Annotated in this window: 62 protein-coding genes, 1 other RNA gene and 3 pseudogenes (2 of these 66 cut by a window edge); 42 read left to right on the top strand and 24 right to left on the bottom strand. The window is 64.0% G+C overall.

From position 1 onward, the window contains the following. On the top strand, positions 1–414 hold the 3' portion of the coding sequence (locus tag FPZ08_RS11855) for a GGDEF domain-containing protein (protein ID WP_186766964.1). It extends 369 nt beyond the left edge of the window; the window shows 414 of its 783 coding nt (coding positions 370–783); its start codon lies off the left edge, out of view; it ends in the stop codon at positions 412–414. Positions 415–570: 156 nt separating this feature from the next. Here FPZ08_RS11855 and FPZ08_RS11860 read toward each other — a convergent pair whose 3' ends face one another. The 7 genes from FPZ08_RS11860 to FPZ08_RS11890 all read right to left on the bottom strand — a co-directional run bounded on the left by FPZ08_RS11860 (position 571) and on the right by FPZ08_RS11890 (position 3,937). Next, on the bottom strand, positions 571–1,317 hold the full coding sequence (locus FPZ08_RS11860) for a YebC/PmpR family DNA-binding transcriptional regulator (protein WP_146290219.1): 747 nt from the start codon (positions 1,315–1,317) through the stop codon (positions 571–573). A 74-nt stretch (positions 1,318–1,391) separates the two neighbouring features. Next, complete coding sequence (locus FPZ08_RS11865) at positions 1,392–1,769, bottom strand: SecDF P1 head subdomain-containing protein (RefSeq protein WP_146290220.1); 378 nt, start codon at positions 1,767–1,769, stop codon at positions 1,392–1,394. Next, the gene (locus tag FPZ08_RS11870; RefSeq protein WP_146290221.1) at positions 1,762–2,586 is read right to left on the bottom strand and encodes a TIGR00282 family metallophosphoesterase; all 825 of its coding nucleotides are present in this window, start codon (positions 2,584–2,586) and stop codon (positions 1,762–1,764) included. The genes FPZ08_RS11865 and FPZ08_RS11870 overlap by 8 nt, the downstream gene beginning before the upstream one ends. After that, positions 2,583–3,170, bottom strand: coding sequence for a 5-formyltetrahydrofolate cyclo-ligase (locus tag FPZ08_RS11875; RefSeq protein WP_146290222.1), 588 nt, complete (start codon positions 3,168–3,170; stop codon positions 2,583–2,585). Before FPZ08_RS11875 ends, FPZ08_RS11870 begins: the two co-directional genes overlap by 4 nt. A gap of 26 nt (positions 3,171–3,196) precedes the next feature. Further along, positions 3,197–3,355, bottom strand: a non-coding RNA gene (gene ssrS / locus FPZ08_RS11880) — 6S RNA. Positions 3,356–3,392: 37 nt separating this feature from the next. After that, complete coding sequence (locus tag FPZ08_RS11885; RefSeq protein WP_146290223.1) at positions 3,393–3,680, bottom strand: type II toxin-antitoxin system RelE/ParE family toxin; 288 nt, start codon at positions 3,678–3,680, stop codon at positions 3,393–3,395. Continuing rightward, positions 3,680–3,937, bottom strand: coding sequence for a type II toxin-antitoxin system ParD family antitoxin (locus FPZ08_RS11890; RefSeq protein ID WP_146290224.1), 258 nt, complete (start codon positions 3,935–3,937; stop codon positions 3,680–3,682). The genes FPZ08_RS11885 and FPZ08_RS11890 overlap by 1 nt, the downstream gene beginning before the upstream one ends. 149 nt (positions 3,938–4,086) lie before the next feature. Between FPZ08_RS11890 and FPZ08_RS11895 the strand changes: the two genes are divergently transcribed. Beyond that, a complete protein-coding gene (locus tag FPZ08_RS11895) occupies positions 4,087–6,072 on the top strand; it encodes a PhoX family protein (protein WP_146290225.1) in 1,986 nt (661 codons plus the stop codon). Positions 6,073–6,177: 105 nt separating this feature from the next. After that, on the top strand, positions 6,178–7,806 hold the full coding sequence (locus FPZ08_RS11900; protein WP_146290226.1) for a cation:proton antiporter: 1,629 nt from the start codon (positions 6,178–6,180) through the stop codon (positions 7,804–7,806). A gap of 211 nt (positions 7,807–8,017) precedes the next feature. Here the strand turns inward: FPZ08_RS11900 and FPZ08_RS22805 are convergent, their stop codons facing one another. After that, a complete protein-coding gene (locus FPZ08_RS22805) occupies positions 8,018–8,395 on the bottom strand; it encodes a cell division protein ZapA (RefSeq protein ID WP_146290227.1) in 378 nt (125 codons plus the stop codon). A gap of 5 nt (positions 8,396–8,400) precedes the next feature. Then, a complete protein-coding gene (locus FPZ08_RS11910) occupies positions 8,401–8,688 on the bottom strand; it encodes a DUF4164 family protein (protein WP_186766965.1) in 288 nt (95 codons plus the stop codon). Between the two features lie 206 nt (positions 8,689–8,894). Between FPZ08_RS11910 and tkt the strand changes: the two genes are divergently transcribed. The 17 genes and pseudogenes from tkt to FPZ08_RS11995 all read left to right on the top strand — a co-directional run bounded on the left by tkt (position 8,895) and on the right by FPZ08_RS11995 (position 24,270). Next, positions 8,895–10,871, top strand: a complete 1,977-nt coding sequence (gene tkt / locus FPZ08_RS11915; RefSeq protein ID WP_146290229.1) for a transketolase — start codon at positions 8,895–8,897, stop codon at positions 10,869–10,871. Positions 10,872–10,919: 48 nt separating this feature from the next. After that, positions 10,920–11,928 (top strand): annotated as a pseudogene (gap, locus tag FPZ08_RS11920) (type I glyceraldehyde-3-phosphate dehydrogenase). Between the two features lie 256 nt (positions 11,929–12,184). Beyond that, on the top strand, positions 12,185–12,790 hold the full coding sequence (locus FPZ08_RS11925) for a GyrI-like domain-containing protein (RefSeq protein WP_146290230.1): 606 nt from the start codon (positions 12,185–12,187) through the stop codon (positions 12,788–12,790). Positions 12,791–12,855: 65 nt separating this feature from the next. Beyond that, positions 12,856–13,392 (top strand): putative glycolipid-binding domain-containing protein, encoded by a 537-nt coding sequence (locus tag FPZ08_RS11930; protein WP_146290231.1) that lies wholly within the window; start codon positions 12,856–12,858, stop codon positions 13,390–13,392. 67 nt (positions 13,393–13,459) lie between these two features. After that, on the top strand, positions 13,460–13,750 hold the full coding sequence (locus FPZ08_RS11935) for a hypothetical protein (protein WP_146290232.1): 291 nt from the start codon (positions 13,460–13,462) through the stop codon (positions 13,748–13,750). A 118-nt stretch (positions 13,751–13,868) separates the two neighbouring features. Continuing rightward, complete coding sequence (locus FPZ08_RS11940) at positions 13,869–15,071, top strand: phosphoglycerate kinase (protein WP_146290233.1); 1,203 nt, start codon at positions 13,869–13,871, stop codon at positions 15,069–15,071. Between the two features lie 82 nt (positions 15,072–15,153). Continuing rightward, complete coding sequence (locus FPZ08_RS11945) at positions 15,154–15,834, top strand: glutathione S-transferase family protein (protein WP_146290234.1); 681 nt, start codon at positions 15,154–15,156, stop codon at positions 15,832–15,834. Beyond that, the gene (locus tag FPZ08_RS11950) at positions 15,831–16,187 is read left to right on the top strand and encodes an ArsR/SmtB family transcription factor (RefSeq protein ID WP_246132635.1); all 357 of its coding nucleotides are present in this window, start codon (positions 15,831–15,833) and stop codon (positions 16,185–16,187) included. The genes FPZ08_RS11945 and FPZ08_RS11950 overlap by 4 nt, the downstream gene beginning before the upstream one ends. Then, entirely contained in the window at positions 16,184–16,654 is a 471-nt protein-coding gene (locus tag FPZ08_RS11955; protein ID WP_146290235.1) for an SRPBCC family protein, read from the top strand. The genes FPZ08_RS11950 and FPZ08_RS11955 overlap by 4 nt, the downstream gene beginning before the upstream one ends. A 98-nt stretch (positions 16,655–16,752) precedes the next feature. Further along, on the top strand, positions 16,753–17,781 hold the full coding sequence (locus tag FPZ08_RS11960; RefSeq protein WP_146290236.1) for a class I fructose-bisphosphate aldolase: 1,029 nt from the start codon (positions 16,753–16,755) through the stop codon (positions 17,779–17,781). A gap of 144 nt (positions 17,782–17,925) precedes the next feature. Then, positions 17,926–18,555 (top strand): thiamine phosphate synthase, encoded by a 630-nt coding sequence (locus FPZ08_RS11965; protein WP_146290237.1) that lies wholly within the window; start codon positions 17,926–17,928, stop codon positions 18,553–18,555. Next, positions 18,552–19,619 carry a tetratricopeptide repeat protein gene (locus FPZ08_RS11970; RefSeq protein WP_146290238.1) on the top strand — a complete coding sequence of 356 codons (1,068 nt, stop codon included), beginning with the start codon at positions 18,552–18,554 and terminating at the stop codon, positions 19,617–19,619. The genes FPZ08_RS11965 and FPZ08_RS11970 overlap by 4 nt, the downstream gene beginning before the upstream one ends. 120 nt (positions 19,620–19,739) lie before the next feature. Next, entirely contained in the window at positions 19,740–20,306 is a 567-nt protein-coding gene (efp, locus tag FPZ08_RS11975) for an elongation factor P (RefSeq protein WP_146290239.1), read from the top strand. A gap of 3 nt (positions 20,307–20,309) precedes the next feature. Beyond that, positions 20,310–21,104 carry an inositol monophosphatase family protein gene (locus FPZ08_RS11980; RefSeq protein ID WP_146290240.1) on the top strand — a complete coding sequence of 265 codons (795 nt, stop codon included), beginning with the start codon at positions 20,310–20,312 and terminating at the stop codon, positions 21,102–21,104. A 70-nt stretch (positions 21,105–21,174) separates the two neighbouring features. Beyond that, positions 21,175–22,116 (top strand): iron-siderophore ABC transporter substrate-binding protein, encoded by a 942-nt coding sequence (locus tag FPZ08_RS11985; RefSeq protein WP_146290241.1) that lies wholly within the window; start codon positions 21,175–21,177, stop codon positions 22,114–22,116. 138 nt (positions 22,117–22,254) lie between these two features. Then, the gene (locus tag FPZ08_RS11990; RefSeq protein ID WP_146290242.1) at positions 22,255–23,241 is read left to right on the top strand and encodes a flagellar motor protein MotA; all 987 of its coding nucleotides are present in this window, start codon (positions 22,255–22,257) and stop codon (positions 23,239–23,241) included. Between the two features lie 3 nt (positions 23,242–23,244). Beyond that, positions 23,245–24,270 carry a peptidoglycan -binding protein gene (locus FPZ08_RS11995; RefSeq protein ID WP_146290243.1) on the top strand — a complete coding sequence of 342 codons (1,026 nt, stop codon included), beginning with the start codon at positions 23,245–23,247 and terminating at the stop codon, positions 24,268–24,270. A gap of 105 nt (positions 24,271–24,375) precedes the next feature. Here the strand turns inward: FPZ08_RS11995 and FPZ08_RS12000 are convergent, their stop codons facing one another. After that, a complete protein-coding gene (locus tag FPZ08_RS12000) occupies positions 24,376–26,187 on the bottom strand; it encodes an ABC transporter ATP-binding protein (protein WP_146290244.1) in 1,812 nt (603 codons plus the stop codon). 208 nt (positions 26,188–26,395) lie between these two features. On the opposite strand from FPZ08_RS12000, the gene rpmE reads away from it, so the two are divergent. Then, positions 26,396–26,617, top strand: coding sequence for a 50S ribosomal protein L31 (rpmE, locus tag FPZ08_RS12005; RefSeq protein WP_146290245.1), 222 nt, complete (start codon positions 26,396–26,398; stop codon positions 26,615–26,617). Between the two features lie 482 nt (positions 26,618–27,099). On the opposite strand, the gene rcdA is transcribed toward rpmE, so the two are convergent. Both rcdA and FPZ08_RS12015 read right to left on the bottom strand, forming a co-directional pair. After that, entirely contained in the window at positions 27,100–27,618 is a 519-nt protein-coding gene (rcdA, locus tag FPZ08_RS12010; RefSeq protein WP_246132636.1) for a protease adaptor protein RcdA, read from the bottom strand. Positions 27,619–27,909: 291 nt separating this feature from the next. Continuing rightward, entirely contained in the window at positions 27,910–28,089 is a 180-nt protein-coding gene (locus FPZ08_RS12015; RefSeq protein ID WP_146290247.1) for a hypothetical protein, read from the bottom strand. A 209-nt stretch (positions 28,090–28,298) separates the two neighbouring features. On the opposite strand from FPZ08_RS12015, the gene FPZ08_RS12020 reads away from it, so the two are divergent. After that, on the top strand, positions 28,299–28,547 hold the full coding sequence (locus FPZ08_RS12020; protein ID WP_146290248.1) for a hypothetical protein: 249 nt from the start codon (positions 28,299–28,301) through the stop codon (positions 28,545–28,547). Positions 28,548–28,606: 59 nt separating this feature from the next. Here the strand turns inward: FPZ08_RS12020 and FPZ08_RS12025 are convergent, their stop codons facing one another. Continuing rightward, entirely contained in the window at positions 28,607–28,789 is a 183-nt protein-coding gene (locus tag FPZ08_RS12025; protein ID WP_146290249.1) for a DUF1192 domain-containing protein, read from the bottom strand. Positions 28,790–28,874: 85 nt separating this feature from the next. Between FPZ08_RS12025 and FPZ08_RS12030 the strand changes: the two genes are divergently transcribed. The 5 genes and pseudogenes from FPZ08_RS12030 (at position 28,875) to FPZ08_RS12050 (ending at position 33,528) form a co-directional block, all read left to right on the top strand. Further along, positions 28,875–29,891: an NAD(P)H-quinone oxidoreductase gene (locus FPZ08_RS12030; RefSeq protein ID WP_146290250.1), complete on the top strand. Its 1,017-nt coding sequence runs from the start codon at positions 28,875–28,877 to the stop codon at positions 29,889–29,891. Between the two features lie 139 nt (positions 29,892–30,030). Beyond that, positions 30,031–30,759 (top strand): DUF1013 domain-containing protein, encoded by a 729-nt coding sequence (locus FPZ08_RS12035; protein ID WP_146290251.1) that lies wholly within the window; start codon positions 30,031–30,033, stop codon positions 30,757–30,759. A gap of 18 nt (positions 30,760–30,777) precedes the next feature. Then, a pseudogene (locus FPZ08_RS23020) lies at positions 30,778–31,233 on the top strand (cation:proton antiporter domain-containing protein); the annotation flags it as partial. A 115-nt stretch (positions 31,234–31,348) separates the two neighbouring features. Beyond that, a complete protein-coding gene (locus FPZ08_RS22630) occupies positions 31,349–32,626 on the top strand; it encodes a cation:proton antiporter domain-containing protein (protein ID WP_186766966.1) in 1,278 nt (425 codons plus the stop codon). A gap of 134 nt (positions 32,627–32,760) precedes the next feature. Then, positions 32,761–33,528, top strand: a complete 768-nt coding sequence (locus tag FPZ08_RS12050; protein ID WP_146290253.1) for a sulfite exporter TauE/SafE family protein — start codon at positions 32,761–32,763, stop codon at positions 33,526–33,528. Positions 33,529–33,698: 170 nt separating this feature from the next. Here the strand turns inward: FPZ08_RS12050 and FPZ08_RS12055 are convergent, their stop codons facing one another. Then, on the bottom strand, positions 33,699–33,872 hold the full coding sequence (locus tag FPZ08_RS12055; protein WP_146290254.1) for a YdcH family protein: 174 nt from the start codon (positions 33,870–33,872) through the stop codon (positions 33,699–33,701). A gap of 157 nt (positions 33,873–34,029) precedes the next feature. Here FPZ08_RS12055 and FPZ08_RS12060 point away from each other — a divergent pair, with 157 nt between their 5' ends. From FPZ08_RS12060 to FPZ08_RS12070, 3 genes are all read left to right on the top strand, one after another. Further along, positions 34,030–34,245, top strand: a complete 216-nt coding sequence (locus FPZ08_RS12060; protein ID WP_056255408.1) for a YdcH family protein — start codon at positions 34,030–34,032, stop codon at positions 34,243–34,245. A 105-nt stretch (positions 34,246–34,350) separates the two neighbouring features. Then, complete coding sequence (gene purE / locus FPZ08_RS12065; protein WP_146293113.1) at positions 34,351–34,815, top strand: 5-(carboxyamino)imidazole ribonucleotide mutase; 465 nt, start codon at positions 34,351–34,353, stop codon at positions 34,813–34,815. Between the two features lie 3 nt (positions 34,816–34,818). Continuing rightward, positions 34,819–35,904, top strand: a complete 1,086-nt coding sequence (locus FPZ08_RS12070; protein WP_281285629.1) for a 5-(carboxyamino)imidazole ribonucleotide synthase — start codon at positions 34,819–34,821, stop codon at positions 35,902–35,904. Between the two features lie 132 nt (positions 35,905–36,036). Here the strand turns inward: FPZ08_RS12070 and FPZ08_RS12075 are convergent, their stop codons facing one another. Then, the gene (locus FPZ08_RS12075; RefSeq protein ID WP_146290255.1) at positions 36,037–36,723 is read right to left on the bottom strand and encodes an alpha/beta fold hydrolase; all 687 of its coding nucleotides are present in this window, start codon (positions 36,721–36,723) and stop codon (positions 36,037–36,039) included. A 235-nt stretch (positions 36,724–36,958) separates the two neighbouring features. Here FPZ08_RS12075 and rpsU point away from each other — a divergent pair, with 235 nt between their 5' ends. Next, entirely contained in the window at positions 36,959–37,231 is a 273-nt protein-coding gene (gene rpsU / locus FPZ08_RS12080) for a 30S ribosomal protein S21 (protein WP_146290256.1), read from the top strand. Between the two features lie 121 nt (positions 37,232–37,352). On the opposite strand, the gene FPZ08_RS12085 is transcribed toward rpsU, so the two are convergent. The 3 genes from FPZ08_RS12085 to FPZ08_RS12095 all read right to left on the bottom strand — a co-directional run bounded on the left by FPZ08_RS12085 (position 37,353) and on the right by FPZ08_RS12095 (position 39,468). Further along, a complete protein-coding gene (locus tag FPZ08_RS12085) occupies positions 37,353–38,162 on the bottom strand; it encodes an alpha/beta hydrolase (RefSeq protein WP_146290257.1) in 810 nt (269 codons plus the stop codon). 66 nt (positions 38,163–38,228) lie between these two features. After that, positions 38,229–38,867 carry a DsbA family oxidoreductase gene (locus tag FPZ08_RS12090; RefSeq protein WP_146290258.1) on the bottom strand — a complete coding sequence of 213 codons (639 nt, stop codon included), beginning with the start codon at positions 38,865–38,867 and terminating at the stop codon, positions 38,229–38,231. 70 nt (positions 38,868–38,937) lie between these two features. Beyond that, complete coding sequence (locus FPZ08_RS12095) at positions 38,938–39,468, bottom strand: tryptophan-rich sensory protein (RefSeq protein ID WP_186766967.1); 531 nt, start codon at positions 39,466–39,468, stop codon at positions 38,938–38,940. 144 nt (positions 39,469–39,612) lie between these two features. Here FPZ08_RS12095 and FPZ08_RS22810 point away from each other — a divergent pair, with 144 nt between their 5' ends. From FPZ08_RS22810 to FPZ08_RS12110, 3 genes are read left to right on the top strand one after another with little or no spacing between them, the layout of a single operon-like run. Then, positions 39,613–40,020, top strand: coding sequence for a SlyX family protein (locus FPZ08_RS22810; protein ID WP_146290260.1), 408 nt, complete (start codon positions 39,613–39,615; stop codon positions 40,018–40,020). Further along, complete coding sequence (locus FPZ08_RS12105) at positions 39,966–40,742, top strand: serine hydrolase domain-containing protein (protein WP_186766968.1); 777 nt, start codon at positions 39,966–39,968, stop codon at positions 40,740–40,742. The genes FPZ08_RS22810 and FPZ08_RS12105 overlap by 55 nt, the downstream gene beginning before the upstream one ends. Continuing rightward, complete coding sequence (locus FPZ08_RS12110) at positions 40,688–40,942, top strand: serine hydrolase domain-containing protein (RefSeq protein WP_146290262.1); 255 nt, start codon at positions 40,688–40,690, stop codon at positions 40,940–40,942. Before FPZ08_RS12105 ends, FPZ08_RS12110 begins: the two co-directional genes overlap by 55 nt. Positions 40,943–41,111: 169 nt before the next feature. Here the strand turns inward: FPZ08_RS12110 and FPZ08_RS12115 are convergent, their stop codons facing one another. The 6 genes and pseudogenes from FPZ08_RS12115 to FPZ08_RS12140 form a co-directional block, all read right to left on the bottom strand. Further along, positions 41,112–42,518: an NAD(P)(+) transhydrogenase (Re/Si-specific) subunit beta gene (locus FPZ08_RS12115; protein ID WP_425457539.1), complete on the bottom strand. Its 1,407-nt coding sequence runs from the start codon at positions 42,516–42,518 to the stop codon at positions 41,112–41,114. A 4-nt stretch (positions 42,519–42,522) separates the two neighbouring features. Continuing rightward, a complete protein-coding gene (locus FPZ08_RS12120) occupies positions 42,523–42,825 on the bottom strand; it encodes a proton-translocating transhydrogenase family protein (RefSeq protein WP_146290263.1) in 303 nt (100 codons plus the stop codon). 270 nt (positions 42,826–43,095) lie between these two features. After that, positions 43,096–44,373: pseudogene (locus FPZ08_RS12125) on the bottom strand (Re/Si-specific NAD(P)(+) transhydrogenase subunit alpha); the annotation flags it as partial. After that, entirely contained in the window at positions 44,370–44,603 is a 234-nt protein-coding gene (locus FPZ08_RS12130) for an aa3-type cytochrome c oxidase subunit IV (RefSeq protein WP_146290265.1), read from the bottom strand. The gene FPZ08_RS12130 and the pseudogene FPZ08_RS12125, both read right to left, overlap by 4 nt. Positions 44,604–44,654: 51 nt before the next feature. Beyond that, entirely contained in the window at positions 44,655–46,457 is a 1,803-nt protein-coding gene (locus tag FPZ08_RS12135; RefSeq protein ID WP_146290266.1) for a M3 family oligoendopeptidase, read from the bottom strand. Between the two features lie 80 nt (positions 46,458–46,537). Beyond that, positions 46,538–47,389 carry an ABC transporter substrate-binding protein gene (locus tag FPZ08_RS12140; RefSeq protein ID WP_186766969.1) on the bottom strand — a complete coding sequence of 284 codons (852 nt, stop codon included), beginning with the start codon at positions 47,387–47,389 and terminating at the stop codon, positions 46,538–46,540. A gap of 334 nt (positions 47,390–47,723) precedes the next feature. Here FPZ08_RS12140 and FPZ08_RS12145 point away from each other — a divergent pair, with 334 nt between their 5' ends. The 8 genes from FPZ08_RS12145 to FPZ08_RS12180 all read left to right on the top strand — a co-directional run. Further along, positions 47,724–49,208: a sigma-54-dependent transcriptional regulator gene (locus tag FPZ08_RS12145; RefSeq protein WP_146290268.1), complete on the top strand. Its 1,485-nt coding sequence runs from the start codon at positions 47,724–47,726 to the stop codon at positions 49,206–49,208. A 67-nt stretch (positions 49,209–49,275) separates the two neighbouring features. Further along, entirely contained in the window at positions 49,276–50,277 is a 1,002-nt protein-coding gene (locus FPZ08_RS12150) for an ABC transporter ATP-binding protein (RefSeq protein ID WP_146290269.1), read from the top strand. Beyond that, complete coding sequence (locus FPZ08_RS12155; RefSeq protein ID WP_146290270.1) at positions 50,274–51,068, top strand: ABC transporter permease; 795 nt, start codon at positions 50,274–50,276, stop codon at positions 51,066–51,068. The genes FPZ08_RS12150 and FPZ08_RS12155 overlap by 4 nt, the downstream gene beginning before the upstream one ends. Positions 51,069–51,070: 2 nt before the next feature. Next, positions 51,071–51,871, top strand: coding sequence for an ABC transporter permease (locus FPZ08_RS12160; protein WP_146290271.1), 801 nt, complete (start codon positions 51,071–51,073; stop codon positions 51,869–51,871). Between the two features lie 99 nt (positions 51,872–51,970). Continuing rightward, the gene (locus tag FPZ08_RS12165) at positions 51,971–52,222 is read left to right on the top strand and encodes a hypothetical protein (protein WP_146290272.1); all 252 of its coding nucleotides are present in this window, start codon (positions 51,971–51,973) and stop codon (positions 52,220–52,222) included. A 94-nt stretch (positions 52,223–52,316) separates the two neighbouring features. After that, entirely contained in the window at positions 52,317–53,285 is a 969-nt protein-coding gene (locus tag FPZ08_RS12170; protein ID WP_146290273.1) for a Bug family tripartite tricarboxylate transporter substrate binding protein, read from the top strand. Between the two features lie 74 nt (positions 53,286–53,359). After that, positions 53,360–53,854, top strand: coding sequence for a tripartite tricarboxylate transporter TctB family protein (locus tag FPZ08_RS12175; protein WP_146290274.1), 495 nt, complete (start codon positions 53,360–53,362; stop codon positions 53,852–53,854). 23 nt (positions 53,855–53,877) lie between these two features. After that, positions 53,878–54,096 carry the beginning of a tripartite tricarboxylate transporter permease gene (locus tag FPZ08_RS12180; protein WP_246132638.1) on the top strand. It continues 1,245 nt past the right edge of the window, so only the first 219 of its 1,464 coding nucleotides appear in the window; it begins with the start codon at positions 53,878–53,880; the stop codon falls past the right edge of the window.

Genomic DNA, 54,096 nt, shown 5'->3' on the forward strand with positions numbered 1-54,096 from the left:
GACGCCGACAATTTCAAGGCGATCAACGACCTGTTCGGCCATGATGCCGGCGACGAGGCCCTGACCATCATCGCCCGTTCCATCCGCACTACCTTGCGGGCCGGAGACCTGGTGGGCCGCATGGGCGGCGAGGAATTCGGCGTCTATCTGCCTGATGTCGACCAGCGCGGCACCGAAGCCGTGGCCGAGCGCATCCGCCGCTCGGTCAACCTGGCGGTCTTCGCGCCAGATGGCAAACAGCGCCCGCTCTCGGTCAGCATCGGTGGAGTGGCCTTCGAGGGATCGGCCAGTTTTTCCGAGCTGTTCCGCATTGCCGACCAGCGCCTCTACGGCGCCAAGCAGACCGGCCGCAACCGCGTCGCCGTGGTGCATGTGGCCGACCATCCGGCCATCGGCCTCAAGCGCAGCGCGTGAAAAAGGCGGCGCCGTCAGGCACCGCCTGCAACAATCAGTAGACCACATCCTGGGCCTGTCGAAGCCTCATCCTGAGCCTGTCGAAGGACGAGATCGTGACACCATCCAGTCACGCCCCCATGGTTCGACAAGCTCACCACGAGGACGACTGAACGACTAGGCTTCCAGCTTGGCCGCGTCTTCGTCGCTCATCTCGAAGTTCGAATAGACGTTCTGCACGTCATCGTCTTCCTCGAGCGTATTGATCAGCTTCATCAGCGTCGCGCCCTTTTCGGCGTCGATCGGGGTATTGGTCTGCGGCTTCCAGATCGCCTTGACCGATTCGGCTTCGCCCAGAGCCTTTTCCAGCGCCGCGGCCACATCCACCATCGCTTCGAAGCTGGTGGTGATGTAGTGGCCCTCTTCGTCGCTCTCGACATCGTCGGCGCCGGCCTCAATGGCGGCTTCCATCACGGCATCTTCCGAGCCGGCGCTCAGCGGATAGGTGATCTCGCCGACCTTGTCGAACATGAAGCCGACCGAATTGGTTTCACCCATCGCGCCACCATTCTTGGAGAAGTAGGAGCGGACATTGGAGGCGGTGCGGTTGCGGTTGTCGGTCAGCGTCTCGACGATGAGGGCGACGCCGCCGGGGCCGTAGCCCTCGTAGCGGATTTCATCGTAATTATCGCCGTCAGAGCCGATCGCCTTCTTGATGGCGCGGTCGATATTGTCCTTGGGCATGGACTGGGCGCGGGCATTGACCACAGCCAGGCGCAGGCGCGCATTGAAGGCCGGGTCGGGCATGCCCAGCTTGGCGGCGACGGTGATTTCACGCGCCAGCTTGGAGAAAATCTTGGAGCGCACCGCGTCGGACTTGCCTTTGCGGTGCATGATGTTTTTGGCGTGTGAATGGCCGGCCATCGGTCACTCCCCTCGAATAGGAAAAGCTGGTTTGGTGGCGCGTTATAGGCAAGCGCAACCCGATTGTGAAGCGCCTAGCGCTCGAGCGGGGTGAGCGTGATGCGGGACGCCTGGTCCGCCAGACGGTCGGCAAGCGCGTTGGCATCGGCCTCGGTCAGGGCGCCGCTGATAACCACCACGCCATCCATGATCGGTGTCTGCACGACCGGGGAGGTCAGCAATTCGCCATCCACCCGCAACTCGATGACGTCGCCGATATGCTCCAGTGTGAGCTTGGCGAACGCCTTCCGTGCCTCGGGCGTCAGCACGATTTCAACAGTCGGCAGGGCGGTGAAGGGATCGCGGCTTGCCGTGGCTGTTTCGACGGCCAGCAGGATATCGGCCGCCAGGGCGGATGGGACAAGCAGCAGCATCGACATGACCGCGCCTGCCAGCGCGCGCCTGCTAGCCATCGCCGAAATCCGGCTCGGCCTGGGCCAGCGAGCCGCCGATGCGAAGCGGCAGCACCTTGAGGGCAAGTCCGGTGCGCGGATCGGTCTCCACAGCCACGCCGCACAATGTCGCTTCGCCCTCGGCCGGGGTGAAGCGGCCATTGGGAATGCCGGTGAGGAAGCGGTTGAGCGGCTCGTCGCTTTCGGTGCCGATGATGGAGTCGAAATCACCGCACATGCCGGCATCGGCCATCAGCGCCGTGCCGCCGCGTAGCACGCGGTGATCGGCAGTCGGAATATGGGTATGCGTGCCCACGACAAGGCTGACCTTGCCATCGAGAAACACACCCATGGCCTGGATTTCCGAAGTCGCCTCGGTGTGGAAATCCACGATTATGGCATCGGCCTGCTCGCCCAGTGGACAGGCGGCCACCGCCGCCTCGACGGCGCGGAACGGATCGTCGATGGGCGGCATGAACACCCGGCCCTGCGCATTGATGACCAGCACGCGGTGGCCATTGCGCCCTTCGACGAACATGGCGCCGCGCCCCGGCGTACCGGGTGGCATGTTGATGGGGCGGATCAACGTGGTTTCGCGCTCGATATAGCTCAGCGCCTCGCGCTGGTCGAAGGCGTGGTCACCCAGCGTCACGATATCGGCGCCGGCATTGCGGATGGCGTTGAAATGCGGCTCAGTCAGCCCCTTGCCGTGGCTGGCATTCTCGCCATTGACCACCACGAAATCAAAGCGATGGCGCTCGATAAGACCCGGCAGGCGTTCGTTGACGGCATCGCGCCCGGCGCGGCCCATGACATCGCCCAGAAACAGAAACCTCATGCGTCAGCGCCGAAATGGCGCACACCGGTCTCGGTGACGATGGCGTCGAGCGGCACATCATGCGGCTCGCGCGGAATACTCTCGAGCTCCTGGGCAGCGAAGGCCAGGCCGATCAGCTTCGGTTTCTTGGTCATGGAGGCCAGTGTCCGGTCATAATAGCCGCCACCATAGCCCAGCCGCGTGCCCGTGCCGTCAAAGCCGAGCAGTGGCATGATGACGATATCGGGCTCGGCCTTGGGCGCCAGTTCGGACGGGGCCAGCGTGCCGAAGCCCGATTCATAGAGCGAGGCGCCCTGCTCCCAGATGCGCAGGTCGAGCGGCTGCTCGGGCCCGAGCACCACAGGCAGGACCACGGTCTGGTTGCTGTCCATCAGCTTGACCAGGATGGGTTGGCAATCGAGCTCGTCGCGGATGCGCCAATAGGCGGCGACCACGTCGCTCGCCTGCAGCGCAATGCCGTCGAAGAAATGGCGGGCAGCGGCCTTGGCTGCCTCGGCGCGCTCTTCATGATCGAGCAAGGCCCGCGCCGCCCTGGCCCTCATCCGCAACGCTGCCTTGGCTTCCTCGATCATCTCGTCAACCATGGGGCGTACGCAACCTGCTCAAAACAATAGGTGCCGCCCTGGCCGTGGGATATGCGATCCCGGGAACCTACTTTACGCAGGTGGGCGCCGTTTGTCCGAGCCCACGGGCCCGGTCAGGGACAGCTCCCTTAGGATCGATAAGGCCCCGGGGATATTGGTATCCATCACGCACCGGGCAGCAGCCAAGATATAGGCGCTTTGGCCGGCGGTGCAAAGGGTGCGTTAGAGGAGATCGAACCAGTCCTGGTTTTGGTGGAATATGCGCTGAATAACGATGCCGCCTTCGACCGTCTGATAGACCAGAAGATGGGCGCCAAAATACCTTACACGCAGCGGGATCGAGCTCCCGGTGCGCTCCGGAGACGCCAGCGGGTGATCGGCCGCAAACTGGGCGGCATTCAGCATGAACGCAAAATACCGCTCGGCGGCGCGCGGACCAAACTGGTCCAAGCTCGATTGATAGAGTGCGTCAGCATCATTGAGAGCCTGCTCCGAGAAGCGATAGCCCATCAGGCAGCATCCGGCTTATCGATACCCGCCTTGCGGCGGACCCTGTCAAAGATTTCTTCCGGTGTGAGAGGACTGACACCGCTATCTATGCCCTCCTGCACCAGCCGCTCGAATTCCGCTTTCTTGGCCGCCCGCTCCTGATCCCGGCGCACGAGGTCGCGGACATAGTCGCTGGCATTGCCGTAGCGACCGGTCTGGACCTGGTCTTCCACCCACTGTTTCATCTTGTCGGGCAGGGAAACATTCATCGTGGCCATGGCGGGTCTCCTTCTCGGTCCCCTTGACTATAGGTATTTTGGCAAACTTTGCCAACAATTCGCGTCATCGGCCCGTCATCGCCCCTGCCTAGGCTGGAACCGTTCCAAGGAGAACGACGCCATCCATTGCTGTTGAAGGGGCAATCCAGATGACCGACCAATCCCGCTTGTTCAAGACTTCCCAGCTCGAAGCGGCCGATGCCGAGCCGCGCAATGCCACATCCAATCCCACTATGGGCGAACTGATCAGCGCGCGCTTCTCGCGCCGCGGCTTCCTGCAGGGCTCGCTGGCCGTATCGGCCATTGCCGCCACGGTCAGCCCGCTGGCTTTGCTCAGCGCCCGCGATGCCCGGGCCCAGGAAGGCGGCTCGGCCTTTTCGTTCACCGAAGTGGAAGCCGGTATCGACGAGACCCATCACGTCGCCGAAGGCTATGATGCCGATATCCTGCTGCGCTGGGGCGATGGCCTGTTCCCCGACGCACCCGAATTCGATCCGACGGCACAGACGCCGGCGGCCCAGGCGCGCCAGTTCGGCTACAATAACGACTATGTCGGCTATATCCCGCTCGAGGGTTCGTCCGAGCATGGCCTGCTGGTCGTGAACCATGAATATACCAATCCGCACCTGATGTTCCCCGGCCTGGTCACGCTGGTCGAGGGCGCGTTGACGCTCAACCCGCTCAGCAAGGAGCAGGTGGATATCGAAATGGCCGCCCATGGCGGCACCGTGGTCGAAATCCGGAAGGTCGACGGCAAGTGGCAAGTGGTCAGGGATGGCCAGTATAACCGCCGCATCACCGCCGATACCGAGATGGAACTGACCGGCCCCGCCGCCGGCCATGACCGGCTCAAGACCAATGCCGATGCCACCGGCACCAAGGTATTCGGCACCATCAACAATTGCGCCGGCGGCGTCACGCCCTGGGGCACCTACATCATGGCCGAGGAAAACATTCACGGCTATTTCGGCGGCGAACTGCCCGCCGACCATCGCGAAGCCGCCAATTACGACCGCTTCGGCATTCCCGAAGGCTCCTATGAATGGGCCAGTTTCTACGACCGCTTCGACGTCTCCAAGGAGCCCAACGAGCCCAACCGCTTCGGCTATATCGTCGAAGTGGACGTGATGGACCCCAATTCCATGCCCAAGAAGCGCACTGCCTTGGGCCGCTTCAAGCATGAAGGCGCCGAATCCATCGTGGCGGCCGACGGTCGCGTGGTCTTCTACCTGGGCGACGACGAGCGCTTCGACTACGTCTACAAGTTCGTCACCTCGGGCACCTACAATCCCGACGACCGCGCCGCCAATATGGACCTGCTCGACGAGGGCACGCTCTACGTCGCCAAATTCGCCGAGGACGGCTCCCTGCAATGGATGCCGCTCGTTCATGGCGAAGGCCCGCTGACCGAGGACAACGGCTTTGCCAGCCAGGCCGACGTCATCATCGAAACCCGCCACGCCGCCGACCTGCTCGGCGCCACCAAGATGGACCGCCCCGAAGACATCCAGCCCAATGGCGTCAACGGCAAGGTCTATGTGATGCTGACCAACAATACCCGCCGCGAAGCCGACCAGGTGGATGCCGCCAATCCGCGTGCGGAAAATGCCTTCGGCCACATCATCGAGATCGCCGAGGCCGATGGCGATTTCGCCGCCACATCAGGCACCTGGGAAGTGCTGCTCCAGTGCGGCGACCCCGCCATCGCCGAGGTGGGCGCCACCTTCTCCAGCGCCACGACAGAGAACGGCTGGTTCGGCATGCCCGACAATTGCGCCGTGGATTCACTGGGCCGGCTCTGGGTTTCGACCGACGGCAACAATCCCTCCGATACCGGCCGCACCGATGGCCTCTGGGCGGTAGACACCGAGGGCGCGGCCCGCGCCACGTCCAAGCTGTTCTTCCGCGTGCCGGTCGGCGCCGAAATGTGCGGCCCGCTCTTCACCCCGGATGATGAGACCGCCTTCGTGGCGGTGCAGCACCCGGCCGATGGCGGCGACGACTGGGATGGCTTCGGCCGGGTCTCCTATTACGAGGACCTGTCGACGCGCTGGCCCGACTTCGACGACGCCATGCCGACGCGGCCTTCCGTGGTGGTGATCACCCGGCAAGGCGGCGGCAAGATCGCCGTCTGACGCAATTGAACGGAGCCGTCGCCCGAGGGCGGCGGCTCAATCGACCCCGCGCGACTTGTTTCCGGCCCGGCTGATCGCCAATATCGTGTTGTCCGGAGACAACCGATGTTTGCCCAGATCCTGATCGTCATCATCGTCGCCATCGTCATTTCCGCGCTGGCCGAGCGGCGCAATGTGCAGCCGGCGCTGCTGGTGGCCATAGTGGGGCTGGTCGCTTCCTTCATCCCCGGCATGCCGCGACTGGAGCTGGAGCCCGAAATCATCCTTGGCGTGGTGCTGCCGCCCATGCTGTTCTCGGCCGCCAGCGGCTTCTCCTTCTCCAGCTTTGCCCGGCGCCTGGGTTCCATTGTCAATCTCGGCGTCTTCATGGTGTTCGGCACCACGGCCCTGGTCGACATCGTTGCTGTCACGGTTCTGCCCGAACTCGGCCCGGCGGCGGCGATCGTGCTGGGCGCGGTGCTCGCTCCACCTGATGCCGTCACTGCCATCACCATCGGCCGCAAAGCCGGCCTGCCGGTGGCGCTGATGACCGTGCTCAAGGGCGAGAGCCTGATCAATGACGCTGCCGCATTGACATTGTTTGCCGTCGCCGTGGCTGCCGCAGCCGGCACGCATGCCTTCATCGACAGCACGCCGCTCTATTTCCTTTATGCCGCCGTGGTCGGGATCATCCTGGGCATACTGATCGGCAACCTGGCGCAACTGGCGCGCCGCAAACTGGGCAATCCGTCGCTGGCGACCGCCGTGTCGGTCATCGTGCCCTTTGCCGCCTATCTGCTGGCCGAGGAAATCCATGCCTCGGGCGTGCTGGCAGTGGTCGCGGCCGGTTTCGCCCTGGGGCATCATTCGGCCGAATCCGGCTATGAGGAGCGCATCCAGGAGCGGCAATTCTGGCGCACCATCGATACGCTGCTCGAAACCTTCGTCTTTGCCTATATCGGCCTGCAACTGCGCTTCGTCATCACCGACGCCATCGAGGCCGGCTACGATATGTGGCGACTGGCCGGCGCGGCCGCCGCCATTTTCGTCGCCACCGTGGCCATTCGTTTCGGCTGGGTCTTTATCACCGCCTTTATCGCCCGGCGGCGTCGCGCCGCTGCCGTGCGCCGTCCGGCCAGGATCGCGCGACCGGGACGCCGGGAGCGACCGCCATCTCCCCCGCCGCTGACCTGGAAGGAGAATGTCGTCCTCTCCTGGACCGGCATGCGCGGCGTGGTGACGCTGGCCGCCGCGGCCGGCGTGCCGCTGGTGACAGCCAGCGGCGCCGATTTCCAGGGCCGCGAGGCCATCCTGTCACTGGCCTTCCTCGTCACCATCGCCACATTGCTGATCCAGGGGCTGACCTTGCCCTGGCTGATCAAGCGGCTCGACCTGACCAATCCCGATGACGGCAAGCATATCGCCGAACAGCATGCGCTGGCGGTGAAGATTGCCGACAAGGCAACCCTCGAAGCGCTTGCCGAATATCGGGTCGCGCATGAGGCGCCGTCCTCGCGCCGGCTGGTGGACATCATGGCCAAGCGGGCGACCCACAATGCCGAGGCCGAGCCGGCCATACCGGCATTCGATCAGGCCGAAGCCCTGGCTTTGGGCAATATCCTGCTCGAAGCCCGCCGCAAGCAGCTCATCGCCGCACGCGACGCCCGCGAACTGGACGATACCGTGCTGCGCGACATGCTCGAGCAGATGGACCTGGAACAGGCCTTCATGGACAGTCTTGGCAAGGAGCCGTGAAGCTGTTTCGGGTCGGTTTCCCCAAGCACCGCATCCTGTGTCCGTGACTCACCCCCACCCTTGATCCCTCCCTACAAGGGGGAGGGAGACGATGAACACTAGCCTCAGAGCTGGCGCCTCCCTCCCCTCGATGGGGAGGGATTGAGGGTGGGGTGACGGGAGCCACGGAAGTCTAGGTGAACACTCCCCGAAGGAAGAGGTGAGTAAGCGCTTAGCCCTGCGGCACCGGCGCGGCTTCATCCAAAGCGCCGGCAACGCCTTCCAGCGCCTTGGCGGCATCGGTGAGCTTGGCGGCGAACTTGCCTTCCAGCGCCTCGATCTCGGCGGCCACTTCCTGGCCGGCGCGAGTCAGCACCAGCACTTCCTCTTCCAGCGCCTTGATGCGCTTCTCGGCCTCGGCCAGTTCGTCGACCACGGCGATGCCCGCCATGACCGTCAGCCGGTTGTCGCCGATTTCCCCTACCGCGCCCTTGAGCGATTCAACGTGGTTGTTGAGCCGCTCGGCCAGCCCGATCAGATGTTTCTGCTGGCCCTCTTCGCAGGCCATGCGGTATTTGCGGCCATTGATCTCGACATTGACTTCGGGCACCGCTCTTACTCCGCCTTGGCCAGCACTTCGCGCACCGTTTCCATCGCCTCGACCAGGCGGCGGGACACGTCATGCGCGCTGTCGTCGAGCCTTTTGGCCCGGGCGGCGGTCTTGTCGAGCTCGGTGGCGAGGCGCGCGCGCTCATGCACCAGGCGCTGGGTATCGACCTCGATGCGGTTCTGCTGGCGCAGCCGCGTGCCCAGATTGCGCATGGATTGATCCAGCCGCGCCATGGCGCGATCGAACCGCGCATTGGCAGCGGTCAGCCCGTCTTCAAGTTCCGTGTCACTCATCGCTGTTACGGTCCTCTGCCCATGGGCGATTCCAGCACGCACAGCGTGCCCTAGCACTGCCGGCAATGCAACCATGCGACCACCCGACGTGATGGCGCCGTCATTGACAGGATAGGCGAACCTGTTATGCCCTAGACCCGCCTTTGGGAGGAGGCTTTCGGCGCCTCTTCTCCCCAGAATTCCAGCCTGATGAAAGCGCGAACCCGATGACGAACACCGCCCAGCAGAACGAACTGGCCAATGCGATCCGCTCCCTGTCCATGGACGCGGTCGAGAAAGCCAATTCCGGCCATCCGGGCCTGCCCATGGGCTGCGCCGATATCGCCACGGTGCTGTTCACCAAGGTCATGAAATTCGACCCCGCGGACAGCAAGTGGGCCGATCGCGACCGCTTCATCCTGTCGGCCGGCCACGGCTCGATGCTGCTCTATTCCAGCCTCTACCTGCTCGGTTATGAGGACATGACCATCGAGCAGATCAAGAATTTCCGCCAGCTCGGCTCCAAGACCGCCGGCCATCCCGAATTCGGCCATGCCAGCGGCATCGAGACCACGACGGGCCCGCTGGGCCAGGGCGTGGCCAATTCGGTCGGCTTTGCCGTGGCCGAAGCCAAGCTCGCTGCCGAGTTTGGTGCCGATATCGTCGATCATCACACCTGGGTGCTGGCCGGCGACGGGTGCCTCATGGAAGGCATTTCCCAGGAAGCCATCTCACTGGCCGGGCACCTCAAGCTCAACAAGCTGACCGTGATCTGGGACAACAATTCGATCACCATCGACGGCGCCGTCTCCAACGCCGACTCGACCGACCAGATCGCCCGCTTCAAGGCGGTGGGCTGGAACACGATCGAGATCGACGGGCATGACCAGGATGCCATCGAAAAGGCGCTGCTGGCCGCCAAGGCCTCGACCGACAAGCCGACGCTGATTGCCGCCAAGACCACGATCGGTTTCGGCGCCCCCAAGAAGGCCGGCACCGAGAAGGTGCATGGCTCCCCGCTCGGGGCCGAGGAACTGGCCGGCGCCAAGGCCGCGCTCGGCATCGACTACCCCGCCTTCGAAATCCCCGCCCATATTCTGGACACCTGGCGCGCTGCCGGACGGCGCAGCCAGAACCTGCGCGGCGAGTGGGAATCCCGCCTCGCCGCCTCCGACAAGAAGGCCGAATTCACCCGCCGCATGGCTGGCCACCTGCCGTCCGGTTTTGCCGATGCCATGGCCGCGTACAAGCAGAAGCTGGCCGCCGACAAGCCCAAGGTTGCGACCCGCAAGTCCAGCCAGATGGCGCTCGAAGTGATCAACAAGATCACCCCCGAAACGCTGGGCGGCTCGGCCGACCTCACCGGTTCGAACCTGACCAATACGCCCGAGACCCTTCCCTTCCAGGCCGATAACCGGTTGGGTCGCTACATGATGTATGGCATCCGCGAGCATGAAATGGCCGCGGCCATGAATGGCGTGGCCCTGCATGGCGGGCTCATTCCCTATGGCGGCACCTTCATGGTCTTTACCGACTATGCCCGCCCGGCCATCCGCCTCTCGGCGCTGATGGAACAGCGCGTCATCTATGTGATGACCCACGATTCCATCGGCCTGGGCGAAGACGGCCCGACCCACCAGCCGGTGGAGCATCTGTCGGCCCTGCGCGCCATTCCCAACCTGCTGGTCTTCCGCCCGGCCGACGCCATGGAAACCGCCGAATGCTGGGAACTGGCGATGGAAACCGCCGATCATCCCTCCATCCTGGCGCTGTCCCGCCAGAACCTGCCGGCTTTGCGCACCGAATATTCGGCCGAGAACAAGTCGGCCAAGGGCGCCTATAGCCTGATCGGCCCTGACGATGCCGACGCGGTGATCTTCGCCACCGGCTCGGAAGTCGCCATCGCCGTGGATGCCCAAAAGGAACTGGCCGACAAGGGCATTTCGGCCCGCGTCGTCTCGGTGCCTTCAATGGAACTCTTTGCCAAGCAGTCCGACGCCTACAAGGCTGAGGTGATCGGCAAGGCCAGGGCGCGCGTGGCGGTGGAAGCCGGCATCGAGATGAGCTGGAACAAGCTGCTGGGCGAGAAGGGCCGCTTTGTCGGCCTCCATTCCTTCGGCGCCTCAGGCCCGATCGACGCGCTCTATGCCCACTTTGGCATTACACCAAAGGCCGTTGTTGAAGCGGTGACCGCACAGTTGTAAGGAGGCTCTGCCTCCCTTCTCCTAACCCCTCCCAAGGAGCGTCTTTTCATGGCAATCCGCGTCGCCATCAATGGCTTTGGCCGTATCGGCCGCAACATCCTGCGCGCCATCATCGAGATCGGGCCGTACCGACATCGTGGTCGTGGCTATCAACGATCTCGGCCCGGTCGAGACCAATGCCCATCTGCTGCGCTATGACAGCGTGCATGGCCGCTTCCCCCATGACGTGAAGGTCGATGGCGACACGATCGATGCCGGCCGCGGCCCCATCAAGGTGACGGCGATCCGCAATCCCGAAGAGCTGCCGCATGCGGCGCTCAAGGTCGATATCGCGCTCGAATGCACCGGCATCTTCACCTCCAAGGAGAAAGCCAGCGCCCACCTCAAGGCCGGCGCCAAGAAAGTGGTGATTTCCGCGCCGGGCGACGGCGCCGACAAGACCATCGTCTATGGCATCAACCACCAGAGCCTGACCAAGGACGACGTGGTGATCTCCAACGGCTCTTGCACCACCAATTGCCTCGCGCCCATGGCCATGATCATGAACGAGCTTGTCGGCATCGAGAAGGGAATGATGACCACGGTCCATTCCTATACCGGTGACCAGCCCACGCTCGACACCATGCACAAGGACCTCTATCGCGGCCGCGCTGCCGCCCTCAGCCAGATCCCAACCTCGACCGGCGCTGCCAAGGCCATCGGCCTGGTGCTGCCCGAGCTCAAGGGCAAGCTGGACGGCATTTCGGTGCGCGTGCCGACCCCGAATGTGTCGTTGGTCGACCTCAAGTTCCTGGCCGGCCGCGAAGTCACGGCGCAGGAAGTCAACGATGCGCTGATCGCCGCTGCCGACGGCAAGCTCAAGGGCGTGATGACCTATACGACCCATCCGCTGGTTTCGAGCGACCTCAACCACGATCCGCATTCCTGCACGATCCTGCTCGACCAGACCAAGGTTATCGGCGGCAATTTCGTGAACATCATGGGCTGGTACGACAACGAGTGGGGCTTCTCCAACCGCATGGCCGACACCACAGTCGCCCTGGGCAAGACGCTCTAGTTCGCACCCGCGCACTACAAAAGCCCCGCCGCTCCGCGGCGGGGCTTTTTGTTTGCTGACACGATCTGTCAGAGTGGCGACCTACTTCCGAACAGGAACAGCGGTCCGCATGTTTGGCCCCACCCCACCCTCAATCCCTCCCCATCATGGGGAGGGAGGCCCAGCTCAGAGACCAGTGTTCATCGTCTCCCTCCCCCTTGTGGGGAGGGATCAAGGGTGGGGGTGAGCCACACGCACCGAGACAAGAGAAGGCAAGATGGACAAGATCGACTACCGCCGCACGCTCAGCCACTACGCGGCCAAAAGGACGATCGAGCTGATCCATGTCCCGGAAATGGCTTTCGTCATGGTGGATGGCGCGGGCAATCCCAACTCCGCCCCGGCCTATCAGAGCGCCATCGAATGGCTCTATTCGACCAGCTATGCACTGAAATTTGCCGCCAAGGCGCTCGGCCATGACTATGTCGTGCCGCCGCTCGAAGGGCTGTGGTGGGCCGATAACCCGGCCGACTTCACCGCGCGCCGCAAGGACAACTGGCGCTGGACCATGATGATCATGGCGCCCGATTTCATCACCGATGCGATGTTCGACGCCGCAGCAGCCAAGGCCGCGAACAAGCTGGGCAAGGCACCGGCAAGCCTGCGGCTGGAAGCAAGAAACGAGGGTGCATGCCTGCAGGTGCTGCATATCGGCAGCTACGATGACGAGGGCCCAATCCTGGCGCAACTGCATGATGTCGAAATGCCCGCCCGCGGCCTGACCTTCAACGGCCATCATCACGAAATTTACCTGAGCGACGCCCGCCGCACCGCGCCGGACAAGCTCAAAACCATCCTGCGCCAGCCGGTGCGTCCGGCCTGAATGCTTGCCAGCCGGACCGAACAGTTCTTATTTCCGTGGGTGAACATGCAGGGCAGCGAGCCATCATGAGTCTCGATCGGACCATCCGCTGGCGCGGGCTCGACCCCGCTAGTATCGAACACTGCCACGTCATTTCCACCGAGCGCGACACGCGCATTCGCGGCACCATCATCACGCCCAACTATGGCCTGTTCTACCGCATCAAGCTCGACGATACCGAGCATGTGCGCACAGTCAGGCTGGAGCGTACCGACGGCGCTGTGCTCGAACTCTTCTCCGATGGCGCCGGGGACTGGTCGGACGATCGGGCCGAACCGCTGCCGGCTTTGCGCCATTGCCTCGATATCGACATCTGGCCGACCCCGCTCACCAATTCACTGCCACTCTGGCGCTGCCAATGGACCATCGACCAGCCACAGCGCTTCGCCATGGCCTGGATCGACGGCGACGACATGACCGTCAAGCGCAGCGAGCAGATTTACACCCGGCTCGACGCCACCCATTTCCGCTTCCAGGGTGCCGAGGGTTTTGAGCGGATCATCGAGGTCGATGCCGACTTTCTGGTGGTCGACTATCCGGGCCTCTTCACCCGCCAGGACTAGCGAGCCTGTCACCCGCGAGTCATCGAATCAGCTTAGAAGCCACCCTGTTCATGCAGGGACGCCAGCCATGTTCCATATCATACGGCCCATTTTCGGCAGCCTGCCCATTGCCTCGGTGCTGATCGGCCTAGCCGGCCAGCCCGCCATGCTGGTGCTGCCGCCGGCGCTGACCACCGCCCTGGTCCTGCTGCGCGATAGGCTGATCCGCCGAAGGGTCGGCCAGGCCGCCTGGCCCAGCGACGGCTTTGCCCGCCATGTGCTGGTGGACGATCTGGGACGGCTGGTCTGCATCACCCTGCTCGGCCTGCCGCTCTTCCTCCTCGGCGACCTGCTGCGCCAGCTTTTGCCGCATTCCTGACCGGCAGATTTTTGCCGGCTGCGCTTCCCCCTTCGCGCCGCTCTGCTACGCCACGGCGACGACCTGTTTTGTCGCGTTTTCGAACCGCAAAACGCTCTAGACCACCGGGAGGCAACCAATGTCCGCGACCTTCAAGACCCTCGACGAGCTCGACCTCAAGAACAAGCGCGTGCTGCTCCGGGCCGACCTCAACGTGCCGGTCGCCGACGGCAAGGTCACCGACGCTACCCGTATCGAGCGGCTGGTCCCCACCATCCGCGAAATCGTCAAGCATGACGGCAAGGCGATCCTGCTGAGCCATTTCGGCCGTCCCAAGGGCAAGGTCGATCCGCAATTCTCGCTGGAACAGGTCTGCGAGGCCGTGGCCAATGAAACCGGCCACCCCGTGGGCTTCGTCGCCACCGACTGGACCGATGTGTCCCACGCCCAGCAGGCCATTGAATCCGCGCCTGCAGGCTCGGTGCTGATCCTCGAAAACACCCGTTTCCACCCCGGCGAGGAAGCCAACAATCCCGAACTGGCCCAGCGCATGGCCAGCCTTGGCGATGTCTATGTCAACGATGCCTTCTCGGCCGCCCACCGCGCCCATGCCTCGACCGAGGCCCTGGCCCATCTGCTGCCGGCTGCCGCGGGCCTGGCCATGCAGGCCGAGCTCGAAGCGCTGGAAGCCGGCCTCGGCAAGCCGAAAAAGCCTGTCATCGCCATTGTCGGCGGCGCCAAAGTGTCGTCCAAGATCGACCTGCTGGAAAACCTCGTGACCAAGGTCGATGGCCTCGTCATCGGCGGCGGCATGGCCAACACGTTCCTCCATGCCCAGGGCTACAGCGTCGGCAAGTCGCTGGCCGAGAAGGATCTAGCCGAAACCGCTTTGCGCATCATGGACAAGGCCGTCGATAGTGGCTGCGCCATCATCCTGCCCATCGATGCCGTGGTCGCCTGGCACTTCAAGGCCGATACCCCCACCCGCCTCTACGGCGTCGACGCCATCGACAATGACGGCATGATCCTCGATATCGGCCCCTCCTCCATCGAGCGCATTGCCGGCGCCATCGACGATGCCCATACCGTGGTCTGGAATGGCCCGATGGGCGCCTTCGAGATGAACCCCTTCGACGCGGGCACCGTCGCCATCGCCAAGCATGTCGCTAAGCGCACCCATGACGGCAAGCTGGTTTCCGTGGCCGGCGGCGGCGACACCGTCGCGGCTTTGGCCCATGCCGGCGTCAAGGACGCCTTCACCTATGTCTCCACCGCCGGCGGCGCCTTCCTCGAATGGATGGAAGGCAAGCCCCTGCCCGGCGTTGAGGCCCTGAAGAAATAGTTTCCGTGTTGTGAAACTTTCTCTTGTCAGGCCAACCCGACCCAGATAGTTTCCACATCAAGAAACTATCTGGAGTTCCAATGTGTCCCTGACGCTCTACCTGCACCCGCTCGCCTCGTTCTGCCACAAGGTGCTGATCGCCCTTTACGAGAACGGCACGCCCTTCACCGCCGAGATCGTCGACCTGGGCAATCCGGACTCGGCCCGGCAGGTGACCGACCGATGGCCGGTCGGCAAGATACCTGTGCTCGAGGACAAGGCCCGCAACCGGGTCATCCCCGAAACCAGCATCATCATCGAATATCTCGAACGCCACTATCCAGGCCTGGCAAAACTGTTGCCGGACGAGGCGGAAGCGGCGCTCGACACGCGCCTCTGGGACCGTTTCTTCGATCAATATGTGCAGGTGCCCATGCAGAAGATCGTGGTCGACCGCATCCGGCCGTCAGGCACCACCGATGCGCATGGCGTGGCCGAGGCGCGCAACACCCTGCGCACCGCCTATGCCATGATCGACGGCCAACTGGCCGGCCGCGACTGGGCCGTGGGCGACAGCTTCACCCTGACCGATTGCGCCGCCGCGCCCGGCCTGTTCTTTGCCGCTATTGTGGAGCCTTTTCCGGCCGAATATGCCAATCTGGCGGCCTATTTCGAACGGCTGCTGGCGCGGCCCAGCGTAAACAGGGCCCTTGGCGAGGCCCGGCCCTATTTCGACATGTTCCCTTATCGGGACGCCATGCCGGCGCGGTTCCTGGCCGGTTGACGGAGGCGAAGCTGCAGACCGAACAAGCCCAGCTCGACCGGCTTTTCCAGTCCCTGGCCGACCCATATCGCCGCGCCATGGTGACCCGCCTCGTGGAGGGACCAGCCTCGATGAGCGAACTGTCCGCCATGCTTCACCTGGCACTGCCCTCGACCCTCAAGCATTTGCAGGTGCTTGAAAACGGCGGCATGGTGGCCTCGAGCAAACAGGGCCGCGTCCGCACCTTCGCCATCGACAAGCAGGGGCTGGCGGCAATGCAGGCCTGGCTCACCGAGCATCAGCGCCAGCTCAATGCCGGCTTCGACCGCCTCGAAGCCCTGATGCGGGCCACGCCCGAAGAGAATGAGCCATGACCAGCCTGTCGGACCGCCACTCCACCTTTACCGTCGAACGCATTCTGCCCGGTCGCCCCACCCATGCCTGGCGCTTCTGGGCCGATCCAGCATTGAAGCAGGCGTGGTCAGGCTGCCACCCGGATTGGACCATGCTGGAGGAAGTGCATGACTTCCACACCGGCGGGCGCGACTTCAGCCGCATGCGCGACACGGAAGGCGCCATCCACAGCATGGACATGCGCTACCTAGACCTGCTGCAGCCGCAGCGCATTCTCTACGCCTATACGATGCATCTCGACGCCACCCCGCTTTCCGCCTCGCTGGTGACCATCGACCTGACGCCGAAAAGCGACGCAACCAGCATGGTCTATACCGAGCAGCTGACCATGCTGGCCGGTGACACGGCGCAGCGGCGCGCGGGCACCGGCGACGGCTTCGACCGGCTGGTACTGGAAATGGAGCGCGCGCTGGCGGTGCTTCAATAAGCCGGCCATTCCCCTTTCGTCGCATAACCACAGGTCTAATCGCGGCGGCAAAAACGAAAGTCTAATCTCCGGCCAATCCCAATTGCCCGAGGTCGGACATGACGAAATCGCTCAACGCCATCGCCCAGAAGCTCATGGAGCCGGGCAAGGGCATCCTGGCTGCCGACGAATCCGAAGGCACGATCGCCAAGCGCTTCGCCAAGATCAACCTGCCCAATTCGCTCGATCTGCGCCGCGACTACCGCGAAATGCTGTTCCGCTCGACCGAGGCGATGACCAGTTACATTTCCGGCGTCATCCTGACCGAGGAAACGCTGGAGCAGCATGCTGCCGACGGCACCGCCTTCCGCGCCATCTTGGCCGATGCCGATGTCATTCCCGGCATCAAGGTCGATCGCGGCGCCTTCCCCATGCCGGGCGACAGCGGCGAGAAGATCACCGAGGGCCTCGATGGCCTGCGCCAGCGCCTGACGCGCTATGCCGAGCTGGGCGCTGGCTTCGCCAAATGGCGCGCCGTCATCACCATCAATGACGTGGCCCCCACCCGCAACAATATCCGCGCCAATGCCCATGCCTTGGCCCGCTACGCCATTCTCTGCCAGGAAGCCGGCATCGTACCGGTGGTCGAGCCCGAAGTGGTGGGCGATGGCGATCCCGGCAATCATTCGATGGAGCGCTGTGCCGCCGTGACCGGCGACGTGCTGGAAAACACTTTCAAGGAGCTGCGCCTGGCCGGCGTCGATCTCGGCGGCATGCTGCTCAAGCCCAATATGGTGCTGCCAGGCATCAATTCGCGCGAACGGCCCAGCGTCGAGGATGTCGCCCGCCGCACTGTCGCCGTACTGCGCGAACATGTGCCGGCCGCCGTGCCCGGCATTGCCTTCCTCTCCGGCGGCCAGACCGACGAGGAGGCGACCAGCCACCTTTCGGCCATGAACCAGATCTCGGGCAAACCCTGGCCGCTGACCTTCTCCTATGGCCGCGCCCTGCAGAATGTCGCCTTGCGCACCTGGGCCGGCCGCCGCGAGAATTTCCCGCAGGCGCAGGTCGCCTTCACCCACCGCGCCCGCATGAACTCGCTGGCCGCCCTGGGCACCTGGACCGGCGAACTCGACCGCGCCGCTTAGAGAACCGTTTCAGTTCTACCTTGACGTCCCAACGTCACACCTTGCGCGCTCTCCTCCCAGGGAGCGCGCATTTTCTTTGCGCCTGTCGGGGCCTTCGCCTATTGGAAAGGCGTCCTCTTGTCGCCAAAATGGGCAGACAGAAGGATGTCCAGTGTCGAGTACCCGGAAGCCATGGCCCCCCAGCTTTATCTGATCACCCCCGCCAATGCCGATCCGGCCAGCCTCCCTGCCGCGCTCATGGCGGTGCTCAACGCCGCCGAATTCTCGGCGCTGCTGGTGGCGCGCGGCGACATGGATGACGCGACCTATGCTGCGCTGGCGGCCACCGCGGTCAATATCGGCCAGGGCGCCGGCTGCGCCGTACTGATCGAGGACGACATCGCCCTGGCCAGGCGCCTGGGCGCCGATGGCGTGCATGTGACCGGCGATCCGTCGGCACTCAAGGCCGCCATATCAGCGCTCAAGCCGGCCATGATCGTCGGCGCGGGAAACCTCCATTCCCGCCACGACGCTATGACCGCAGGCGAGATGGATATCGACTACGTCTTTTTCGGCCGCACCGACGGCAAGCCCGATGCACAGGCGGCCGACCTCGCCGAATGGTGGGCACAGACTTTCGAAATACCCGCCGTATTGAGCCAGCCCGAAGCCGGCCCCGGCACGGCAGATTCCCGCGGCGCTGAATTCCTCGCTTTGTCACACAGCCTGTGGTCTGCCGCCGCACCTGATGACGCCATGCGGGCCATTGCCGCCGAACTCGGAGTTTCGGCATGATGCGGCGCCTCCTGCTGGTCATCCTTCTGGCGCTGACGCCGCCGCTTGCCATGGCGCAGGACGCGCCGGACAATCCGGCCGACACCATTTCCGACGAGATTTTTGGCCCGCGCGTGCCAACTGACGAGGCGTTCGGCGCCTTCCAGCGCGGCTATTTCCTCACCGCGCTTGAGCTGGCTCTGCCCCGTGCCGAACAGGGCGACGCCGCTGCGCAGACCCTGATTGCCGAACTCTATGCCAAGGGCCTGGGCGTGGCCCAGAACGACCAGCGCGCTGCCGGCTGGTATCAATTGGCCTCCAATGGCGGCGACCATCTCGCCACATTCGCGCTGGCTCTGGCCTATCAGGACGGTATCGGCGTGCCCAAGAACCGCACCCGCGCCGCCGAACTGTTCAACAAGGCCGCCGAGGCCGGCTATGTCCCGGCCAAATACAATATGGCCCTGCTGCATGTCGAAGGCGTCTATGCCTCGCCCAGCCTGGTGACCGCCGCCGAGCTGATGAAGGAAGCCGCCGACGCCGAACTGCCCGAGGCGCAATACGACTATGGCACCATGCTGATCGAAGGCGCGGGCCTCGCCCCCAATCCGGCCGAGGGCGCCCGCTATATCGGTCTCGCCGCCGAACAGAACCTGGTGCCGGCCCAGGTCGACTACGCCACCCTGCTCTATCTCGGCCAGGGCGTGGACAAGGACGTGCCCGGCGCCGCGACCTGGTATGGCCGCGCCGCCGAGGCCGGCAATGCCGTGGCGCAGAACCGCTATGCCAAGCTGCTCGCCGTTGGCGAAGGCGTGACGCTCAATCTCGAAGATGCCGCCATGTGGCGCGCTTTGGCCCGCAGGCAGGGGCTCAGCGACCCCTCGCTCGACCGGCTGCTGGTCTCCATTCCCGAGGCGGACCTGGCCCGCGCCGAGGAACGCGCCCGCTTCTGGCCCTCGACACCACCCAGCGTCGAAACTGTGCTGGAAATCCCCACCACCGGTGCAGAGCCGCAGGGCAATGCCCTGCCCGCGCCCACCGATGCCGACAGCGCGCCGTCAGGCGCCGCAGCGCAAGACCCTTGAACCAGCGGGCGTTCTGAGGCAATAAGCCCGCCACGCCCATAAAGCCCCATCAACGTCAGGTCAGCCGCATCCGGCGCGCGTGGCCCGAACCGACAATTCCGCGCACCCGAAAGCAACGCAATGGCCAAGATCAACGGCAACGAAATCCGCCCCGGCAATGTCGTCAACCACCAGGACCGCCTCTGGGTCGCGGTCAAGGTCGATCACGTCAAGCCGGGCAAGGGCGGCGCCTATGCCCAGGTCGAGCTCAAGGCCATTCTTGGCGGCACCAAGCTCAACGAGCGCTTCCGCTCGGCCGAGACGGTGGAAACCGTCGAGCTGGAATTCCGCGACTTCACCTATCTCTACGAGCAGGGCGACAGCCTGGTCTTCATGGATCAGGACAGCTACGAGCAGGTCGAACTGGCCAAGGATTTCGTCGGCGAGCGCGCCGCCTTCCTGCAGGACGGCATGAAGATCACCCTGGAAATGCACGAGGAAACCCCGCTCGGCATCCGCTTCCCGGCCAATGTCGTGCTCGAAGTCACCGAGGTCGATCCGGTGCAGAAGGGCCAGAGCGTCTCCAGCCAGTTCAAGCCGGCCATCCTGGCCAACGGCCTGCGGGTCATGGTGCCGCCCTTCATTGCCGCGGGCGAGCGCATTGTGGTCGACACCACGGAAGCCACCTATATGCGCCGGGCGGACTGAACCATGGCACGCTCAGCAATCCTCAACGTCATGGTCAACGCCGCCATCAAGGCCGGCCGGTCGCTGACCAAGGACTTTTCCGAAGTCGAAAACCTGCAGGTTTCCCGCAAGGGTCCGGCCGATTTCGTCTCCAAGGCCGACCTGCGCGCCGAACAGATCGTCTATGACGAACTGCTCAAGGCCCGCCCCACCTATGCCTTCCTGATGGAAGAGGGCGGCGAAGTGGCCGGCACCGACGGCCAGCATCGCTGGCTGATCGACCCGCTCGACGGCACCACCAATTTCCTCCACTCGATCCCGCTCTTCGCCTGCGCCATTGCGCTTGAGCGCGCCAACGAGATCGTCGCCTCGGTGATCTACAATCCGGTGCTCGACGAACTCTACACTGCCGAAAAGGGCGGCGGCGCCTGGCTCAACGACCGCAAGCGCCTGCGCGTCGCCGGCCGCAAGTCGCTGGCCGATGCCGTGGTCTGCACCGGCATCAAGACGCAGGGCACCGCCAATGACGCGCTGCAACTGCGCCAGCTCGCCCATATCAATCCCGCTGTTGCCGGCATCCGCCGCTCAGGCTCGATCTCCATGGATATGGCCTGGCTCGCCTCGGGCCGCTACGACGCCATCTGGGAAGCCGGCCTTTCCCCCTGGGACGTGGCGCCGGGCTTGCTCATGGTCAAGGAAGCCGGCGGCTTCGTCTCCGACTATGCCGGAAGCCCCGGTTCGGTCTGGAACGGCCAGGTCGTCGCCGGCAACGAAAGCCTGCAGGCCGCTTTGCTGAAGCAGCTCAAGGGCATCCAGTAGAGATAACTTGACTGTGTAAATCATCAAAACTACCAACCCCGCATTGCCATTCGCAATTGCGGGGTTTTTGATGCTTAAGCTACAGTCCTTTCTCGGTGCGCTGGCAATTGCCACGGCCATGCTGACCGGCACTCAGGCGCAGCAGGCACCCTTCCCCGTGACCATCGAGCACACATTCGGCACGGTGACCATCCCGGCCGAACCACAACGCGTCGTGGCGCTCATGGATCGCGACGTCGACACGTTGCTGGCGCTGGGCATCAGGCCGGTCGCCATCCGATCCTGGTACAATTTCGATACCGGCGCGGGTGCGTGGTCGGTTGACCTGCTGGGCGACACCAAACCCACGGTCTGGAAGGGCCGCGACCTCAACTACGAAGCCATCGCCGCCGAAGACCCCGATCTCATCGTCTTTGCCAGCTCCGGCGGCGATGCCGAGGAATATGAGCGGCTGAGCCAGATCGCGCCAACTGTTTCCCTGCCCAAGGGCGAACTGCCCTGGGGCTCGACGACCATCGGCACCACGCGGTTGATCGCCCAGGCCGTCGGCCGCGAGGCCCAGGGCGAGGCCCTGATCGCCGAACTGAATGCCTATCTCGCCGCGCAGAAGGCCGCGCATCCCGAATTTGCTGGTCACACGGCCAACTATCTCGACGTGCACCAGGGCGGCCTGACCTATTACGCCCGGGCGCAGTTCATCAACGCGACGCTCTACCAACTCGGTTTCTCGCCCATCGAGGCCGTGCTCGCGATCCCGGCGGGCGAGAGCTACGCCACGACATCGGACGAGCAGGCCGCCCTGGTCGATGCCGATATCCTGCTCATTTACCCCTTCGGCCTCAGCCGCGAGGAAATGCTGGCCGCACACCCGACCCTGCCCAATATCGGGGCGTTCAAGAATGGCGGTGCCATCATCCTGCCCGACCTGGCTTTCTCGCAGGCCTCGGTCATCTCCATCCCCTATGCGCTCGAACGGCTGCTGCCCGAGTTCAGCGCCGCTTTGGCGCAATGACCCAAGTGGCCGGCGGCTGAAGAGCCGCCGCCCCCGATCACGCCTCCACCATCCGTTAACCTTTCTCATTGCCCCCTCCGCCAGTGCTGACTAGTCTGGCGGCCTGTGATTTGCGCGTAAGGGGCAAGGTTAAGGCAGATGACGCAAGGCTATGATCCCTACCACCTGGCCAGCCCGACCGTTTACCTCGTCAAGATCGTGATTTTCCTGGTGCTGGTGGCGCTGGTCGCGGCCATCCTGTTCACCAATATCGTCACCTTCTTCTGGGCTAACCCCTTTATCAATTCGCTGATTTTCTTCTCGCTGTTCATCGGCATCTTCCTCAGCTTCCGCCAGGTCATTCGCCTGTTCCCCGAGGTGAAGTGGGTCAATTCCCTGCAGGACGGCACCTCGACCAATGTGCGTCCGCCCATCCTGCTCGCGCCGGTCGCCGGCATATTGCGCGAGCGGATCGGGGAAGCGGTGATCACGCCCTCCTCCATGCGCTCCATCCTCGATTCGGTCGGCAACCGGCTCGACGAAGCCAAGGACACCTCGCGCTATCTCACGGGCCTCTTGGTTTTCCTCGGCCTCATGGGCACTTTCTACGGCCTGCTGGAAACCGTGGGTTCGGTGGCCGGCGTCATCAATGCGCTGGACGTCACTTCCGCCGACAGCGCCGCCCTGTTCGGCAATCTCAAAGAGGGCCTGGCCGCACCCCTGGGCGGCATGGGCACCGCCTTTTCGTCATCGCTGTTCGGCCTTGCCGGTTCGCTGGTCCTGGGTTTCCTCGACCTCCAGACCAGCCAGGCGCAGAATGCCTTCTATACCGATCTCGAGGACTGGATGACCTCGATGACCGAGCTCGATCACCCGGTCAGCGCCATGCAGGCCAGCGCCGGTGGCCCGGAAATGCAGGCCATGTTCGACAAGCTCGGCGACAGCATGCAGAGCCGGGATTCCAGCCAGAACGCCATCCGCGCCATGGCCGAGCTGGCGCGCGGTATTGACGGGCTGGTCAAGCATATCCGTACCGAGCAGGACGATCTGCGCAAGCACATCACCGAGCAGGGCGAAACCAACCAGAAGCTGCGCGAATTGATCGAGGCGGTGCTGTCGCAAGGCGACAACGAGCGGCGGAACTAACCCATGGCCTTTGCCCGCGCCCGCCGTCGCCAGGAGGCCAATTACTGGCCCGGCTTCGTCGACGCCCTGTCGAGCCTGCTGCTCGTCATCATCTTCATGCTGTCCCTGTTCATGCTGACCCAGTTCTTCCTGGGCCGGGAAATCCAGGGCCGCGACTCCGCGCTGGCCCGCCTCAACAGCCAGATTGCCGAGCTGACCGACCTGCTGCAGCTCGAACGCGCCAATTCCGACGATCTGACCACCCAGATCGCCACGCTGACAGCCACGCTGGGCAGCGCCCAGGCCGATAATGCCAGCCTCAGCAGCCAGCTTGCCGGCATCGGTGCCGGCCTTGGTGACAAGGATGCCGCCATTGCCGGCCTCGAGGATGACCTGATGGCGGCCCAGGAACTGTCCGACGAGGCCAATGCCCAGGTCGCGCTGCTCAACCAGCAGCTTGCCGCCCTGCGCACCCAGATCGGCGCGCTGGAAGCCGCCCTCGAAGCCTCGGAAACCCGCGATACCGAATCGCGCACCCAGATCGCCGATCTCGGCCGCCGCCTCAACCTGGCTTTGGCCCAGCGCGTACAGGACCTCTCGCGCTACCGTTCCGACTTCTTCGGCCGCCTGCGCGAAATCCTCGAAGGCCGCGCCGATGTCCGCGTCGTGGGCGACCGCTTTGTGTTCCAGTCCGAAGTGCTGTTCGCCCCCGGCCAGGCCGATATTTCGTCCGAAGGCACGCCCGACCTCGACGCTTTGGCCGAAGCCATCTTGCAGCTCGAAACAGAGATTCCGCCCGACATCAACTGGGTTTTGCGCATCGACGGCCACACCGATATCAGGCCGATCTCCAATGCCCGCTTCCCCTCGAACTGGGAACTGTCGGCTGCCCGCGCCATTTCGGTGGCACAATATCTGGTGAGCAAGGGCGTCTCGCCCAACCGCCTGGTCGCCGCCGGCTTCGGCGAATTCACCCCACTCGACCCCGGCAATACCGAAGAAGCCTATCGGCGGAACCGCAGGATCGAGTTCAAGCTGACGGAGGGGTGATCGGCGACGGCGCAGCGCGCCGGCAAATCGCTCCAGTGGAGCGATTTGAGCCGATCACGGGTCGAGCCTTGCGAGACCCCGGGCCGGCGCCTGGGAGCCACAATGCTACCCCGCATCGTCCAGCCGAAACTGCAACCGCGCCAGCTCGGCATAGCGCCCGCCCTTGGCGACCAGTTCGTCATGCGTGCCCTGGTCGATGATGTGGCCGCCATCGAGCACCAGGATCTTGTCGGCGTCGCGAATGGTGGCCAGCCTATGGGCGATGACCAGCGTGGTGCGGCCCGCCATCAGGTGCTCCAGCGCGGTCTGCACCAGCCGCTCGCTCTGCGCATCCAGCGCGCTGGTGGCCTCGTCGAGCAACAGGATGGGTGCATTCTTGAGAATGGCGCGCGCAATGGCGAGGCGCTGCTTCTGCCCGCCCGACAGCATGACGCCGCGTTCGCCCACCATCGTGTCATAGCCCAGCGGCAGGTCCATCACGAAATCATGCACCAAAGCGGCGCGTGACGCCGCCTCCACCTCGGCCTCATCAGCATCAGGTTTGCCGAAGCGGATATTCTCGGCAATCGTGCCGGCAAAGATGGTCGGCTCCTGCTCGACATAGGCAAAGCGTTGCCGCAATTCGCGCAGGCGCACATCGCGAATATCCACGCCATCGACGCGGATCACCCCGTCGCTGACATCATAGAAGCGCTGCAGCAGCGACAGGGTCGTGGATTTACCCGAGCCCGAGGCCCCGACCAGCGCCACCGTCTCCCCGCGCCCAACACTGAAATCGAGCCCGGTCAGAACTGGTTCGGACCCGTCATAGGAGAAATTGACCTTTTCGAACGCCACCGTGCCCAGCGCGGGAACAGGCAGCGCCACCGGATTGGCCGCTTCACGGATGGTGGGTTCGGTATCGAGGATTTCGGTCAGCCTTTCGGTGGCGCCAGCCACCGATTGCAGCGTGCCCAGCACTTCGCTGACATTGGTCAGCGCGCCCGAAGCCATCAGCGCATAGACGAGGAACTGCGCCAGTTGCCCGGCCGTCACCGTGCCCTCGAAGACCGAGCGGGCACCCCACCAGACCAGGAACACCAGGGCTGCCGTGCCGAGGAAAATCACCATGCCGACCAGCACGGAGCGTGCCAGCAGCCGGCGCACTTCGGCGCTGTAGCTGGCTTCGCTGCGCTCGTCATATTGGGCAGCCTGCACCGGCTCCTGGGTGAACGACTTAACCGTGCGGGTGGCGCCCAGCATTTCGGTGGCCATGGCGGAAAGATCGGCCAGCGCATCCTGCGTCCGGCGCGACATGCCACGCAGCCGGCGGGCAAAGGTGATAACGGGGAAGAGAATGGCCGGCGCCGCAATCACCACGGCCAAAGTCAGGATCGGACTGGTCAGCAGCATCATGATCAGCGCGCCGACAATGGTGACCATCGAGCGCAAGGCCAGCGAGAAGCTCGATCCCACCGCGCCGCGGATCATCGCCACGTCGCCATTGAGCCGGCTGGTGAGTTCGCCCACCCGATGTGTATCGAAATAGCGCGCATCCAGCCCCAGCAGGTGCGCGAACACCGCCTGCCGCAGATCGGCCAGCACGCGCTCGCCGATGACCGAGATGAAATAGAACCGCGCCCCGCTCGCCACCGCCATGATGGCCGCAACACCCACGATCAGCCAACCATAGCGGCCGACATTTTCCAGGTTCTGCGTAATGAAGCCCTGGTCGATGGCCCCACCCAGCAGCGCCGGAATGGCCAGCGAGGCGACGGCCGACACCAGCAGGAAGGCCACGGTGAGCCCCAGCCGCACCGGATAGCGCAGCATGAAGGGCACCAGCTTGCGCAATGGCTGCAGCTTGCGGGGGTTGACGACCGGAGTCGCTACGATCTTTTCGGCGTCAGCCTGAGCCGGGGCGGCCTGGTCTGTCATCGCGAGGTTACGCCACCTGTTTTGGGGAAAGGCTGGATTGGTGCTTGGATATAGGCACTGCCTGGCGGGGCGGCAACAGCTTTGTCCGGTGCGAAATTGCCGCGCCCGCGCCCTTGCGGAGAAGCCGGGCTTTCTGTATGAAGCCGGCAACACCAGTTTTAGATGCTCTCCGGGCGCCACGGCGCCCGTTTGATTTGAGGCGATACCGATGAAGGCTGATATCCATCCGGACTACCACACCATCACTGTGGTCATGACCGACGGCACCACTTACGAAACCCGCTCGACCTACGGCAAGGCCGGCGACACCCTGCAGCTCGACATCGACTCCAAGACCCATCCGGCCTGGACCGGTGGCACGGGCCAACTGCTCGACCGCGGCGGCCGCGTTTCGCGCTTCAAGGAGCGTTTCAAGGGTCTCGGCATCTAAGCCGATCCGCGATGAATTCGAAAAGCCCGGCCAGTGTGCCGGGCTTTTTGTTTTGCCAGCCTTGTTGTGCACAGTCGTTGTAACACCCACCATGTCATCCCGGCCTTGAGCCGGGATCCATCCTGAGATGTGTCGGGGCATGCTCGGTGGCTCATCCATCGACCTTGCGGCCGTAGCCAAATCTCAAGCCAGCCCCGGCTCAAGGGGAAGTGTTTATTTCGAGCGCTTGGTGCTTGGGGCGTTCCCCTTCTCCCCTCGTGGGAGAAGGTGCCCGAAGGGCGGATGAGGGGGCGCCGCGTTATCCCTCATCATTGAAGCATGGGCGGACGCAGCCCCTCACCCGGAAATCCGCTGAACGCGGATTTCCACCCTCTCCCACGAGGGGAGAGGGGTAACCGGCCTCTTGCGTCCAAAGGGAACACTCCAGGCTCTAGGCCGGGGTGACACCGCAAGTGGGGATGTCTCGAGCGCTACTGAAAAACCTAAACCCGGCCGAACGCCGCCTTGAGTCGGGCCAACTGGTCGGCAATGCCATTGGCCGTGCCCGGATCGAGCTCGGGCATGCGGCCACGCTCCAGCGTATCGAACTGCATTACCCGGTCGAACAGCCGGTCGCCCTTGTCGATATAGGCGCGCAGGGTTTCCGGCAATTGGTCGTAGCCCGGCCCGCCGCGTTCCGAAGGCGTGGCCGAAAACTTGACCTTCTCCTTTTCGGAGCGGGCATTTTCCTTGCTGATTTCGCCTTCGTTGACCGCGCGCTGCAACAGCAGCCATGAGGCCAGCTGCATCAGCCGCGTGGTCAGCCGCATGGATTCGGTGGCGTAGAGGAACGAGGCTTCGCGCCCCAGGATCCGGCTCTCATTGCGGCCTTCGCCGTCGAGATAGGCCGCCACGTCCTCGATCAGGCCCATGCCTTCGCGATAGAGCAGGTCGAATCCGCCCGACGCCACGATGCGTGGCCCGATGGCGATTGCCGGTCCTGTCTCTTTCAAATCCGTCAAACGCATGCTCCCTGACGATGGCCATGCTAGGCCCAAACCGGCAAGGCGTCATCCCTTGCGGTCCATCAAGCTAAAAAGAGCTTTAAGATCAGGGCCATACCAAGGCCAATAGGACGCCCAAAAGAAAAAGAGCGGCAAAAACCGCTCTCGAAGTTAACAGGGAGGCGTCAAACAGAGGGAGAAACCACTCTGCAAAATCCAGAACAATCTGAATAATGTCAGGTTACCGCCAAGAGATTAATTCTCCGTTAACAGGAGTCGATTTCTTAACCCTGACAGTCCGTTGCGCAATCATGCCGGGGGCTGGGCCAGCAGGGCCGCAAGGCATTGCCAGATTCCCGAGCCGAGCAGGAGCGTCACGCCCCATGCTGCCACGCCCAGCAACAGGATCAGCACGCCATTGCCGATGGTGTCAGGCTGCTGCCCGAACCCGCCTGCGGAATTGCCCGATCTGGTGACATTGCGCGCCATGTCGAACTCCCTGGTTCGTCGCCGACGCACAAAGCTACGCCTCTCGCCCAAAATGTCTATCAATTCAGTAGTGTATTTTCTCCACCATGGCCGCCACGCGGGAAAATCCTGCCGGCCGGCACTGGTTGAACGGATTCTGAATGGTCCGTTCCGGCCGCGCTCATCACCCGCGCGCTAAGCCGGAATCCTCACGTAATGAGGAGGAATCGATGACCACTCTTTCTGCTGGAGCCGCTGCCGGTCTGCTGGTCGCGCTCATGGTGATATCGACCACGGACGGCAATAGCGCCGAGCTGCTGCCCGCCGTGAACCAGGCCAAGGGCTTCGTCCATCCGGGCGATATCAGGGGCTTTAATCCCCAGCCCGACCCACCGCGCGAAATCGGCGGCTTCGACCCGCAGCCCGACCCGCCGAAAGTGTTCGGCGATGGCTCGGTCAAGCCGGTCGGGCACGGCTAGAGCGTTTCCAGCAAAAGTGGAGACGGTTTTGCGGTTCGGAAACGCGACAAAATAAGGACCTAGAACTTGAACGCGGCGTCCGCTGCCTTGCGCGTGGCGCCGCGGGCTTCGATCGTGGCCTTGAGCCGCTCGATCTCGACCTCGAGCAGGTTGATGCGCTCATGCAATTCCTCCACCGACATGGTGTCGATGGTCATGCCCACCTCATGGCCTTTGGGCTTCTTGATCTCTTCGTCAAACATTGTTTCAGCCTCCTGCGCCAGGGTTGAACCCTCAGCTTAGCGCGAAAGGCTTGCCGAGCAAATCCGCATCGGCCAGCATGGTGGCATGACACTTACCGATATGCACGCCATTGCCATCGCCCGCCCAGGCGGTCCCGAAGTCCTCGAACTCCAGCGCCTGCCCGCGCCCGCCTGCCGGGACGGCGAGGTGCTGATCCGCGTTGCCGCTGCCGGGGTCAACGGCCCCGACCTGGCCCAGCGTCGCGGCCACTACGATCCGCCGCCCGACGCCTCGCCCCTGCCCGGCCTCGAAGTTGCCGGCGAAATCGCCGCGCTTGGCGCTGGCGTCACCAACTGGCAGGTCGGCGACCGCGTCATGGCGCTGGTCAATGGCGGCGGCTATGCCGAATATGCCGCCGTGCCATCAGGCCAGGTGCTGCCCATCCCCGACGGCTGGAGCTTCGCCGAAGCCGCCGCCCTGCCCGAAACCTGGTTCACCGTCACCCAGACCCTGGTCATGCGCGCCGGACTCGAACCGGGCATGACCGTGCTCGTGCATGGCGCCTCCGGCGGCATCGGTGGCGCCGCCATCCAGATATCAGCCATTCTCGGCGCCCGCGCCATCGGCGTCGTCTCGTCGCCTGAAAAGGCCGACTATGCCACCCGGCTCGGCGCCTTCGCCACCATCGACCATACCAGCGAGGACATTACAGCCCGCGCCTTGGCGCTGACCGACGGCAAGGGCGTCGATCGCGTGGTCGACATCATCGGCGGCAAGATGGCCGAACAGAATGTCGCCGCCTCGGCGCGAGGCGGCCATATCGTCCAGGTCTCGACGCTGGACGGCAGCACGGCCAGCCTGTCGCTGCGCGCCATCATGGCCAGGCAATTGACGCTGTCCGGCTCCACTCTGCGGCCGCAGACATCAGCCACCAAGGCCGCCATTGCCGATCGTATCCGTGCCGACCTGCTGCCCGCTTTGTCGCGGCCCGGTTTCGTCAAGCCATCAGTGGCGCACTTCCCGCTGGCCGAGGCCTCCGAGGCCCACCGCGCCATGGAAGCCCGCCGTCACCTGGGTAAAATCGTGTTGATCACGCCATTCGGCGCCGCTTCCTCTCCCTGAAAGAGGCCGTAAAAAACCGACATCGCCATTGCGGATCGGCCGCTAAACCCATATATTGTGGCTTATTCCCCCTCAGCATAAAGCAAAGAGGCGGAGCGGCCCGGAGGAAAACCGGCCGCGCCTGCAGGAGAGTTTTATCATGACCCAGCCTTTGTTGATGCCCAAGGCGACCGCTGTCTGGCTCGTCGACAACACTGCGCTGTCGTTCGAGCAGATCGCTGCCTTTTGCACGCTGCATCCGCTCGAAGTTCAGGGCATTGCCGATGGCGATGTCGCTGGCGGCATCATGGGTGTCAATCCGATCCAGAACGGTCAGTTGACCCGCGAAGAGATCGAAAAGGCCGAGGCCGACCCCAATTATCGCATGAAGCTGAGCGAGCCCAAGGTTCGCGTCGCCGCCGCCAAGCGCAAGGGCCCGCGCTACACCCCGATTTCGCGCCGCAACGAGCGCCCCAATGCCATCAAGTGGCTGGTGCGCAATCACCCCGAACTCAAGGACGCCCAGATCATGCGCCTGGTCGGCACCACCAAGTCGACCATCGACTCGGTGCGCGATTCCACCCACTGGAATTCGGCCAACCTCGCCGCCATGGACCCGGTGACCCTGGGCCTGTGCAGCCAGATCGACCTCGATCTCGAGGTCAAGCGCGCCTCCAAGGGTGCGCCGGGCATCGATGAGGCCGAGGAAGGCACCATGCTGATGACGGCCGAAGAGGCCCTGGCCCGCTCAGGTGCCCGCGGCCACGCCGAAGGCGAAGAAGGTGAATTCGCCGCCAACGATCATCGCCCCGCCGAGGCGCAGGACGATTTCGACGCCGACTCGGTCTTCTCCAAGCTCAAGTCGCTCAACACCGACAGCGACAACTAAGAGGCAACGGCCAGCGGAATGGAAAACAACATCCTGCTGGCCGTTTTCGTACTCCTGGCCACCAGCGTCGCGCTGGTGCCGCTGGCCAAGGCCCTGGGCCTCGGCACCGTGCTAGGCTATCTCGCCGCCGGCATCCTGATCGGCCCCTATGGCCTGGGGCTGGTGTCCGACACCGACCTCGTCCGCCAGATCGCCGAATTCGGCATCGTCATGATGCTGTTTCTCATTGGCCTCGATCTGCAACCCAGCGAAGTCTGGCGTATGCGCCACAAGGTGCTCGGCCTCGGCGTCACCCAGCTCGCCCTTACCTCCATCATCATTGCCCTGGCGCTGCTGGCTGCCGGCTTTGCGCTCAATGTCGCCGTCATCATCGGCCTGGCTCTGTCCATGTCCTCGACGGCCATCGCCATGCAATCGACCCAGCAGCGCGACATCACTCGCACCGATGCCGGCCGGGCCAGCCTCGCCGTACTGCTGGTGCAGGATGTTTCGGTCATCCCCATCCTGGCCGCCATTCCGCTCCTCGCCATGCCCGAGGCGGCGCTGGACCACGAAGTGGCGAGTGCCGTCGAGATCCATCGCCAATCCCATGGATTGGATCACGCCCCTCATCATCATCGGCGCCTTTGTCGGCGCGGTGCTCGCCGGACGTTTCCTCGTGCGTCCGGTGCTGCGCTTCGTGGCGCTGACCGGCGTGCGCGAAGCCTTCACCGCCCTGGGGCTCGCCATCGTCTTTGGCGCGGCCCTTTTGGCCCAGTTCGAAGGCTTTTCGCCGGCTTTGGGCGCCTTTATCGGCGGCGTGCTGCTGGCCGACAGCGAATATCGCCACGAACTCGAAAGCAATCTCGAACCCTTCAAGGGCCTGCTGCTCGGGCTGTTCTTCATCTCGGTCGGCATGTCGATCGCCTTCGACATCCTCTGGTCCGAACCGCTGCGACTGCTGGCTTTGGTGCTCGGCTTCGTCGGCATCAAGATCGCCGTGCTCTTCGTGCTGGCGAGCCTGTTCCGCATGCATCTGGCCGACCGGCTGCTGGTAGCCATCCTGCTCAGCCAGGCCGGCGAATTTGCCTTCGTCATCCTGCAATTCGCCCAGAACAACAGCGCCATCGGCGCCGACGACCACGCTTTCCTGGCCGTTGCCATCGCCCTTTCCATGGCGACGACACCCCTCCTCCTGCTGGCCTTCGACCGCCTGATCGCCCCGCGGCTCGATGCACGGCGCAAGGGCGAACGCCCCAACGACCCCATCGAGCATCGCCGCATCGTCGTGCTCGGCTATGGCCGCTTCGGCCAGATCGTCACCCGCATGCTGCGCAGCCAGGGCTTCGACATGACGCTGATCGACGACGATCCCGCCCAGATCGAGCTGGTGCGCAAATTCGGCGTCAAGGTGTTCTACGGCGATGGCTCGCGGCTCGACCTGCTCCATGCCGCCGGCGTCGGCCAGGCCGAGCTGGTGGTGATCGCCGTGGGCGGGCGCGACCGCATCCTCGACATCGCCCGCAACCTGCGCAAGCATTTCCCCTCGGTCACCGTCGCCGCCCGCGCCGTCGATCGCGGCCATGCCCATGAGCTGATGGCCATGGGCGTCGAGATTTTCGAGCGCGAAACCTTCCTCTCCGCCATCAGCCTCGGCGCCAAGGTGCTTACCCAGCTTGGCGTGGCCCCCAACGACGCCATGCACATGGCCCAGGCCTTCGAGCGCCATGACAACGAATTGCTACATGACAGTTTCGCCGTGCGCCACGACGAGGACGCCTATATCGGCATGGTGCGCAATTCCATGGACCTGCTCAACGAAGCCATGAGCGGCGACACCCCATCTGCCATTCCAGTTGACAAGCCCGCCCCGAAGCGTACCGAGTAGTACGATAATTTTTGAGCCCTCATGGTGAGCCTGTCGAACCACGAGGGCGGGCACGCTGACAGTGCTCCGACCTCGTCCTTCGACGGGCTCAGGATGAGGCCTACTGACTCTTCTCGCCCATTCCGGACCACTCCATGCCCATCTTCGATCCCTATTTCGTCACGGTCGCCGTGATCGCGGTGCTGGTTGTCGGCCTGTCCAAGGCCGGCCTGCTCGGCAGCCTGGGCATGGTCGGCGTGCCGCTGCTGAGCCTGGTCATGCCGGCCCGCGATGCCGCGGGCATCATGCTGCCCGTGCTGCTGGCCATGGATGTCATCGCCGTCTGGACCTATCGCAAGGAAGTCGACTGGCGTATCCTGCGTATCATGCTGCCCGGCGCGGCCGTGGGCACGCTGCTGGGCTGGGCGCTGTGGTCCGTCGTGTCAGATGCCGGCGTGCTGCTCTTTGTCGGCGTGGTGACGCTGCTCTTCATCCTCGATGCCCTGCTGCCCCTGCGCAAGAAGCTCGAAGGCCTGCCCCCGTCCCGGCTCTGGGGCAATTTCTGGGGCGGCTTTGCCGGCTTCACCAGCTTCATCAGCCATACCGGCGGCCCGCCCTTCCAGATCTATGTGCTGCCCCAGCGCCTGACGCCGGCCATTTATTCGGGCACCTCGGCCTTCTTCTTCGCCATCGTCAATTCGGCCAAGCTGATTCCCTATTTCTTCCTGGGCCAGCTCAATGTCCACAATCTGCAACTGTCCGCAGCGCTGATTCCGGTCGGCATTATCGGCGTGCTGGCCGGCGTCTGGCTGGTCCGCCGCATCTCGATGAAATGGTTCTACCTTATCGCCTACTGGCTGGTTTTCCTGCTCGCGCTCAAGCTGGTCTGGGACGGGGCGCGAGGGGTATTCTGGGGCTTGTGAACGGCATCCACGTCTGCGGTGACATCACCCCCACCCTCATTCCCCCTTGTGGGGAGGGAATGAGGGTGGGGGTCTTTCGAGCGCACCGCGCTCAGACAAAGGCAACAAAAAAGGGCCGCAGCCTGTGCTGTGACCCTTCGAAAACCCAGATGGGCGGCTTGCTGCCGCTCTTACTGGGAAACCGCACTGAATTTGTAGATCTGGTCCTTCACTTCGAGTTTCTTGCGCTTTAGCGCGCTGACCATCAGATCGTCGTGGCGGGTGCTTTGCAGTTCTGCCTGGATCTGGCGGTCCAACTCCTGGTGGCGCCGTTCGAGCGCCGCGATATGCCCTTCAGTCGTCATGACAACTCCTTGAAAGCCTATGTGGACGAGGTGATCGTCACAAATAATTCACGACTTGTCGACTGCCTTCCGGAGGGCTCTTGAAATCTGGTGCAAAACTCCCCGTGATCGGTTAACCAGAGGTAACGGCTGAGGCGTCGGGAGTACGCGGGAATCCATGCTTTCGCTCACCAAGGAACAGGAAGCCACCCTGGGTCTGGAATTGGCCACCAAGCGCCAGGAACACAGCGACCTCAACGCGGCCATCGATACGCTGACCAGCTCGCATGTGGCCGACCGCATGCTCATCCAGCGGCTCAAGAAGCGCAAGCTGGCGCTCAAGGATCGCATCGTCCAGCTCGAGAATATTTTGCTGCCCGACATCATCGCCTGATGGGTCCACCGCCTTGATGTGTGGCGACAATTGGGCTAGTTCCGCGCTTTGCAAAGACCGATAGGGGAATCGGCCGTGCTCACAAAACCGCTCGTCGCCATCGTCATGGGCAGCCAGTCCGATTGGCCCACCATGCGCCTCGCCGCCGAAACGCTCGAAGCGCTCGAGGTCGAATACGAGGCGCGCATCGTCTCCGCCCACCGCACCCCCGAACGCCTGGTCGATTTCGCCAGCAATGCGCGGGCCGAGGGCTTCAAGGTCATCATCGCCGGTGCCGGCGGCGCCGCCCACCTGCCGGGCATGATCGCCGCGATGACACCGCTGCCGGTCTTCGGCGTGCCGGTCAAGTCCAAGGCACTCAACGGGCAGGATAGCCTGCTTTCCATCGTGCAGATGCCCGGCGGCATTCCCGTCGGCACCCTGGCCATCGGCGAACCCGGCGCCATCAATGCCGCGCTGCTATCAGCCGCCGTACTGGCCTTGTCCGACGATGACCTGGCCGACCGGCTCGACACCTATCGCGCCCGCCAGACGGCGACCGTCCCGCTCTTTCCCGCAGATACCGAGTAGACCTTGGCAAACGACAATTCCGCGCTGCCGCCAGGCAGCATGATCGGCATTCTCGGTGGCGGCCAGCTCGGCCGCATGCTGGCGCTGGCCGCGGCCAGGCTGGGCATGCGCACCCACATCTTCTGTCCCGACCCTGATAGCCCGGCCTTCGAGGTCACCCCGCACAAGACCGTCGCCGCCTATGACGACGAGGCGGCCCTCGCCGCCTTCGCCGATGCGGTCGATGTCATCACCTACGAATTCGAGAATGTCCCGGCCGCCACGGCCGAGTTTCTTGCCGCCAGGAAGCCCCTGCGCCCCGGCGCCAATGCGCTGGCCGTGTCGCAGGATCGCCTCGCCGAAAAGGGCTTCCTCGCCTCCAAGAACATTCCCGTCGCGCCCTATCGCGCCGTCGAGACCATCGCCGATCTCGAAGCCGCCATCGACGCGCTCGGCCTGCCCGCCGTGCTCAAGACCACGCGGCTGGGCTATGACGGCAAAGGCCAGCGCGTCATCCGCGAGCGCAGCGAAGCCGCATCCGCCTTTGCCGAGCTCAGCCCCAAGCCGCTGGTGCTCGAAGCCTTCATGCCCTTCGAAAAGGAAATCTCGGTCGTCGTCGCCCGCAATGCGTCAGGCGAAGTGCGCGCCTTCGACGCCGCCGAGAATGTCCATCGCCACCACATCCTCTTCACCTCGACCGTACCGGCCGATATCCCGCCCGGCGTCGAAAAGCATGCCGCCATGCTGGCCAAGGTCATCGTCGTGGCACTCGACTATGTCGGCGTGCTCGGCGTCGAATTCTTCGTCATACCGGGCGAGCGCCCAACCCTCATGGTCAACGAGATCGCCCCCCGCGTCCACAATTCCGGCCACTGGACCGAGGCGGTCTGCCTCACCGACCAGTTCGAGCAACACATCCGCGCCGTTGTGGGCTGGCCGCTGGGCGACCCGGCCCGCATGGCCGACGTGGTTATGGAAAGCCTCGTCGGCGACGAAGTCCGCATCGTGCCATCGGGCCTCGACGGCAACACCCAACCCCATCTCTACGGCAAAACGGAAGTGCGGCCCGGCCGCAAGATGGGCCATGTGAATAGGATCACCCGCAGATAACGCCACGCCCTCGTGGTTCGAGGCTCGCGAAGAGCTCGCACCTCACCATGAGGGCTACTCTTGGTGCGGTGTTCCAGTAGCCCTCATGGTGAGGCGGGAGCGCAGCGACCCTCGAACCACGAGGGCGTGGCACTACCGTCTCAGCCATCCCCGCATCGCCCCCACCACCGCCCCCGGATTTTCCATTGTCGGCAAATGCGCGCTGTCGGGAAACCGCACCAGTTCCGCCCCTGAAATCCCCGCCACGATCTCCTCGGCCAGCTCGGGCGGCGTCATCTTGTCCAGCTCGCCCACGCCCGCCAAGGTCGGCACCGCGATATCGCCCAGCCCCGGCCGCGAATCCACCCGGTTCATAATCGCCACCTGCTGGCGCAGATAGGCCGCCTGCCCCACCCGCTCGGACATGGCCTGCACATCCCGCGCGACCGGCTTGCCCATATGCTGCGGCGCAACCAGGCTCCCCAGCAGCCCGCGCGACACGCCGATGAACTTGCCCCGCCCCACCATCTCGATGCCCTTGCGGCGCGTCTCCTTGCGCGCCGCGTCATCGGCCCGCGCCGAAGTATCGAGCAGCGCCAGATGCGTCACCCGCTCCGGCGCCTGCCGCATGATCTCGAAGGCCACATAGCCGCCCATGGAGAGCCCGGCCAATGCAGATCGGGCCGGCGCTGCCGCCAGCACCCGCGCCGCCATCGCCGCGATGGAATCGTCCTGCGTCAGGTCGGCCACCATGGCGTGGGCATCCAGCTCAGCCATCACGTCGCGCCACAGCCGCTCGTCGCAGATCAGCCCCGGTAGCAGCACCAGTTCACTTGTCATGTCGGTCTCCCGGTGGCAAAATCACCGGGCTCGACTGTTCCGCTTCGATGCGCCCAAGGGCAAGGCCGCGCAGGCCAAATCCGCGGTTTTTCTCATCGGCACAGTGGACAAGCCCACTCAGCTGGGCTATAGAGCGGCCCACGGTGACTGGCCCTGCTGGTCGGCGACGGTGCTTTTTGGCTCCGGCGCTATCATCCAAACCCACATGTCTAAGCTTCGAAAGGGCGGTTGACCTTTGCAAGTAGTCGTTCGCGATAATAACGTTGACCAGGCGCTGCGCGCGCTCAAGAAAAAGCTGCAGCGCGAAGGCGTCTTCCGCGAGATGAAGCTGCGCAACTACTATGAGAAGCCCTCCGAGAAGAAGGCTCGTCAGAAGGCCGAGGCTGTCCGCCGCGCCCGCAAGCTGGCCCGCAAGCGTGCCCAGCGCGAAGGCGGTCTGCCCGCTCCGACCGCAACTGCACGTCCCGGCCAGGCCGGCCGTCCCGCAGCTGCCACTCCGCGCACCTAAGCGCCTTCTGCCATCAGTTTCGAAAACGCCGCCTCTCGGGGCGGCGTTTTTGTTTGGCTTATAGGCTGGGTGGATTCACGCGCGCTGCGCGTCAATGCTAACAGTCTGCTAACCAATTCCGTCAGTCTGCTATCGCGCGCTCGAAGAACGGCTCGGCATGGCTCCAGATGCCGCGATCCCACAGATCGCTATGCCCGGCTCCCGGCTCGATCCACAATTCGTCCTTGTTGGGCGCCAGCGCATAGACGCGCTCGCCATTGCTGACATCGATGGTTACGTCACCCGTGCCATGCGCCACCAGCACCGGCTCGGTGACATCCGATATCCACTGGTTCACCGGAAACTGGTCCTGCATCACCAGCCCCACCGGCAGATAGGGATAGCGCTCCCCCGCCACCGTCACCGCCGACAGGAACGGCGTTTCGAGCAGCAGCGCCTCGGCATCGCGTACGCTGGCGACATAGGTGCTCGGCCCCGAGCCCAGGGAGCGCCCCCAGATCACCAGCGGAAAGCCCTTCTCCGCCGCCCAGTCGAACATAACAGTGGCGTCGTCCAGAATGCCCTGCTGGCTGATGCTGCCCGGCGAGGCCGGAAAGCCGCGATAGTCGAAGGCCACGAAGCCATAGCCATCGGCAACGAACTGCTCATAGCGCTCGTGTTCGGCGCTGAAACTGCCCGAATTGCCCTTGTAATAGACGATGACCGGCTTGCCCGCCTGCGGCGCCTGATACCAGCCATGCACCACGCCATCATCAGATGGCACGGCAATGTCCTCGGCTCCGCTGAGCGCCGTATCGGCCAGATCAGTGATCTCGCCCTGAGCGTCATACTGCAACGCGCGCTGGTTGAAATACATGTAGCCGACGACGCCGACATAGGCGACGACAAGCACGACCAACAGAACAAGCAGGATGCGGCGCAGCAGCTTCACGGGCGGGACCTCGGGCAAAGATTCGAGGTGAGCCTACACCAATTGCCGGTGTCGCCCATACCGCCTCTACAGTTCGCTGATCGTCTGCTGCAACGCCCGCTCGAACACTTCATCCGGTTGCGCACCCGACAGCGCATATTTCTCGCCGAACACGAAGAACGGCACGCCGCGAATGCCCTGCGCCGCCGCATCGGTCGCCAGCTGTTCGGTAATCGCGAGTTCGTTCTCGTCATTCATCGCGTCAATCGCATCGCCGCGATCAAAGCCATATTCCACCGCGATATCGGCCAGCACATTGTCGTCGTTGATCTGGCGATGTTCGAGGAAATAGGCATTGGCAATGGCATTGGCCAATTCGTGCTGGATGCCCAGCGGCTTGGCCAGCCGCGTGATCGTATGCGCTTTCTTGGTCGGGAACATGCGCGGCTGCTTACTCAGGTCGAGATAGACCCCGGCCTTCTTCGCCTCGCCCTCGACGCGCGCCCACATCTCGCTGGGCTCCTTGCCATACTTCTCGCGCAGCATGTCGGCCACGACAACGCCCTCGGCCGGCGTATTGGGGTCGAGATAGAAGGGATGGTTCTCGACCACCACGTCGATATCGTCAGGCAAAGCCGCGATGGCCTTGTCGAGCCGCGCCGACCCCACCAGGCACCAGGGGCACACGACATCGGTAAACACATCGATCTTGAGCAGCTTGGCCATGGTCACATCCTTTGTTGCCCCTCACATGGCGCGGAAAACCCCACGCGGCAAGAACGCACCCGAATGTAACCTAGGCGGTTTGGCTGTTGGTGACGGCAAAGGGCGGCGACCAGGCGGCCGCAAAGCTCAAGCCCACAAAGGCGCTGAACCCCATCCAGGCCATGCCCGGGGCCATCACCATGGCGGCCTTGGGGTCGACCTGGCCGACACGGATCATCGCGCCAAGCCCCAGGATCAGCAGGGCGAATGCCACCATGCTCAGGGCCAGCGGTTGCAGCGGCGCAACCACGAAGGGAAAGCCGATCGTGCCGGCCATCAGCGCCACGATCCACCAGCCGGCACGCTGCCCGGCCGCGCCACGACCGGCCACCATCCAGCGGGCCACGCCGAACAGCGGCAGGCAGCCCAGATGCAGCACAGCGCCCGCCCAGCCGGGCAGGCCGAGCGGCGAGAAAAACAGCGGCAGCACATTGTTGAACTGGCCCAGGCCATTGGCAATGACGAACACCGCCAGCGGCATGGCTGCACTCAGCACCAGGCCGAGCCCGTCGTGACGATCCACGTCGAGGGCTGCGAAAGGAGACTTTGAAACTGCCGTCATGGTCGCCATTTTCTGGCTCCCGTTGTTGTCATTGCCTTCCAGAGCAACAGCGCAAACGGCAAAAGGGTTCCGTTAACGTCAACAAGCGGGGTGCTGTGCTTTGCCGCCGCCTTGCGCTAGAACCGGCCGAAAATGGAGCCTGTCATGCCCATACTGCCCGACCTGGCCGCCCGCCTCGACGCCCTGGAAACCCGCATCGCCTTCCAGGACCAGACCATCGAGGACCTCAACGCCACCATCACCGCGCAATGGCGCCAGATCGACCTGCTGACCCGCAAGTTGGAGCAGATGGAAGAGCAGGTGCGCTCAGGCGTCCACATCGCCGACCCCGCGACCGAGCCCCCCGCCGCCGCATTACTGAGCTCCAGCTCGAACAGGGGCAAGCCATGCAAGCTGACCGCCGGAAGCTATTGCGCCTGGGGCTGGGCTCAGCCCTTGCCGCGGGGCTGGCATCGACACTCGCTGCCTGTTCCCGCGACAGCCTCGACCCCGCCGACATGGACGCCCTGCTGGCCCGCGAAAACGTGCCCGGCGCCAGCGTCGCCCTTATGAAAGACGGCGAACCCGCCTGGAGCGCCAGCTACGGTGTCAAGGCAGCGGGCGGTGCCGAACCTGTCGCGGCCGAAACCCGGTTTCAGGCCGCCTCCATCTCCAAAGTGATGAATGCCCTTCTCGTCCTGGCCCTGGTGCGCGATGGACTTCTCGATCTCGATATGCCGGTCAACGCCGCCCTCCATGGCTGGCAGCTCGAGGGTATCGATGCCGATAGCGTCACCGTCGCCATGCTGCTCTCCCATACCGGCGGCACCAATGTGCCGGGCTTTGCCGGCTATCCGCCCGGCACGCCCCTGCCCACGATCCTGCAGGTTCTCGATGGCCTGCCGCCCGCCAATTCACCGCCGATCCGTGTCGAGCGCCCGCCCGGCGGGCCAGCCGAATATTCCGGTGGCGGCACCACGATACTGCAGAAGCTGGTTTCCGACATAACCGGCGCTGACTATGCCTCCCTGCTCCATCGGCTCGTGCTCGATCCGCTGGCCATGGACCATTCCAGCATCGCTCAGCCGCCACCGGCCGGCTTTGCCGATTTCGCCAGCGGCCACGATGCCGATGGCAATACCCTGCCCGGCGGCTATCGCATCCATCCCGAACTGGCGGCCGCAGGCCTGTGGTCCACGCCCTCCGACCTGCTGCGCCCGCTCAATGCATCATCGCCTCGATGCGCGGCGCGCCCGGCGCTTTCCTGCCGCAGGCGCTGGCCCGGCGCATGGTGACGCCGGTTTCCAATGAAATGGGGCTGGGCGTCTTCAGCGACAGGCCTGGCTGGTTTCACCATCCCGGCAGCAACCAGGGCTTCCGCGCCTATATCCGCGCCAGCTACGAGACGGGCGACGGCTTCGCCATCATGTCCAATGGCGACAATGGTGGTGAGCTCAACGCCGTGCTGCGCCGCCTGCTCGAAGCCAGCCTCTAACAAAAAGGCCCGCCGAAGCGGGCCTCTTCAAATTTCGCGGCTCTTGCCAGAAACGGATTATGGCGAGTCAGATAGGGCGGGTTTTCGAGAACCGGAGCGGAGCGTACTTAAGTACGTGAGCACCGGAAGCGCAGAATACCCGTTCTAGCTGGCCGCCAGAATTCGTTTCTCAGTGCCCCAGGGCCTTGACGATGTCTTCCGTCATCTTCTTGGCATCGCCAAACAGCATCATCGTGTTGTCGCGGTAGAACAGCTCGTTCTGCACACCGGCATAACCGGCCGACATGCCGCGCTTGATGAACAGCACCGTGCCCGCATCCTCGACGTTCAGCACCGGCATGCCATAGATCGGCGAGGTCTTGTCGGTCTTGGCCGAGGGGTTGGTCACGTCATTGGCGCCGATGACGAAGGCGACGTCGGACTGGGCGAATTCGGAATTGATATCCTCCAGCTCGAACACTTCGTCATAGGGCACATTGGCTTCCGCCAGCAGCACGTTCATGTGCCCCGGCATGCGGCCCGCCACCGGATGGATGGCGTATTTGACGGTGACGCCTTCCTTCTTGAGCAGGTCGGCCATTTCGCGCAGGGCATGCTGCGCCTGCGCCACCGCCATGCCGTAGCCCGGCACGATGATGACCTTGCCGGCATTCTTCATCAGGAACGCTGCGTCTTCCGCCGCGCCCTGCTTGACCGGCCGATCATCCTCTTCCGCCCCGGCGGCAGCGGCGCTGTCGCCGCCGAACCCGCCCAGGATCACCGAGATGAAGCTGCGGTTCATCGCCTTGCACATGATGTAGCTCAGGATCGCGCCCGAGGAGCCCACCAATGCACCGGTGATGATCAGCGCCGTATTGCCCAGCGTGAAGCCGATGCCCGCCGCCGCCCAACCCGAATAGGAGTTGAGCATGGACACCACGACCGGCATGTCGGCGCCGCCGATCGGGATGATCATCAGCCCGCCCAGCACGAGGGCGAGAATGGTGATGGCCCAGAACAGCCACGGATCGGCCGAGGTCGTGAAGGCCCAGACGAGCAGCACGATGGCCACGCCCATGACGATATGGATGGCATGGCGCGCCGGCAGGATGATCGGCTTGCCGCTCATATTGCCGTTGAGCTTGGCAAAGGCGATGACCGAGCCAGTGAAGGTGAAGGCGCCGATGGCGACACCGATCGACATTTCCACCAGCGCCTGCGCATGGATATGCCCCGGCGCACCGATGCCGAAGGCCTCGGGTGCGTAGAGCGCCGCCGCCGCCACGAACACGGCAGCCAGGCCCACCAGCGAGTGGAAGGCCGCCACCAGTTGCGGCATGTCGGTCATCTTGACGGTGCGGGCCATATAGGCGCCGATGCCGCCGCCAAGGCCGATACCGCCCACGATCAGCAGCCAGCTGATCCAGTCGCTCGGTGCCGCCACGGCCAGCGTGGTGACAATGGCAATGCCCATGCCCACCATGCCGAACATATTGCCCTGGCGCGACGAGCTGGGGCTCGAAAGCCCGCGCAGTGCCAGGATGAACAGCACGCCCGAAACGAGATAGAGAAGGGCTGCAATATCTGCAGAAATCATCGGCTCAACCCTTCTTCTTGTACATTGCCAGCATGCGCTGGGTGACGAGGAACCCGCCGAATATGTTCACGCTGGCAAAAACCAGGGCGATGAAGCCGAACAGCTTGCTGACCCAGTTGCCGTCGGCGGCCAGATGCACGCCCACCGCCAGCAGCGCGCCCACCACGATCACCGAGGAGATCGCATTGGTGACGCTCATCAGCGGGGTGTGCAGAGCCGGGGTCACCGACCAGACCACGAAATAGCCCACGAAGATCGCCAGCACGAAAATGGCGAGGCGGAAAGTGAAGGGGTCGATCGCTTCCATTTACTTGGCTCCCTTGGGTGCTGCGGGCTTCTTGGCGGCAGCAGGTTTGCTGGCTGCTGCCGGTTTGGTTGCGGCAGGTTTGGGCGCGGCAGGTTTTTTCGCAGCCGGCTTCTTGGCTGCAACCGGTACCGCCGCCGCTGCATCGATTACCGCAGTCGCCTTTTTGGCCGCAGCACGCTTGGCCGGGGCCGGCGCTGTGGCTGCCGCCGGAATGGACTGTTCCACCCCGGGCGCGGCCTTCTTCGGGGCATCGGTCATGGCGGGCGCCACGGCCTTCTTTGCTGCGGGCTTCTTGGCGGGCGCCGCCTTGCCGGTCGTCCCGGTCTTGGCCGGAGCGGCCTTGGCTTCCACGCTCTTGGCCGGCGCCTTGGGCGCGGGCTTGGCAACAGCGGCCGGCTTGGCTTCGGCCACGGGAGCCGGTGCCGCGAAATTCGGATGCACCACCTTGCCGTCGCGCGTCAGCACGGTCGCCTTGACCAGTTCGTCATCCCAGTTGATGGCGAGCTTCTTTTCCTTGGCATCGATCAGCGTGGTGAGGAAGGCGAGCAGGTTCCGCGCATAGAGCTGGCTGGCCGTGGTCGGGATGCGACCCTGCACATTGGTATAGCCGATGATCTTGACGCCGTTATGCTCGATGACCTTGCCCGGCACGGTGAGTTCGACATTGCCGCCACGTTCGGCGGCCAGGTCAACGATAACAGAACCCGGTGCCATGGACTCGACCATCGCCTTGGTGATCAGCCGCGGCGCCGGACGCCCCGGGATCAGCGCTGTGGTGATGACGATATCCTGCTTGGCGATATGCGTAGCGGTCAGTTCGGCCTGCTTGGCCTGGTATTCCGCGCTCATCTGCTTGGCATAGCCGCCGGCCGTCTCGGCCTGCTTGAATTCCTCGTCCTCGACGGCAATGAACTTGCCGCCCAGCGACTCGACCTGTTCCTTGGCCGCCGGCCGCACGTCCGTGGCCGACACCACGGCGCCGAGGCGCTTGGCCGTCGCAATGGCCTGCAGCCCCGCCACGCCCGCACCCATCACGAAGGCCTTGGCCGGACGCACCGTACCGGCCGCCGTCATCATCATCGGCAGAGCGCGGTCGAACTCGGCCGCCGCTTCCACGACGCCCTGGTAGCCGGCCAGGTTCGCCTGCGAAGACAGGATATCCATCACCTGCGCACGCGTAATGCGCGGCATGAATTCCATGGAAACGGCGGTAACACCGGCCTTGGCCAAGGCAGCCACATCCTTGTCATTGCCATAGGGATCGAGCGCGCCGATCACCAGCGCGCCCTTGGCGACGCCGCCCAGCGAAGCCGCCGTCGGGCGGCGCACCATCAGCACGACATCGGCGCTCTTGAGCGCCGCATCGGCACTGGCGGCGATGGTCGCGCCGGCTGCCGTATAGTCCTTGTCGAGAATGCGCGAACCCAGGCCCGCACCCTTCTCCACCGCAACGCTGGCGCCCAGCGCAATCAGCTTGCCCACCGTTTCGGGCGTGGCCGCAACGCGGTTCTCTCCCTCGAAACGCTCGCGGACGATCGCAATTTTCATGAAAGTCTCCTGCCCGCCTGCCCGACGGACAGGCTCGATTTAGCTGCCTGTATGCGCTGCGCGATCAGGGGATTGACAAGGAAATACAGGATGATCATCGAAACCGCCGCAACGATGATCGTCCACTTGATGGCGGTCAAGAAGCCATTATAGGTCGCCTCGTGCTGGGCGTAATCCATCGGCGATTCAACCTGTAGCTCGGAATGATGTTCGGGGCGGGTTTTGGCCATGTCGTCCTCAATAAGTCCATTCACACAAAGTCTGTCAGCCGAAAGTCGGCCTCACGGGCTGGTCGCTTCCAGTTCGTCGATCAACCCTTCGATCATCGACAGGCCAAGCGACCAGAATTGCGGGTCTTTGGCGTCCAGCCCGAACGGCGCCAGCAGTTCGGAATGGTGCTTGCTTCCGCCGGCCTTGAGCAGCTCAAAATAGCGCTCCGCAAAGCCCTCACTGGCCTTCTCATACTGTGCGTAGAGCGAGTTCACAAGGCAATCGCCGAAGGCATAGGCATAGACATAGAAGGGCGAGTGGATGAAGTGGGGAATATAGGCCCAGAAGATGTCGTAGCCCTCATTGGCGATAATGGCGTCGCCCAGCGATTCCTTCTGCACATCGAGCCAGATCTGGTTGATTTCCTCGGTCCTGAGCTCCCCCTGCCGGCGCGCGGTGTGCACCCGCCGCTCAAACGTATAAAAGGCAATCTGCCGCACCACGGTATTGAGCATGTCCTCGACCTTGGAGGACAGCAAAGCGAAGCGCTGCTTGGGATCGGTGGTGTTGTTGAGCAAGTGCCGGAAGGTCAGCATCTCCCCGAAAACGCTCGCGGTCTCGGCCAGCGTCAGCGGCGTATTGGCCAGGATCGGCCCCTGCTCCGCCGCCAGCCGTTGATGCACGCCATGCCCCAGCTCATGCGCCAGCGTCATGATATCGCGTGACCGGCCGAGATAGTTGAGCATCAGATAGGGATGCGCGCTCGGCACGGTCGGATGCGCGAAGGCACCCGACAGCTTGCCGTCCCCGGTCGGCGCATCGATCCAGCCCGAATTGAAGAAGGGCGAGGCCACTTCGGCCAGCTTGGGCGAGAACTTGCCATAGGCTTCCATCACGGTGGACACCGCGCTGTCCCAGTCCCAGGTCCGTTCGTCGCTGGTCGGCAGCGGCGCATTGCGGTCCCAGGCATTGAGCTTGTCCTTGCCGAACCACTTGGCCTTCATCTTGTAGTAGCGATGGCTGAGCCGCGGATAGGCGTCTTCTACCGCCTTTTTCAGCGCATCGACCACTTCGCGCTCCACCGAATTGGCCATGTGCCTGGAATCGGCAATGTCCTCATAGCCGCGCCAGCGGTCCGAGATTTCCTTGTCCTTGGCCAGCACATTGGTGATGTGGGTGAAGAGCCGGCTATTCTCCGCCAGCGTCTTGCCCAAGGCCTTGAACGCACTTTCGCGCTTCTTCTCGTCCTTCTCGCTGAGCAGATGCAGCGTCGATTCCATATTGAGCGTCTCGCCATCCACCTCGAATTCGAGGCTCGACAGCGTCTCGTCGAACAGCCGGTTCCACGCCGAATAGGCAGTCACCGACTTATCGTGGAACAGCTCCTCCAGCTTGTCATCGAGCTGATACGGCTTGGCCTTGCGCAATTCGGCAAACCAGGTGCGATAGCGCGCCAGCTCGGCATCCCCAGCGAAGGCGGCTTCGAGGTCCGCATCCTCGATCCGGTTCAATTCCAGTTCGAAGAACAGCACCTTGGTGGAAAGGTTGGTCAGCGCCTCATTGGTATCGCCCATGAACTTGGCGCGGTCCGGATCGGTCGACTTCTGCGCATATTGCAGGAAGGCGAACGAGCCGATGCGCCCGCTGAGATCGCCCAGCCTCTCGCTGTCCTTGATCGCAGCGATCAGCTTGCCGGCCTTGGTCAGCTCGACCAGCTTGCCCTTGTAATCGGCCTCGAACTGGCTCGCCAGCGCCTTGGCTTCCTCCAGCCCCGCCTTGAATTCGGGGCTGTCCTTGCCGGGATAGAGATCATCGAGGTCCCACACCGGCAGATTGCCGAGCTGGTTGTGGCCTTTCTGGGCGGTGGCGGTCATCTCTGAGTCTCCGGCTGGTCAAGTGCGGGCGGACCTTAGCCAGAGGGGGCCGCGCTGTGAAGGACGATCCTGTCAATTCGTCAGTCCAGCAGGCCCGCCTCGCGGCTCGTCTCCACCACGGTGGCGGGATCGCCGTCCACCGCCACTTCGATCAGCGGCACCAGCCGGTCGAGCATATAGTTGAGGCTCAGCGGCGTCGCGAAGGAGAACGCGCCCGAAAGCGGGAAATCCGCTACCACCTCCCGGCCCTGCCGGGCCGCTTCCAAGTGGTCGCGCATAGGCATGCCAGCGATCCTGGCCGGGTCGCCCGCCCCAACAATCCACACCACCAGGTCAGTGTCCAGCAGTGCCATCTGCTCTTCCGACAGCGGCACCCAGAATGCGTCGGGTTCGCCTGCCGCGTCGATCGCCGCCGGCGTCTTGAAGCCGAGCTGGCCGAGAATCTGCGCCCGCGTGTCGATCGAGTGATAGACGCCGAACTCGGTGACATTGAATGCCACCGCCGCTTCCATACCGGCCCAGTCGGGATGGCTGGCCGCCACATCGGCAAAGCGCTGCTCCAGTGCCGAAACAATGGCATCAGCCTTGTCCGCCTCCCCGACAATGCGGCCGATCGTGCGCGCCCGCACGGCCCAGGGCGTGCTGTAATCGGTATATTGCGCTTCGGCGGCGATGGTCGGCGCGATCTTGGACAGCTCGGCATACTGCTCCTCGGTCATGCCCGATCCGAGCCCTTCGATGACATCGGGTTCCAGCGCCGCGATCTGCTCGTAGCTGATATCCTTGAACAGCACCGGCTGGCCGTCGCCCAGCGCGTCCTGCGCCCACGGCCAGGCGGCGAACGGAAAATCGCCATACCAGTCCCGCGTGCCGACCGGCGTGACGCCCACGGCGAGATAATGATCCTGCCCGCTGAAAGTCAGCGTGACCACACGCTCCGGCCTGGTCTGCAGCGTGGTCGATCCGAACCGGTGCTCGAAGACCTGCGGAAACTCCTGGGCGATTGCGCCCCCATGCTTCCCAGTACGGCGATCAATACGGTCATTCGGCGAAGCAATGACATCGAACTCTCCATCAATTGTGGCGCTGCCCTCCAGCTCCCGTCTCGATGCCGATATATAATATGATCCATTGTATCAAGTTACATCAGCCGCCAGCTTTCCTGCCGCCAATTCCTTATGATTAATCCCCCCTTAACACCCCCCCGGCATCCTTCTCCCAAAACGGCACACGATTCGATGCCGCAGCAAAAAGACCGGAGTTGGCATGACGCGTGTTCTTATTGTGGATGATGATCCGGTTCAGTTGCGTCTTACCGCCGAGGTCGCCAACCGCGCCGGCTTCAAGCCGCTGACCGCCACTGGCGGCGAACAGGCGCTGTCCATCCTGCGCGAGGACCACAATATCGGCGCCATGATCCTCGATCTGGTCATGCCCGATCTCGACGGCATGGGTGTGATGGATGCTATGCGCCGCGAAGGCCTCACCACCCCGGTCATCATCCAGACCGCCAATGCCTCGCTCGAAACCGTCATCTCGGCCATGCGCAATGGTGCCGCCGACTATTTCGTCAAGCCGGTCGCGCCCGAGCGCCTCGTCATCTCCCTGCGCAACGCTATGAAGCTCGATGCGCTCGAAGCCGCCATCCGCTCCGAACGCGCCCGCCGCACCGGCACGTTCACGGTCAATGACATGATCGCCAAGGCTCCCGCCATGGGTCGCGTGCTGACCCTCTGCGCCAAAGCCGGCAAGTCGACAATTCCCGTGCTGATCGAAGGCGAGACCGGCGTCGGCAAGGAACTCGTCGCCCGCATCATCCAGGGTTCGGGCGATCGCGCCGGAAAACCCTTCGTCACGGTCAATTGCGGCGCCATCCCGCCAAACCTGGTCGAGTCGGTGCTCTTCGGCCACAAGAAGGGCGCCTTTACTGGCGCTGTAGCCGACCAGAACGGCAAATTCGCCGAGGCCCATAACGGCACCCTGTTCCTCGACGAGGTCGGCGAATTGCCGCCCGACACCCAGGTGAAGCTCCTCCGCGCTTTGCAGGAAGGCGAGATCGAGCCCGTCGGCGCATCAAAGCCCGAACGCGTCAATGTCCGCGTCATCTCCGCCACTAACAGGCGCCTGCTCAACCTCGCCAAGTCTGGCGAGTTCCGCGAAGACCTCTACTACCGCCTCAACGTCTTCCCCATCTATGTCCCGCCTTTGCGCGAGCGCATGGAAGACGTGCCGGCTCTGGTCGCCATGTTCATCGCCCGCTTCTCCGCCGAAGCCGGCAAGCGCGTGCTCGGCATTTCGCCCCCTGCCCTCGATCTGCTCATGGCCTATGACTGGCCGGGCAATGTCCGCCAGCTCGAAAACGCGGTCTATCGCGCCATCGTCCTCACCGACGGTGCCTTCCTAGAATCCGTCGATTTCCCGCAGATCGTCGCCCAGTCGTCCGGACGCGAAAGCGCCATCAAGGCCATCGAGCAGGTTCCGGTCCCGGCCGGCCCCGTTCATATCGACACCGCCCCGGCCCGCCAGCGCGCCATGGTGGAAGCAGCACCCGCCCCCGACCGCTTCCTCGCCCCGACCGGAGAAGTCGCCGCCCTGGCCGAAATCGAGCGCGCGGCCATTGTCTTTGCCATCGCCCATCACGGCGGCCGCATGTCGCGGGTGGCGAGGGCGCTCAAGATCGGCCGCTCCACGCTCTATCGCAAGCTGCACGAATACGGGCTGGCGGAAGAACTGATCAACGACGCGGCCTGAGCGCCGCCGTCATCCATCTGCCAACTCCGGCGAATCGGCTACTCTCCATCCGGGGCAGGAGCCAATCATGACAGCGTTGATCGAAGCTCGGGGCGTTTCCAAGCGCTTCCGGCAACACAAGCGGTTTCCCGGCCTGCTGGGTGCCTTCAAATCGCTGGTGACCACAGAATATACCGAAGTCACTGCCGTTTCCGATATCGGCTTCGATATCGCTGCAGGTGAAGCGGTGGGCTATCTCGGCCCCAACGGCGCCGGCAAATCCACCATGATCAAGATGATGACCGGCATCCTGGTGCCATCATCCGGCACACTCTCGGTGCTCGGCCGCACGCCGCATCTCGAACGCATGGCCAATGCGCGCGAGATCGGCGTCGTCTTCGGCCAGCGCAGCCAGCTCTGGTGGGACCTGCCTGTCATCGACAGCTTCACCCTGCATCGCCGCATCTACGACATTCCCGAAGCCCGCTACGCCGAGAACCTCAAGCGCTTCAGTGAACTACTCGATCTGACGCCCTTCCTTGACCGCGCCGTGCGCCAGCTCAGCCTGGGCCAGCGCATGCGCGCCGAGATCGTCATGTCGCTGCTGCACGATCCCAAAATCCTGTTTCTCGACGAACCCACGATTGGCCTCGATGTGGTCGCCAAGGATGCGGTGCGCAAATTCCTCGCCGAGATCAATCGCGAGCGCGGCGTCACCATCATCCTCACGACCCATGACCTGCAGGATATCGAGACCATTTGTCCGCGCCTGATCATGGTCGATCACAGCCGGCTGATCTTCGATGGCGAATTGCACCGCCTGCGCGCCGCTCTCGGCTCGGCCCGCCGCCTGACGCTGGAATTTGCCGCCGATCCCGGCCCACTCCCCCTGTCGACCGCCACGCTCACCGCGGACGAAGGCCTGCGCAAGCATTACCTGCTCGAGCGCGAGGAGGTGTCGCTGGTGCAGGTCCTGGGCGAAGTCGGCAGCGATCGCGGCCTCAAGGATGTCGCACTGCACGAGCCCGACATCGAGGAGGTGATCCGCACCTTCTACCAGCGCCGCAACGCGGCAGCAGTCGCATCATGACGGCCTATGCCGCCTTTGCCCGCAGCGGCTTCCTTACCAGCCTCGCTTATCGCAACGAGGTCTGGGCCAATATTTTCGGCAAGCTGGTGCAGGTCTTTGCCCGCGTCGCCATCTGGCTGGCCGTCTATGCCGGCGTCACCTCGGTCGATGGCATCAGCATTACCGACATGATCACCTATGCCCTGTTGGGCGGCGTGGTGATGGGCGCCACGCGCTATGATCGCATCGTGCGAGCCGTCGGCACTGCCCTCAAGACCGGCGATGTCGCGGTCTGGCTGCTCAAGCCCGTCCACTACCCACTCTACCTGCTGGCGGTGGAAGCCGGCATGTCGGCCTATACATTCCTGCTCGCCGTCATTCCCACCATAGTCGTCGTGGCACTGATCTATGGCATGCAGCCGCCGGCCAGCCTGTTTCATGCCGCCATGTTCCTGCCCTTCTGCGCGCTGGCCTTCCTCATCCATTTCCTGTGCGCTGCCATTTTCGGCGTGCTGGCTTTCTGGCTGATGACGGTCTTCTCGCTGGAATGGTTGCTGCAGAGCCTGATCGCCCTGCTGTCCGGCATGCTCGTGCCCTTCTGGTTCTTCCCTGAACCATTTGGCGCCATTGCCAGCCACCAGCCTTTGGCCTGGTTGGTCTACTATCCCTCGGCAGTCTGGCTGGGCCGCCTGGATGTCGGCCAGACCCTGCTCTATTTCGGCCTCGGCCTCGTCTGGACCGCCCTGCTCGCCGCCGCGCTGGCCCTGCTCTGGCGCAGCGCCTCCTCCCGCATCACCGTGCAGGGAGGCTGACCATGCTGCACCGCCTCTCCATCCTGCCACTGCTGGTCCAGATGTATGTCAAATCGCAGATGGAATATCGCGGCGCCTTCTGGCTCGACCGGCTGGCGCAGATCGTCTCCTATGGCGCCGTGCTGACAACCATCTGGATCCTGCTGCAGAAGTTCGAGCTGCTGGGCGGCTGGAACTGGCCGGAACTGGCTCTGCTGTTTTCCTTCCAGCTCCTCGCCTATGCCATGGGCGCCTCGGTGAGCTTCACCCAGTTGCGCGACCTCGAGGAACTGGTGCGCCTGGGTACGATCGACACCCTGCTCACCAAGCCGATCAATACCTGGGCCTACCTGATCTTTTCCGGTCTCAATATCGGCTATGCCGGCCACATCATCCTGGCCATTCCCGTGCTGGTCTGGGCGCTCATCGCGGCGCAGGTGGACTGGTCGGTCGGCAACACGCTGTTCTTTATCTTCAGCCTGTTGAGCGCCACCATGGTCACCGGCGCGGTCATCACCATGATCGGCGCGACCGCATTGATCTGGGTCCGCTCCAACCACCTCTTCGCCATCTTCTTCGGCTTCTGGGAACTGACACGCTACCCGCTCAACATCTTCCCTTCCGGCATTCAGGTGGTGATGCTGACAATCGTACCGCTGGCCTATATCAGCGCCGTGCCGGTGGCCGTGCTGCTCGGCAAGCCTGTGCCGCTGCTCGGCACCTTCGCCGCGCCAGTCGCGCTGCTGGCCGGCCCGATCCTCGTGCTGATCGCCATCGCCCACTGGCGCTACGCACTCACCCGCTACCAGGGCGCCGGCGGCTAGATTGCCCGGCACTACGCATTATCCCTTATGGGACTTGTCCCAATTGTGATTGCCGCAAGCCTGACCGATCTTGCGCGCCATTCCGTGGGAGGGGGCCCCATGAAATCCAGCTATCAGTTCCGGATCGACCCGCAGATGCAAAAGCAGGTCGATCTCGAGCACGAACACGACACGCTCGTCGTCCGCATCGCCTATCGCGTCGGCAATTCGGTGCGCCGCAGCGAGATTCGCTTCCCCGTCATCGGCACCTCCCGCTTCGAGCCCGATGCCCACGGCGTCCGCGTCATCTATCGCACCTGCCCCTTCCCCATTCTCCCCTGGCTGACCATCCCCCGCTCCCGCTTCTTCTGATCCAGTGGGTAGCCCGGCCGGTTGTGATCGGCCTGCGGTTGACGCGTCGTCCTTTGCTGATATATCAACGCATATCAAAAGGGAGGAGCCCAAGATGAAATCTGCGAATCTGTTTGGCGTCGGCCTTGTGCTGACCGCGAGTCTGATTGCCATGGTGCCGGCAATGGCCCAGCAATGGCCCGAGCGGCCGATCACGCTGATCGCGCCCGCCGGTGCCGGTGGTGGCACCGATGCGACCGCGCGACTTCTGGCACTGGGGCTCGAACAGCAGCTCGGCCAGCCCGTCAATGTCGTCAACCAGGGTCAGGGCGGCGGCGTTGTCGGCTTCACCTCGATTACAACCGCCGAGCCCGATGGCTACACCCTCGGCGTGATCTACAATTTTGCCCACTACAGCCCGATGGGCCAGGGCGATTTCGACGCCGCGGACATGACGCCGATCGGCCAGTTCAACTTCGATCCGGCGGGCTTCCATGTCCGCACGGAATCCGAATGGGCCAACGTCACCCAGGCGCTCGATGCCATCAAGGCCGATCCCGGCGCCTATGACATTGCCTGCGGCGGCGGCTGCGGCGGGTCCTGGCCGCTGGCCTTCGCCAGCCTGCTCAACACCTATGAGGTCGACCTGTCCCAGGTGCGGATGATTTCCGGCCAGGGTGCTGCGGCGGCTCTCCAGGAAATGGTGGCCGGCGGCTTCGACGTGGTGCCTAGTTCGGTGCCCGAAGCAGGATCGCTGATCGAGGCAGGTCTTGTGCGTGGCCTCGCCGTGTTCGGTTCGGAACGGCTCGCGGCCTTCCCTGATATCCCCACGCTTGAGGAAGAAACCGGTCTGGTACTCGAGCTTGGCGCGTGGCGCGGCCTGGTCGGCCCGGCCGGACTGCCCGAGGACGTGGTAGCCAAGCTCAAGACGGCGCTCGAAGCGGTCTATAACGACCCCGAGTTCCAGAACGCCATGACCGAGCGCGGCTTCGGCCTCCGCTGGCGCGACGCCGACGACTTCGGCGCCTTCATGGCCGAGGAAGAAACCAGCGTCCGTGAACTGGTTCGCGTTCTCGGTCTATAACGCGACCTGCGGCAAATCCCCGGCTCCGCCCATTGGGCGGGGCCGGTTGCCAGGTGCATGAAGGAGGAACGGCGATGCAACTCGGTCAACTGAGTGTCGCGGGTGGCTTCGGGCTGCTCGGCGCCACCATCATCGTCAACACTGCGAGCCTCCCGCCGGTGGCTCATATCGAGTTCGGTCCGGCACTGTTCCCCACGATCGTGGGCTGGGTCATGATCGCCCTTTCCGGCCTTGCTGCATTCGATGCCCTGCGCAGTCCTGCCGTCGAGACGGGCGCGGACGAGGATGAGCCTTCCGAGCCGCTCGACCACCACCGGATCATCCTCTTTGCCGCCTTTGGCGCAGCACCGCTGATCTACGTCGCCCTCGCGCCAATCCTCGGCTTCCTGCTGACCATGCCCCTCATCGTGGGCGGACTGGCCTTCGTCGCATCCGGCAAGCCGGGGCGTTCGATCCTGCTTGGCCTGGGACTGACGGCCTTGCTGCATATCGTTTTCTACCAGGTGCTGCGCGTCACCCTGCCATGGGGCGTGCTGACTGATTATGCGGGTGTTCTGACATGGAGATAATTGGTCAGGCATTTCTGCAACTGATGACGCCACAGGTTATGCTCATCATGCTCGGGGCCAGCGTCTATGGCCTGACCATGGGCGCCATCCCGGGCCTCAGCGCATCCATGGCCGTGGCATTGGTCATCCCGATCGCCTTCTTCCTCGATCCGGTGCCGGCATTGGCCGGCGTGGTGACACTGTCTGCCATGGCGATCTTTGCCGGCGACCTGCCGGGCGCCTTGCTCCGTATTCCCGGCACG

Source organism: Devosia ginsengisoli, from assembly GCF_007859655.1.
Classification (GTDB): domain Bacteria; phylum Pseudomonadota; class Alphaproteobacteria; order Rhizobiales; family Devosiaceae; genus Devosia; species Devosia ginsengisoli.

What these genes read in the sequence shown, in the direction of transcription:
- FPZ08_RS11860 (WP_146290219.1), bottom strand. Translation starts at nt 1,317, where the DNA reads ATGGCCGGCCATTCACACGCCAAAAACATCATGCACCGCAAAGGCAAG.
- FPZ08_RS11865 (WP_146290220.1), bottom strand. Translation starts at nt 1,769, where the DNA reads ATGGCTAGCAGGCGCGCGCTGGCAGGCGCGGTCATGTCGATGCTGCTG.
- FPZ08_RS11870 (WP_146290221.1), bottom strand. Translation starts at nt 2,586, where the DNA reads ATGAGGTTTCTGTTTCTGGGCGATGTCATGGGCCGCGCCGGGCGCGAT.
- FPZ08_RS11875 (WP_146290222.1), bottom strand. Translation starts at nt 3,170, where the DNA reads ATGGTTGACGAGATGATCGAGGAAGCCAAGGCAGCGTTGCGGATGAGG.
- FPZ08_RS11885 (WP_146290223.1), bottom strand. Translation starts at nt 3,680, where the DNA reads ATGGGCTATCGCTTCTCGGAGCAGGCTCTCAATGATGCTGACGCACTC.
- FPZ08_RS11890 (WP_146290224.1), bottom strand. Translation starts at nt 3,937, where the DNA reads ATGGCCACGATGAATGTTTCCCTGCCCGACAAGATGAAACAGTGGGTG.
- FPZ08_RS11895 (WP_146290225.1), top strand. Translation starts at nt 4,087, where the DNA reads ATGACCGACCAATCCCGCTTGTTCAAGACTTCCCAGCTCGAAGCGGCC.
- FPZ08_RS11900 (WP_146290226.1), top strand. Translation starts at nt 6,178, where the DNA reads ATGTTTGCCCAGATCCTGATCGTCATCATCGTCGCCATCGTCATTTCC.
- FPZ08_RS11910 (WP_186766965.1), bottom strand. Translation starts at nt 8,688, where the DNA reads ATGAGTGACACGGAACTTGAAGACGGGCTGACCGCTGCCAATGCGCGG.
- tkt (WP_146290229.1), top strand. Translation starts at nt 8,895, where the DNA reads ATGACGAACACCGCCCAGCAGAACGAACTGGCCAATGCGATCCGCTCC.
- FPZ08_RS11925 (WP_146290230.1), top strand. Translation starts at nt 12,185, where the DNA reads ATGGACAAGATCGACTACCGCCGCACGCTCAGCCACTACGCGGCCAAA.
- FPZ08_RS11930 (WP_146290231.1), top strand. Translation starts at nt 12,856, where the DNA reads ATGAGTCTCGATCGGACCATCCGCTGGCGCGGGCTCGACCCCGCTAGT.
- FPZ08_RS11935 (WP_146290232.1), top strand. Translation starts at nt 13,460, where the DNA reads ATGTTCCATATCATACGGCCCATTTTCGGCAGCCTGCCCATTGCCTCG.
- FPZ08_RS11940 (WP_146290233.1), top strand. Translation starts at nt 13,869, where the DNA reads ATGTCCGCGACCTTCAAGACCCTCGACGAGCTCGACCTCAAGAACAAG.
- FPZ08_RS11955 (WP_146290235.1), top strand. Translation starts at nt 16,184, where the DNA reads ATGACCAGCCTGTCGGACCGCCACTCCACCTTTACCGTCGAACGCATT.
- FPZ08_RS11960 (WP_146290236.1), top strand. Translation starts at nt 16,753, where the DNA reads ATGACGAAATCGCTCAACGCCATCGCCCAGAAGCTCATGGAGCCGGGC.
- FPZ08_RS11965 (WP_146290237.1), top strand. Translation starts at nt 17,926, where the DNA reads ATGTCCAGTGTCGAGTACCCGGAAGCCATGGCCCCCCAGCTTTATCTG.
- FPZ08_RS11970 (WP_146290238.1), top strand. Translation starts at nt 18,552, where the DNA reads ATGATGCGGCGCCTCCTGCTGGTCATCCTTCTGGCGCTGACGCCGCCG.
- efp (WP_146290239.1), top strand. Translation starts at nt 19,740, where the DNA reads ATGGCCAAGATCAACGGCAACGAAATCCGCCCCGGCAATGTCGTCAAC.
- FPZ08_RS11980 (WP_146290240.1), top strand. Translation starts at nt 20,310, where the DNA reads ATGGCACGCTCAGCAATCCTCAACGTCATGGTCAACGCCGCCATCAAG.
- FPZ08_RS11985 (WP_146290241.1), top strand. Translation starts at nt 21,175, where the DNA reads ATGCTTAAGCTACAGTCCTTTCTCGGTGCGCTGGCAATTGCCACGGCC.
- FPZ08_RS11990 (WP_146290242.1), top strand. Translation starts at nt 22,255, where the DNA reads ATGACGCAAGGCTATGATCCCTACCACCTGGCCAGCCCGACCGTTTAC.
- FPZ08_RS11995 (WP_146290243.1), top strand. Translation starts at nt 23,245, where the DNA reads ATGGCCTTTGCCCGCGCCCGCCGTCGCCAGGAGGCCAATTACTGGCCC.
- FPZ08_RS12000 (WP_146290244.1), bottom strand. Translation starts at nt 26,187, where the DNA reads ATGACAGACCAGGCCGCCCCGGCTCAGGCTGACGCCGAAAAGATCGTA.
- rpmE (WP_146290245.1), top strand. Translation starts at nt 26,396, where the DNA reads ATGAAGGCTGATATCCATCCGGACTACCACACCATCACTGTGGTCATG.
- FPZ08_RS12015 (WP_146290247.1), bottom strand. Translation starts at nt 28,089, where the DNA reads ATGGCGCGCAATGTCACCAGATCGGGCAATTCCGCAGGCGGGTTCGGG.
- FPZ08_RS12020 (WP_146290248.1), top strand. Translation starts at nt 28,299, where the DNA reads ATGACCACTCTTTCTGCTGGAGCCGCTGCCGGTCTGCTGGTCGCGCTC.
- FPZ08_RS12025 (WP_146290249.1), bottom strand. Translation starts at nt 28,789, where the DNA reads ATGTTTGACGAAGAGATCAAGAAGCCCAAAGGCCATGAGGTGGGCATG.
- FPZ08_RS12030 (WP_146290250.1), top strand. Translation starts at nt 28,875, where the DNA reads ATGACACTTACCGATATGCACGCCATTGCCATCGCCCGCCCAGGCGGT.
- FPZ08_RS12035 (WP_146290251.1), top strand. Translation starts at nt 30,031, where the DNA reads ATGACCCAGCCTTTGTTGATGCCCAAGGCGACCGCTGTCTGGCTCGTC.
- FPZ08_RS22630 (WP_186766966.1), top strand. Translation starts at nt 31,349, where the DNA reads ATGGATTGGATCACGCCCCTCATCATCATCGGCGCCTTTGTCGGCGCG.
- FPZ08_RS12050 (WP_146290253.1), top strand. Translation starts at nt 32,761, where the DNA reads ATGCCCATCTTCGATCCCTATTTCGTCACGGTCGCCGTGATCGCGGTG.
- FPZ08_RS12055 (WP_146290254.1), bottom strand. Translation starts at nt 33,872, where the DNA reads ATGACGACTGAAGGGCATATCGCGGCGCTCGAACGGCGCCACCAGGAG.
- FPZ08_RS12060 (WP_056255408.1), top strand. Translation starts at nt 34,030, where the DNA reads ATGCTTTCGCTCACCAAGGAACAGGAAGCCACCCTGGGTCTGGAATTG.
- purE (WP_146293113.1), top strand. Translation starts at nt 34,351, where the DNA reads ATGGGCAGCCAGTCCGATTGGCCCACCATGCGCCTCGCCGCCGAAACG.
- FPZ08_RS12075 (WP_146290255.1), bottom strand. Translation starts at nt 36,723, where the DNA reads ATGACAAGTGAACTGGTGCTGCTACCGGGGCTGATCTGCGACGAGCGG.
- FPZ08_RS12090 (WP_146290258.1), bottom strand. Translation starts at nt 38,867, where the DNA reads ATGGCCAAGCTGCTCAAGATCGATGTGTTTACCGATGTCGTGTGCCCC.
- FPZ08_RS12095 (WP_186766967.1), bottom strand. Translation starts at nt 39,468, where the DNA reads ATGACGGCAGTTTCAAAGTCTCCTTTCGCAGCCCTCGACGTGGATCGT.
- FPZ08_RS22810 (WP_146290260.1), top strand. Translation starts at nt 39,613, where the DNA reads ATGCCCATACTGCCCGACCTGGCCGCCCGCCTCGACGCCCTGGAAACC.
- FPZ08_RS12105 (WP_186766968.1), top strand. Translation starts at nt 39,966, where the DNA reads ATGGACGCCCTGCTGGCCCGCGAAAACGTGCCCGGCGCCAGCGTCGCC.
- FPZ08_RS12110 (WP_146290262.1), top strand. Translation starts at nt 40,688, where the DNA reads ATGCGCGGCGCGCCCGGCGCTTTCCTGCCGCAGGCGCTGGCCCGGCGC.
- FPZ08_RS12115 (WP_425457539.1), bottom strand. Translation starts at nt 42,518, where the DNA reads ATGATTTCTGCAGATATTGCAGCCCTTCTCTATCTCGTTTCGGGCGTG.
- FPZ08_RS12120 (WP_146290263.1), bottom strand. Translation starts at nt 42,825, where the DNA reads ATGGAAGCGATCGACCCCTTCACTTTCCGCCTCGCCATTTTCGTGCTG.
- FPZ08_RS12130 (WP_146290265.1), bottom strand. Translation starts at nt 44,603, where the DNA reads ATGGCCAAAACCCGCCCCGAACATCATTCCGAGCTACAGGTTGAATCG.
- FPZ08_RS12135 (WP_146290266.1), bottom strand. Translation starts at nt 46,457, where the DNA reads ATGACCGCCACCGCCCAGAAAGGCCACAACCAGCTCGGCAATCTGCCG.
- FPZ08_RS12145 (WP_146290268.1), top strand. Translation starts at nt 47,724, where the DNA reads ATGACGCGTGTTCTTATTGTGGATGATGATCCGGTTCAGTTGCGTCTT.
- FPZ08_RS12150 (WP_146290269.1), top strand. Translation starts at nt 49,276, where the DNA reads ATGACAGCGTTGATCGAAGCTCGGGGCGTTTCCAAGCGCTTCCGGCAA.
- FPZ08_RS12155 (WP_146290270.1), top strand. Translation starts at nt 50,274, where the DNA reads ATGACGGCCTATGCCGCCTTTGCCCGCAGCGGCTTCCTTACCAGCCTC.
- FPZ08_RS12160 (WP_146290271.1), top strand. Translation starts at nt 51,071, where the DNA reads ATGCTGCACCGCCTCTCCATCCTGCCACTGCTGGTCCAGATGTATGTC.
- FPZ08_RS12165 (WP_146290272.1), top strand. Translation starts at nt 51,971, where the DNA reads ATGAAATCCAGCTATCAGTTCCGGATCGACCCGCAGATGCAAAAGCAG.
- FPZ08_RS12170 (WP_146290273.1), top strand. Translation starts at nt 52,317, where the DNA reads ATGAAATCTGCGAATCTGTTTGGCGTCGGCCTTGTGCTGACCGCGAGT.
- FPZ08_RS12175 (WP_146290274.1), top strand. Translation starts at nt 53,360, where the DNA reads ATGCAACTCGGTCAACTGAGTGTCGCGGGTGGCTTCGGGCTGCTCGGC.